Below are 57,671 nucleotides of genomic sequence, written 5' to 3' on the forward strand. Positions count from 1 at the left end.
AAAGACTGTGTTCTACCTTAACTCCAAAGATAAGATCTAAGTTAGCTAAGCCTATATCTGCGTCAAATACTCCCACTTTATAGCCAAGCTTGCTTAGCTTATAAGCAAGATTAGCACTAATAGTGGACTTACCTACGCCGCCTTTACCTGAAGTTATGGAGATATATTTAATGTTAGATTTATTAGATTTTCGTTTGTCTAGTAGGTCATCTAACTTCTTAGCTTGATTATATGCCATTACTAACTCCATAAATAAAATCTTCAAAAACCATTACATCAGTCCCTTCCAAGGATATCTACAACCTAAAATATAAATCCAAACCTTTATTAAAGTCCTATTGCTAGAAAAGCAACTAGCAAAAAGTATACCTTTAATCTAAGTTTTTAACAAACTTTCAAGATTCTGAAATATCTTTTAAAAACTCTAAGTCTAGTATCTCTATCTTGCTTTTTATCATACTTATAGCACCCTCTTCTTTTAGAATCTTAAGATTACGATTAAGCGTCTCTGGTGTTATAAAAAGCTCTTTTGCGATCTGCTTTTGATTTAGCATAGCAAGTCTTGCCTCATTTAAAATTATATACCTTGCTATCTTTTGCTTAGCTTTTAAAATCATCTTATTAGAGATTATCCCTTCTAAAATCCTTACTTTTTCAGTTAAAGATATAACAAAGCTTTTTAAAACCTGCTTGTTGTCTAAAAACTTCTCAAAGCCTTCATAGTCTATACTCAAAACACTACTATCCCCCTCAAAGATGGCAGTTGCTGGGAAGATTCCATGAGTAAAGTAGACTACTTCAGCTACCAAAGATATACCTTGAAGCCTGTGTAATATAATCTCATTTGAATTATTATCAACCTTAAAAAGCTTTAACTTACCATCAAGTAAGATATAAAGCCTACTTGGACGCTCACCTTCATAAAAAAGCACATTATCTTTTTTGTACTCTACTATGTTGCTAATGCGTAATAGCTCATCTAAATGCGTATCATCTAGTGACTTAAAAATATCTATACTTTTTAACAATCTCTTATCTAACATCTATTTCTCTCCTCTTTTAATGCCATACATTAAGCCTTATATCTAGCTTTGAAACACGCTCAAAACTGCCTACATCTTTAAAAGCTATCCTATGCTTTTTTGCTAGCCTTTTTAGGCTAAGCCTATCTTTTTTATTATAGGCAAAAAGCATCTCATACTCCTCCCCACTTTTCCAAATCTTAGAGTTAAGTTTGATAAGTGATTTTAAGCCTAGTTTATTGCTAGATTCTAAATACTTTACTTCACTAGCTAGCCCATCTGATATATCTAGTCCTATAAGCATCTTTTTCCTTGCCTCAGCTACAAATCCACTTCTTAGTTTTGGGCTTAGAAATCTCTCATCACGCCTATTATGCACTAGTCTTTTAGGGTATCTTAAAAGGGCATTAAGTGTTTTTAGTGAAGTGCCTAAGTCTCTATCACGTGCCCTTGTGTAGGCTAAAAGCCCACCTTTAAGGTGTCTACTTTGCCTACTAAGGAATCTTCTTTTAACAAAAGTCTTACTAGTCTTTCTTTCATCTTGCAAGATTCCAAAAACTACTATATTAAAACTAAGTGCTTTTGCATTAGTTGTATCCCCACCTATTAGATATATCTTATAGTCCTTGCAGATTTTGGCTATAGCTTCTGCTATCTCTTTTAATTCAAGCTTGCTAAGACTTGGCAAGGCTATGCTTAAAAGGGCGTATTTTGGCACTGCATTACAAGCTACTATATCTGAAAAGTTAACTAAGAAAGCCTTTGTCGTTATGTCCTTCAAAGACATAAAGCTTCTTTTAAAGTGAACCCCTTCTATAAAGCTATCAAAGCCAACTACCTTATCTTTATAGTCTAGGACTTGAAAGCTTTTTAGAGATTTTAGATTTGCTGCATAACTAAGATTAACACAATCATCACCAACGCCTTTAAACACACCTAGGCCTTTAAGGGTGTCTAAAAAGTACTTTTCTTTATCAAATCTAGTCTTTGTGCACATAGCTAAGTTTTAAATTATATAAGATCATGTAACTGCTTTAACGCTACGCTTCGTGCCTCTTTATGAAGGGCTAAGATGTCTTCTAAGCTATCATTTATCTTAGTATCTTTAAAGGCTTCTAAGGTCTTACTTACTATATCAACTATAACTTTTAAAGAGAGATTCTCACTTAAAAAAGCTTCTAAAGCGACTTCATTGCTAGCATTTAAAACAGCTCCCAGACTTGGTTTTTCAAGTAGTAAGTCTTTATACTTCCAAAGTGGATAAAGCTTTGTATCTATCTCTCTAAAGTCTATCTTTACTAAGTCTTTTAAGTCTAATTTGTTAATAATAGATTCTTTAAAAGCTTCCTTACCACCTATGCCAAAGCTAAGTGGCAGCCTCATATCAGGGTTTGCAAGGTGGGCTAGCAAGCTAGAATCTTCTAGCTCGACAAGAGAGTGGATGCTTGAACTTCGCTCTATTAAAGAATCTATTTTTAGATTCTTATTTAAGTCTTTAAAAAGCCAGTAGGTTTCAAGGACTTCATAAAGCTTATTAACCATAGTCGCACTATCAATCGTTATGCGCGCACCCATCTTCCAGTTAGGGTGTGCAAGTACACTTTTTAGTTTAGAATCTAAAACTTCTTTAGCACTCTTATCTCTTAAAGCCCCACCACTTGCGGTAATAATAAGCCTAGTTACATTAGTCTCCCCCTTAGCTTTTAGGCCTTCTAAGATATACCAAAGCCCAAAGTGCTCACTATCAATTGGGATAATCTTACTAACATCAAATCGACTTCCAGCCACCACTAAACTTTCTTTATTAGAAAGGATTAAGTCTTTTTGTAGCTCTAATGTTTTTAGGCTTGCATGTAAGCCTGCAAAGCCAGCTATGGCATTTATGACTTTTAAAGACTTTGCTAGACTTAGCATCTCTAAAAGCCCCTCTTCACCTATAAAGACTTTTGCGCCCTTTGGCTCTAGCCTTTTTAGATCCCAGCTGTTGGCTATGCAAACTAAGCTTGGGCTATAAAGACTTATTTGTTCATTTAATAGCTCTATATTACTTCCTGCACTCAGTGCTTCTACCTTTTTACCAAAAGCACTTATAACCTTTAAGGCATTAACCCCTATACTACCAGTTGCACCAAGTACTACAAAAGATTCCATATCTTTAGAATCCAAAATGCTTTTTTTCATAACTTTTCTTTACATCAAAACATAAAATACTAAAAGCATGGCAATAGAACCAAACAAAAGCCCATCCATCCTATCTAGCACACCACCATGCCCAGGAAGCAAGCTTCCAGAATCTTTAACATCAACACTTCGCTTTAAAAAGCTTTCATATATATCACCTAGCACACTAAGCACACTTATAATAAAGCTAAAGCCTAAAGACACCCAAAAACCATCAACCACACCTAGCCCAACTAGAGAGCCTATAGCACTTCCTATAATGACACCTATGATGGTCCCTTCTATGGTCTTATTAGGAGAGGTCTTTGTAAGTTTGTGCTTTCCAAACTGCCTACCGCCTATATAAGCTAAGGTATCAGTTAAAGCCACTACTACTATAAGCCATACAAAGGCATAAGTTCCAAAGTTAGCATAGATGTCATAGAGGGCTAAAAACATCACACTTGGATATAAAAAAGGCTTTATCTCATTACCATCGTTTTCTTCTTTGCTTTCACCTCTAAAAGCTTTTATGCCACTTAAAAGCACCCAGACAAAGATTCCAAGATAAACAGGATGGGAAACAAAATAAGCTACTATCCATATCACTATGGAAATCACTATCTTTTGGACATTAAAAGAGGTTTGATACAAAACGCAGGCTTCTTTCATGCCGATTAGAAAGATTAAGCCTAATATAACCCAAGTAAGGATTAGATTTTCTATCCATAAGATGATTATTAAGGCTACGATTAAAATCACACCCGTTATTAAGCGATTCTTACTGCTTTTAAGCAGTTCTGTAAATGAACTCAAAGTACTTTCCTTGACTGACGTGATTTGGTATTTAAGTATAAAAAATGCTTTGTGTCAAATTTATATTTTCATTGCAAATTTATATTCAATTGAAAACTTATATTTAATGAGGGAATCCCTCTTTAGTAAAAGAAGGACTTAAGTGTATCTAAAGCTTAAGCTTGAGGATTGTTAGCTTGCTCTTGGCTTTCTTTAAGCTGTTTTATCTCTTGGATAATATTAGTTAAAGCTAATAGACCTAGGTGATATCCTAAAGGCCCAAAGCCAGCTATTATCCCAACGCTTACTGCCGCAGTTATAGACTTTTGTCTAGCTTCTTCTCTAGCTTGAATGTTGCTAAGATGCACTTCAACTACAGGCACACCACAAGATGCTATGGCATCAGCTAGTGATATAGAAGTGTGAGAAAGACCGCCCGGGTTCATCAAAACACCTTCGTACTCTCCACCTACACACTCTTGAATCTTATCTATGATCTCACCTTCGTGATTACTTTGCAAGAACTCAAGCTCTAGCTGATTTTGACTTGCCCACATCTTCATGTTTGCATGTATTTGCTCCAAAGTCAAAGTGCCATAAATCCTAGGGTCTCTATGCCCTAGCATGTTAAGGTTTGGACCTTGTATAACTAAAATTTTCATGTTTTCTCCTAAATTCTAAATAGCGTATTATACAAATACCTAGAAGGTATTTGTATAACTTAGCTTTGAAGGCTATTAGTGCTTATGCCTAGTGAAGTTGTACTATGATACCTGGGAAGACATAAGCCACTAGGCTTATCCAAATACCAATTAGTATAACTATGATGATAGAGTACTTTAAGACGTACTTTAATAGATCAGATTCTTTACCTAGCATACCAACAGCAGCACATGCTATAGCTATACTTTGAGGGCTTATCATCTTACCTACAGTACCACCAAGTGAGTTAGCAGCTAGCAGTAAAGTCTCTGGTACGCCTATACCAGTTGCTGTTGCTTGCTGAAGTGAGGCAAATAGTAAGTTTGAACTAGTATCAGACCCTGTTAAGAACACACCTATCCAACCAACTATTGGCGAGAAGAAGGTGAAAACCTTACCAGTTTGTGCTAAAGCTAGCCCCATAGTAGTTCCAAGACCACTATACTGAGAGATAAAGGCAAAACTTACAACCAAACCTATCATGATAACTGATTGCCATACTTCTTTATAAGTATCAACTATAGCTTCACCTATAACTTTTGGTTTAGCCCTAAGTACAAAAACACTAATAATAGCTGCTATTAAGATAGCTGTTCCTGCTGCAGTTATGATGTTCCATACAAAGGATGTATTTATCACATGTGGATGGCTAACTATAGGTGCAACTTCATAAATAGTATTAGTTATGTAAGGTAGGTGGAAGACTATATTTGTAGCCGCTAAAGCATGACCCGGTTTAAATAGATCTTTAAATCCCGGGATACTCCAAATGATAATGGCAATAATTAAGAACACAAATGGTGACCAAGCAAGCACTATGGTACCTGTGCTATGTTTGCTTTTTATATCATCTTTTGTTAGAACTTTACCATCCATCCTATAGATGTTTTTAGGTCTCCAAAACTTTAAGAAAATAGCACTTAATACAAGAGAAACTATTGAAGCTAGTATAGAAGTAAGCTCAACACCTACAAAGGCTAGAACCAAAGACTGAACTATAAGGAAACTTATAGAAGCCACTAATACAACTGGATAAGTTTCTTTTATACCCTTCCAGCCACCAACTAAGAATACCAATAAGAAAGGAATTAGTATAGTTAAAGGTGGAAGTAGTTTACCCATCATAACACCTATAGCTTCAGGCGGTACGCCTACAGTTCCAGCCATAGCTATAACTGGTATACCTATAGATCCAAAAGCAACTGGTGCGGTATCTGCTATCAAACAAAGACCTGCTGCGTAAAGTGGTCTTAAGCCAAGTCCAACTAGCAAGGCAGCAGTTATGGCTACTGGAGCACCAAAACCAACAGCACCTTCTAGGAAAGAACCAAAACAAAAACCAACTAGTATGATTTGGATTCTATGGTCTGGAGTTATAGACATAACGCTTTCTTTGATGATATCAAAGTAGCCAGTTTTAACTGATATCTTATATAAAAAGATAGCTGCTACGATGATCCAAGCAATAGGCCATAGACCATATAAGAAACCTTTTACAAATGACAAGATGACCATACCAAAAGGCATCTTATATGCAAAGTAAGCTATTATCATAGCTAGTATCACTGTTAGCAGTGATGCAAGCCATCCTTTTAGCTTAAACCCAACCAAACAGACAAAAAATAAGATGATAGGCAATATAGCGACAAAACCACTAAGCCATAAGTTGCCTAGCGGGTTATAGTTTTGTAGCCAGTGTGCCGATGTTTCTGCTACTCCCATTTAACTTCCCTTCGTTAATTAAAATTTAATTAAAGCGATGATCTACAAAGTGTCAAAATAGCAAAAACATGACACTAAGATACGAGAGATGTTAGTACTTTATTTACTAAAGATAGCTTAAGTAGCTTACATTTTCTTTATGTTTTTAGGCGTAATATGTGTATAAAAGTAATAAATAAGTAAAAAAGTAAAGTAAATTTTACCTATTAAAAACTTTAAAAAAACAAAAAACTGCTAAATGTGGCAAAACTAAAAAGATTCTAAAAAGACCTTATTAAAAACTTGTAAAAACTCTGCTTTTTCTAAGTCTATAAGCATTTTTAATAAAACTATCTTCAATAAAAATACCGCATAATGTAAAGCAAGTATAAGTTTGTATAAGTTTGTAATATACAAGAAAAAAAGATGGCTTTAAGCTCTCATTCACTCCCATTAAGTTTTTAAAAAATACTTTCTTATGAAAATCTAGCTGCTTATAGGCAACTAAAATTTTTATAGGGAAGTTTTGCCTTTGGCAAATAATTAGAAGGTTAAGCTCATTTTTATTTCTAGTAAAGATGGCTAAGTCTGCACTGATTCCATCCTTTTAATGCCATTTTGTAATCATGAAATAATCAAAGGATGTGCTTTGACTTGAAAGAAGATTCTTATTATAAAGTTAGCATCTTATTAATTAATATCTAGATCTATAAGATCTTAATTTGCCTAGTAAGTCCCCCTTTAAGGGGGAGATAAAGGCTAGTAGATTTATAAGGCTAAAGTATCTTAGTGTGCATAGTTTGCTATATCTGGAATCATGCCCGGGAAGACATAAGCTATAAGGCTTATCCAAATACCTATGACTATAACAAAACCTATAGAGTACTTAACTGCGTATCTAAAGAGTTCAGATTCTCTTCCTACAAGTCCAACTGCCGCACAAGCTATAGCTATACTTTGAGGACTTATCATCTTACCTACAACTCCACCTACAGAGTTAGCAGCTAGGAATAGTACTTCTGGCATACCTAGTCCTTTAGCAGTAGCTTGTTGAAGTGTACCAAAGAGTAAGTTAGCAGAAGTATCAGATCCTGTTAAGAAAACGCCTATCCAGCCTACTATTGGCGAGAAGAAGGTAAACACGCCTCCAGTTTGTGCTAAAGCTAGCCCCATAGTAGCACCAGCTCCACTATACTGAGAAACAAAAGCAAAGCTTACAACTAAGCCTATAGTGATGATAGGTATCCACATCTCTTTAAAAGTCTCGGCAATAGAACTAGCCACTACACTAGGTCTTGCGCGAAGTGCAAAGATACTAATAATAGCGGCTATTAAGATAGCAGTTCCAGCAGCACTTATGATATTCCAAGTATAAGTAGTGTTTATAACTTTTGGTGCTTCAACTAAAGGTATATTTTGCAATATAGTGTCAAAGATATAAGGCATATGGAAGCTTATATTAGTAGCGGCTAAGGCTCCGCCAGCTTTTACTAGGTCTTTAAACCAAGGAGTGCTCCATATAACTACAACTATGATTAAAAACACAAAAGGAAGCCATGCAACTATGACTTTACATATATGGTGTTTTTCACCTATGCTAAGTGCGGCTTCTGAAGTATCACCATCAGTTCTAAAGATGTTTTTTGGCTTCCAGAACTTTAAGAATATCGCTGTTAAGAAGATAGAAACTATAGCTGAGATGATATCTGGTAATTCAGCACCTAGATAGTTAGAGCTAAAGTACTGAACTAGCACAAAGCTTATAGCTGCTACAAAGATTGCAGGGAAAGTTTCTTTAACTCCCCTCCAACCATTCATCAAGAAAACTATAAAGAAAGGTACAAAGATAGTTAAAGGAGGTAGCATCCTACCAACCATAGCAGAGATTGCATCAGCTGGTACACCTACAGACCCAGCCATGGCGATGATTGGAATCCCAACTGCACCAAAGGCAACTGGTGCGGTATTAGCTATCAAGCAAAGACCAGCAGCGTAAAGTGGTCTTAAGCCAAGTCCAACCAAAAGGGCTGCAGTTATGGCTACTGGACCACCAAAGCCTATAGCACCTTCTAAGAAAGACCCAAAACAAAAGCCTATTAGCACAACTTGGATTCTATGGTCTGGAGTTATTTGCATAACACTTTGTTTTAAAACATCAAAATAGCCTGTTTTAACTGAAAGCTTGTATAAGAAAATCGCAGCCACAATAATCCAAGCAATCGGCCATAAACCATACAAGAAACCTCTAATAAAAGACATGATGACCATATTAAAAGGCATCTCATACATAAATAAGGCTATAAGCATACTGAGTATAACTGTAAGTAAGGAAGCAAGCCATCCTTTTGCTTTAAATACGACTAAAGCTACGAAAAATAAAATAATAGGAAGTATTGCTACAAAGCCACTAAGCCATAAATTACCTAGTGGATCGTAGTTTTGCAACCACTGACCAGACACTTGCTCAACGCCCATTTTTTCTCCTTGAATTTCTAAGATATGATGCATGTTATCAAAATAAGAGTTAAAATTGACACAATATTCATAATTTATTAATAAATCTTGACGTCTTTAAAGCCCTAGCAACTATTAATCTTTAAAAAATATAAAGCTTTTGATCCACTTGCGTGTGATAAAATTAAAAAAAGATTAAACCGAGTTATAGGTAGGCTTGTGGCAAAACTTAAAACGCAAATTTCAGCAAAAGTTAAACTTTCTTCTACGTTAAAAGGTTGGCTTCCACTGCTTCAAAGCTCTCTTACAGACCTAGAAAGCGTCATCTCTAAGATGAGTGAAGATAATCCTTACATCAACGTAGAAAGCAACTTTCAGACCTCACTTGAAGGCAGCCTAGCCCCAACTAAAAAGATCCAAAAAGAAGTCTTTAGTGCCAAAAACTCCTTAAGCGATAAGATAGAAAGTCTAAGCACTTATGAACTTAGTCTCTATGAAGTCTTAAGCGAACAGATAGTGCCTCCACTTTTTCCAAGCCCAAAAAGCCAAAGTATAGCCTTTGAGATAATAGACAATCTAGATGAAGATGGCTACCTTGATACAGATTTAGATTCTTTAGTAGAAAGTTTAAAAGTTAAAGAAATCTATACTTTTAAAGAAGAGATAGAGCGTATAAGGCTTCGTTTTAGCAGACTTACTCCAACTGGTATAGGCGCAAAAGATGCTTTAGAATCGCTAATCTTCCAGCTTGATTCTAGTGAGCTAGAAGGCAAAGACTATGAGCTAGCAAGTAAGATACTTTCAAACTTACAAGCCCATGCAAGCTATAAAAACCACGCAAGCTATGCAAAAGTTATGAACGTTATAAAGCATTTTAAACGTCCTCCAGCCATAGACTATAAGCCAAGTGACAGCGTGATAGTCCCAGATCTAATCTTAATGCAAGATAAGCATAACATCGAGCTTAGACTAAATGACGCCTACTATCCAAACATCTTTGCTTCAAAAACTGAAGGGATAAAAAAAGAAGTGCTAAAAGATGCCTTTTTTAAGTCCAAACTCAAAGAAGCAAGAGACTTAATAGACGCCCTTGATATGAGAAAAGCGACTTTAAGAAAAATAGGCCTTATGATAATAGAGTATCAATATGACTTCTTTTTAGGTGGAGAGATAAAACCTATGAAGCTAAAAGATATAGCAGATGAGCTAAAGCACTCACCAAGTACTATATCACGTGCCATACAAAATAAGTTTTTAGAGTGTAATCGTGGTATCTTTCCTATAAAAAGCTTTTTTACAACTGCCATAGATGAAAACACAAGTAATGCAAGCATAAAAGACTTTTTACTAGAGTTAATAAAAAATGAAAACAAAAAACAGCCTCTAAGTGATGTCAAAATCCTAAGCCTCATAGAAGAAAAGTTTAATCTAAAAATAGTAAGAAGAACTATCACAAAGTACAGAAAGCAGCTTAATATCGAAGGCTCAAGCCAACGTAAAAAGATGTATAAGATAGCCTGTGAGTGAGTATATCAACCGCACTTTTTTAAATATCTATTATGAATAGTTATTTTGCATTATGATTGCCCTATTGCAACTTTAGCCACTTCTTACAATTAATTAAATAGTATTAAAAAACTAAAACAATGCAATAAATCTACCTAAGATATCTAACCTTTTAGCATGAGTGCAAGTAGTATCACACTCACACTAGTGCTACTTTTTATCATGACTTCTTAAAAGCATAGTCTTTGTCATAGCATGGAATCTTAAAAAGTCTTTTAAAGGAAGTATAGGCATACCACTCCACTTAGTGCCCGGTTGCAATAAGGACTTAGTAACTCCAGCTTGTGCGCCTATTTGTACAAAGTCAGCTATATGGACATGCCCGCCAACACCTGCTTGCCCTCCAAAGACTACATTACGCCCTGTTGTCGTGCTACCTGCAAGACCTACTTGAGAGACTAGTAGGTTGCTTTTTCCTAGTATGCAGTTATGAGACACGGCTATAAGCTCGCCAAGCTTAGAGTTTTCTCCTATGATAGTTTTATCAAAAACTGCCCTTGATATAACAGTATTAGGCCCTATTTCTACGTCGTCTTCTATTATGGCTATACCGTTATGAAAGATCTTTTTGTTAAGCCCAGTTTTTTTTGAAGTCCCAAAGCCAAAGCCATCACTACCTATAACCACTCCAGCATGAAGTCTTACATTTTTACCTATCAAGCTTTTATGATAGATGGTTACGTTAGGATAAAGGAAGGTATTATCACCTATTACCACACCATCACAAAGCACAACATTAGGCATGATAGTTACATTAGCTCCGATATAGACATCATCTCCTATCGTTACATTAGGCATGATGGTAGTTCCTTCTTTTACTACTAGATTCTTCCCTGCTAGTACATTTTGATGGATATCTACTCTTTCAAAACTTTTAGAATCTAAAAGCTTAAAACTAGGCTTGCTAAACTCTCTTACTTCAAAAAAGGCACTTAGGCGCGCTAAATTAAAGTGCATATCTTCAATAACTATAGTTTGCAAACCCTTTGGTGCATGTTCTAGCATACTTTGTTCTAAAAATACAGCACCAGCTTTTGTGCTAGCTAAGTCTTTTAGATACTCTTCTTGCATAACAAAAGATATATCTTTAGGGCCAGCTTTATCTAGTGTAGTTAGGTTTTCTACCTCATAGTCATGCTCTAATTTGGAATCTAGCTTTAAGATTCCTAATATCTCACTTAACTTCATCTTTGCTCCTTTTAACAAGGCAAGATTCTATCTTTAACTCCCTAGCTATACTAGTTAAAGTCAAAGCTTCCACCCTGCCCGTTATTCATACTTTCATAAACTGAGTTTACATATCTTTTCCTAGTCTCGCACTCAAAGACTTTTTCGCACTTTAGACACGAAGCTAGACCTTTTTGCCTTTGACACTCTTCAAGCTTAGCTTTTTCTTCTTTTAAAGCTATCTTAAACTTTTCATCTATAGACATCACTAACCTCTTTCATCTCAACCTTACTTCCAAAAAAGCAAGGTGTGCTTGCATGAAGACTTGGCACTTCTATATCTAGCAACCTCTTTTTACCATCACTTGCCTCCCCGCCTGCTTTTTCATAGATAAAAGCAAAAGGAAAGACTTCAAAGAGGATTCTAAGCTTGCCACTTTTTGCATCACTAGTAGCAGGATAGCTAAAGATACCACCTTTTTTACAAAGTATCTGATGTAAGTCAGCGACCATCCCTCCACTATATCTAAGTCTATAACCCCTAGCAAAAAAAGAATCTATTAGCTCTTTATGCTTTTTATCCCAGTACTTTTGAGTGCCACCTGGAGAGTTTAGCTTGCCTTTAGATTCCATTTTAAAGTCTTGGATGAACTTCCACTCTTTATCTACATAGACATAGTGCTTAGCCTCTTTTTTTGCTACTACTAGCTCTAAGCGAGGCCCATAGATAAAATAAAGCGCAGTGACTAGATTTTCCCCCTTAAGCCCACCTTCATATATGCCAAAGATAGATCCTATAGAAAGGTTAGAATCTACTAGTGAAGACCCATCTAGTGGATCAAAAGTCACTATCAAACTTGCATCTTTATTAACATCTACAAAATTAGGCTGCTCCTCACTTACATAGCCTTTAACACACTTTAGTGTTTTTAAAGCCTCTCCAAAAAGTAAGTCAGCTTTCATATCTATCTTTAAGACGTGATCCCCACTTGCATTATTAATATCTGAGTAGCCTGCAAGCCTTTCTTTTAGCATCTCGCTTAATACTACTGCCTTAGCTTTTAATACTTCTAAAATCTCTTCTATATTTTTCTCCATACTAGACATGCTTAGCCTCCTTTATTTATCTTTGTCTATGTTGCCATAAAGTTTAGTTACTGTTTTTATAACAGGATTAATATTACTATTAACCCAGTCTTCATCTAGCCACTCACTTGGTCTTACATAAAGACCTTGCACTAAAGTCTCAAGATGTACATGATCACCAAAGGCAAGCCCTGTAGCCCCACTTAAACCTAAAAACGTTCCAGCACTAAGATCTGTCCCAAGTTTTTCAACCTTAGACATATGGGCATAAAGCGTGCTAAAACCTAGCTCGTGATTTATCATAAGAGTGTGGCCATGTATACTTAAGCTTTCATTAATTGCTACGTGGCCGGCATTTTGAAGAGTAAGCTTAGTGTGTCTATGGGTATCTACTAAGTCTATGCCCATGTGCATAGCTGTGCCTATATTTTGCCCTTTAAACCAATAAGTTCGCTTATCATAAAAACTACCTACTACACGAGGATTCTTAAAAGGAGTGATTGCGTTAAAAGGCACTAAAGTGTCAATCTTATAGTTAGTTGGAGTAGCCTTATCTAGTATCTTTTGTGCATCTTGAGTGCGTAAGACTTCATTAACGTACTTAAAGCGACCTATAAAGTCACTTGGAGCGTCAACCTTATCTATACTTATTATCTCATTAATCTTTTTTCTAAGGAAAGATTCTCTAAGTCTGATATTAGACTTCCTTAGCATAAAGCCTACACTTTTGTTGAGATTTAACCTAGTAGAAGTCTTATTTAAAGCATCATCTATTGCTATTATCTTCCCTTCAAAAAAGTCATTACTACTAGGCCAAGCCATAAGGGCTATATAGATATCTTTGTCATCTAAGTGCCTATATAAGAAAGGCTTGAAGTTATTTATCCCATTAGTTAAAGTGACGCTTTTTACATTCTTACCCTTCACACTAAAAGCTATTATTGCGCTTCCACCGTTATTAATCTTAGGCGACATAGCTATGATTTTAACTTCTGGGGGCTTAGTGTCAACTATGAAATCTTTTTCTACTACAGTTTTATTACCACCAAAAAAGCCTGCATTACTCCAGTCTTTAACTTCTAGTATGTAAGTTATCTTACTTCCATCTTCTAAGTTGGTCACTTTTGGAAGATTTATATCTATATTTTTATCTTTTTTTAAAAAGATTCCATATTTTTCGCCTATGACTTTAGACTTAGAATCTAAGATCTTAAAGCTATACTCCCTTAGCCCACTACTATCAAAAGAAGTAAAACTAACTGCGTTATTAGGATTGATATACTTAGAATCTAAGGGCACTTTTTCATGACTTTGGTTAGTGACATAAAGCGTTACATTTGGCTTTACCCTCTCAAAGCTTTGACTATCAAATAAAACATAAGCAAACAAAAGTATGATGAGAAAGATAACAAATCCAATATAACGCATTAAAACCTAACTTTAAAAAATATTAGCTATAGACACATGGAAAAAGTACTCTATGACCTTATTTAAAGTAGCTAAGACTGATAGGACGTAGATGATTATTAAAACTATCCTGTGCCATTTAAGGCTCATTTTAGTTATTAAAAAGATTCCTATGCTTACGCCTATGATGCTTCCTATACCAAGGATGGAGCCATTTTTTAATACCACGTGATCAACAACGTGTAATCTTAGCAGAGATACCATCCCAGCAATAGAGCTAAATACTATAAAAAACAAAGCAACTGGTGCTATCTTCTTACTATCAAGCCCTAGCATCTTTGAAAGCAAAGGCCCCAGTATAACGCCTCCTCCTATGCCTAAAGGTATGGCAAAGATACCAGTTATAAAGCCTATAAAAAGCATGCTAAAAAATCTTTTTATCTTATTGACTTGCTTGACTATGGTTTCTTTTTTCTTATTAAAGATAAAGTTTAAAAGAGAGTAGATTCCAACTAGTAAGAAGATAAACATAAGCCATCTTGAAGGTATATAAGTTAAAGCAAGTCCACTAAAGCCAGCACCTATAAAACCACCTACCCCAACAGTCAAGCCAACTAAGATAGAAAGCTTTTTAGTTTTTAGATTAATAGCTGTCCCAAAGATAGAAGAAAAAATCATCTGCATAACTGAGATAGCAACTGCTTCAGTAGGCGAGACAAAATAAAGCATAACTGGAACTATAACAGTCCCCCCACCTATACCAAACATCCCACTTAATGCCCCTGTAACTATTCCAAGCAAAGCAAAATATACTACATCCATAATAGACTATCCTTACTTAAAGGGTTAAAACTAACCCTAAAACTCTAAATGCAAAATCCATGTTGAAATGAAAATATTTTAACCAAAAAGACTGCTACAATTAAAAAGTAAATTAAATACATAACGGAAGGCTATGCCATATTTAAAACCTCAAATCTCAATCATTACACCTTTTTATGATACTGATTCTTACTTCAGAGACTGCCTAGATTCCTTAGTCAAACAGACCTATGACAATATAGAAATCATCCTCATAGATGACGGAAGCAGTGATAAAAGCTTAGAAATAGCACTAGAGTATGCAAGAAAAGACCCAAGAATCTTCATCATCTCTAAGCCTAATGGCGGACAAAGTAGTGCTAGAAACTTAGGATTAGAGTTTATAAAAGGTACTAATTTAAGAGAGGCTTTAAAAAGTAAAGATAATGTAAACTTAACGCCTAAAGAAAGGGAGTTTTTAGACCTAGTAAAAACAAAAGCTAGCAATCACATCTACGTCGATAAAAGCGTACTAGAAACTGCTATCTCAAAGCTTCCTGAAGACTCTTTTGTCCACTTTGTAGATAGTGATGACTTTATAACTTTAGAGTGCATCAAAGACTGTGTTGATGTTTTAGATAAAGAAGTTGATATAGTCTGGCATGGTATGGGCTCTCAAGTAGAAGGCTATGGGCTAGGAGAGTTTATAGTTGACTACTACATGCAATCTTTAAGAAGATCTAGTAAAAAGATAGTTTCAACCTATCAGATTTTAAATGATATGTATTTTGGTGATCTTCCTTGGGTTTGTCATGGAATCTTTCGTGCAGATAAGCTTAATGTCTTAGATCTAAGATTTAAATACATAGAGTGCGAAGACCACCTTTTTGGGTTGCTGCTTTTTTTAAGCTGCTCTGTTGGCATAAGTGAAGAAGATTTTAAAGCACATAAGAATCTAAAGATTATAAATAAGCAAAGCTATATTTATAGGATTAGGGCTAATTCAACTTGTGATTACTTTAAAAGTAAGGATATAGGGCAAGTTCCTAAGCACTTAAAGCCTATATCTACTTACTTTAAAGACTTTAGCAAGCTTAGAAAGTACTACCATGCTTACTGCTTTTCTATAGTTTTAAATGAGCTTTTAAATAACAAAGATAGATTTGAACCTAAGACTTTTAAAAGGATAGTTCAAGTCTACTTGCCAGTAAGCCTAGGACTTAAAAGGCCTAGTATAGACCCTTTAAACGCCAAGGCTTTAGATGCTAAGGTATTAGAGTATATAAGCACTCAAGGCTTTTCTTATAGATTTATATCTACTAAACCTAAAACTGCTAAAACCTTTTATGCACTAAGAGATGGTATTTATTTTTCATTCAAGATAGCTAGAAGAGCCATCGTGCTTACTTTAATAGCCCTTGGAGTAAAAGAAACTATAAAAAGGCTTTTAAAAAAAGAAGCTAATAAAGACTTACCTTTAGAGCACTAAGACATAGCCTAAGATAACCCATGCATAAGCTTTTAAATCTTGTCATAATTAAGTCACAAAACCTTTTTACAATTCAGCCATTAACTTAAGTCTAATCACAGGAGAGTATATGAAAGGACAAAAAGATAAAAAGCCTTCCCCCCAAGAGCGTGCTAACTCACGCTACTTAGAAGAGCTACAAAAAGCAGAAATCGCTAAAAACCTAGCTAAGCAAAGCATCCAAAAAAGGCACTTTATCTCTAACTTCAACTCTCCTCTTGCAAAAGAAAGAAGAAGAAAAAGACTAAAAAAACTAAACTTCCTAAAAAAGATTAGAAAACTTAAAAAGCAGCTTAGGCGTCACAGGATAACGCTTGCTGATATCATCTATCAAAACATCTCAACCATCTTTGCGTGGATAGTAGTAATAGTGCTTTTTGCCATAGCTTTAAGCATCATAATTAATGCCATCCCTGCTTTTAGCAAGTTTGGCTTTGGCTTTTTGATATCGACTAAATGGGATTCTGGGCGAGAGGTCTTTGGTGCACTAAATGCCATCTATGGAAGTATAGTTGGTGCAATCATCGCTATGGTTATAGCTATTCCTATATCAATTGGCATAGCTATCTTTTTAACAGAGCTTGCCCATAAACATGTAAAAGTAGTAGTAGGCGTGGCTATAGAGCTACTAGCTGCCGTGCCTTCTATAGTTTATGGCATGGTAGGGCTTATCTTTTTAGTGCCACTTGTTGCCAAACTAAGCCCAGATGGCACAAGTATAGGAGTTGGAATCTTAAGTGCATCTATAGTTTTAAGCATCATGGTGCTACCTTTTATGGCTTCTTTGATGAGAGATAGCATAGATGCAACCCCACCCATGCTTAAAGAATCTGCTTACGGACTTGGAGCTACTCGCTTTGAAGTAGTAAAAGATGTAGTCTTTCCTTATGCTAAAACTGGCGTTGTAGGTTCCATGATACTAGCTTTATCTCGCGTGCTTGGCGAAACTATGGCAGTAGCCCTTTTAATAGGCGGCACACAAAAGATCCCAGCTTCCTTAATCCAGCCAGCAACTAATATCCCAGCAACCATAGCTATAAATTTTGGAGAAGCAGGAGATGGGATCTATAGCTCAAGTCTTTTTTACCTAGCCTTAGTTTTACTAGTCTTAAACTTTATAATCATATTCATAGCTAAAAAATTTATAAATAGAAAAAGGGGTTAAATTATGCATAATGCCAATCTAACAAGAAGAAGGATTATAAACGTCATAGCCCTAAGCCTAAGCTATATCTTTGCGATATTTGGTGTTTTGGTATTAATCTTTATCATAGGGGCTGTGCTTTATAAAGGCTTACAGCACTTTGGCTTGCACCTTTTTATTAATGATGACTTAGGGCCAAGGGACCCTGCTAGTGGTTTGCGTGCTGCCATAGTAGGGCAGATAATCTTAGCCATAGGTGCTAGCATCATCTCTATACCTATAGGGCTTTTAGCTGGGACTTTTTTAAGAGAGTACTGCAAGAATCAAAAAGTGCTAAACATAGTTAGGATGTGTGGAGACTTACTAAACTCCATGCCAACTATCATAATCGCCACTTTTATCTATGCCATCATAGTTGTGCCAACACATGGTTTTAGTGGCTATGCTGGAATCTTAGCCTTAAGTATCATAATGATTCCAATCGTTTTAAAAACTACTGATGATATGCTATCTCTAGTGCCTGATAACCTTAAAGAAGCAGCCATGGCACTAGGGGCTTCAAGATATAAGATGATAACCCAGATAGTTTATAGAGCCGCTAGAAATGGCCTTCTAACTGGAATCTTACTAGCCTTTTGTAGGGTAAGTGGAGAAAGTGCGCCTTTACTTTTTACAGCCAGCAACTCTCAAATCTTAACTTTTAACCCAGTAAACCCTATGCCTAGTCTTAGTATATGGATGTATAACTTTGCTACTAACCCAGAACACATCTATCAAACCCTAGGGTGGAATGCAGCCTTTTTACTAACTGCTTTCATACTAATAGTAAATATAGGCACAAGATTGCTAATTGCCAAAAAGAAATAAGGCAAAAGAAGTAAGATAAAAACAAAAGGAGAACTATCCACATGAAAGAAAACAAAAAGCAAGATATCCAAAAAGATGTGTATGGACCTAAAGAATCTAAAGTGATAAAAACTGACTTAAAAGATAAAAATACAAAAGCTAGTAAAGACTTAAAAGATAGTCCTTCTAAAGCACCTAGCAAAGAAGATTCTATATTACAAGTTAAAAATCTTAGCTTTTACTACCCACAGGCAAAAGTAGCAAGCATCAAAAATATCAATCTAAAAGTTGATAGAAATAAAGTCTTAGCTTTAATTGGCCCTAGTGGCTGTGGTAAAAGCACGCTACTAAGGTGTTTTAATCAGATACATAGTCTATATCCGGGTGCAAAGTATGAAGGTGAGATAGTCTATGAAGGACATAACATCCTAAGCAAAAAAACTGATCTAATAGACCTAAGAAGTAAGATAGGCATGATCTTTCAAAAGCCTACTCCCTTCCCTATGAGCATCTTTGATAATATAGCTTATGGCTTAAGACTTAAGGGTATAAGGTCTAAGATGGAGCTTTATCCACGTATAGAAAAAGCACTTAAAGGAGCTAATCTTTGGACTGAAGTAAAAGATAGACTAGATGATAGTGCTATGGGGCTAAGTGGGGGACAGCAGCAAAGACTTTGCATAGCAAGGGCTATAGTTTTAAGCCCAGAGATACTGCTTTTTGATGAGCCTACTTCTGCACTTGATCCAATCGCAACTAAGGCTATAGAAGAGCTAGTAATTGAGCTAAAGAAAAAAGTTACTATCTTGATTGTTACGCATAATATGCAGCAAGCCCAAAGGGTTAGTGATGAAACAGCTTTTATGTATCTAGGCAATTTAATAGAGCTTAATAAAACCAAAGACATCTTTGATAACCCAAAAGAAAAGCTTACTAAAGAATACATTGGCGGTAAGTTTGGGTGATTAAATAACGAATCTAGTTTTTATCTTGCCTTTAGGAGTGTGGTGTGCATGGCATGAAGTAGCAGTTATGTGAAGTAGTAGATATAAAACTTTTCTAATTTTATAGAATCTAATTTTTATAGTTTTAGATTCTATCTTTCAATGCACATAACACAGAGATTTATTACCACTTATTCTTACATACTCCTTATATTTATCAAAACTTGCAAAAGCAAAGTCTCCCCTAGCTTTTTGCTAGAATCTAAAAAACTCCAAAAAAGGATAAGTATATATGGTTACAAGATACGCAAGAAAAGAGATGAGTGATATCTGGAGTGAGCAAAGCAAATATGATTCATGGTTAAAAGTACAAAAAGCTCTGGTTTTAGCGTGGCACAAGCTTGGCCTTATAAGCAAAGAAGAAAATGACAAGATCCAAAAAAATGCTAGCTTTAAAATAGAACGCATTAATGAGATAGAGTTAGAGACTAAACATGACTTGATAGCCTTTACTACTTCAGTTGGAGAAAGTTTAGGTGAAGAGAAGCGATGGATTCACTATGGAATCACAAGCAGTGACTGCATAGATACAGCCCTAGCCTTACAGATAAAAGACGCACTAAACCTTATCATAAAAGACATTGAAAGCCTGCTTAGCACACTAAAAGCTAAGGCTTATGAACATAAAGATACTTTAATGGTAGGTAGAAGCCATGGCATCCACGGTGAGCCTATAACTTTTGGGCTAGTTTTAGCAAACTTTGCCAATATGTTACAGCTTAATCTTAAAAATATAAAAGAAGCCAAACAAAACTCTAGCATGGGTCAGCTAAGTGGTGCTATGGGCAATATCGCCCATACTCCTTTTGAGTTAGAATCTATGGTCTGTGAAACCCTAGACTTGCGCCCTGCCCCTATAAGCTCTCAAGTCATCTCACGCGATGTACACGCTAGGGTTATAAGTGAGTTAGCCCTCTTAGCAAGCACTTGTGAAAATATAGCCCTTGAAGTAAGGCACCTTCAAAGGACTGAAGTTTATGAAGCAGAAGAGTACTTCTCTCCCAAGCAAAAAGGCTCTTCAGCCATGCCTCATAAAAGAAATCCAGTCCTAAGCGAAAATATAACTGGACTTTGCAGGATGATAAGGGCTTATCTTATCCCAAGCTTAGAAAATGTAAGTCTTTGGCATCAAAGGGATATAAGCCATAGCTCAGTTGAACGCTTTGTCTTTCCAGATAGCTTTGTTACTGCTGATTTTATGCTTGCTAGGCTTGAAGGGCTAATCAAAAATCTTGTAGTCTATCCTAAAAATATGCTTAAAAATATGGAATTAACCGGCGGGCTAGTCTTTTCTCAAAGAGTGCTTTTAGAGTTGCCTAAAAAGGGGCTAAGCCGCGAGGAATCTTATAAGATAGTACAAAAAAATGCTATGGAAGTATGGCAAAAGCTTCAAGATGGAGAAGATGTAAAAGGGCTATTTTTAAAACTCCTTTTAAAAGATCCTAGCTTAAGCAAGTATCTAAGTGAAGATGAGATAAAAGAGTGCTTTGAGTATAGCTACTATCTTAAAAATGTAGATTCCATCCTTAAAAGGGTTTTTGGCTAGTTTTGAAGTGGCATAAAGTTTATATAGAACTAAGTGATATTTGTAATCTAGAGTGTGCTTTTTGCACGCCTAAAAAGGGTGTAAGGGGCATTATGGACTTAGGGCTTTTTACAAAAATCGCTTCTTTTTTAAAAGGTAAAACTAAGCTTATAAGCCTTCATGTACTAGGTGACCCATTAGTTTTAAAACCTCTTCTTTTAAATGAGTATCTAAGCATCGCTAAGGCAAATAGTCTTAAAGTAGACCTTGTAACTAGTGGCTTTTTTTTAGATGAAGACTACTTTAAGATTCTAAGCACTCCTCCTATCCATCAAGTAAGCTTTTCTTTAGAATCTTACTTTTTTAATAGGCATAAAACACCTAAGTACTTTGAAGTTATAAAGCATTTTTGTGCTTATAAGTTAGAGTGTAAAAGTGAAGTGTTTATAAACTTGCGTCTTTTTAGTGATAGCTTAGAAGTAGATTCTATAACCAAAGACTTTGCAAGCTTTTTTGAGTGTCTTGGCTATATAGATAAGGTAAAAAAGACAAGTCATGGTCTTAGGCTTGCCCCAAAAGTCATCCTAAAAACACATAATAGATTTAAGTGGAATGCTAAATCTGCAAGCTTAGAATCTAAAATAAAGCGAAGCACTAAGTGCCTAGGTGGTATAAAACAACTTGCTTTTTTATCTAATGGCAAGATAGTGCCTTGCTGCATGTGTGCTAACTCAGAGATAAGTTTTGGAGATGCAAGTCTAGATTCTAATAATGGGCTTAGCTTAGAGACTTTTTTAGAATCTAGAAAGTTTTTAGACTTTACTAGTGCCATGAGAAAAGGTGAGTTTATAGAAAACTTTTGTAAAACTTGCAGTTTTAAAGGCATAGCCTAGATTAGCAATTACTAAATGAAAGGCTTAGTAAAGCTTAAATGTTCTATCTTGTGTAAAAATGAATAGTCCTTAGAATCTAAAAGTTACTTAAAGTTAGCATAGATGGCATTTTTGTCAAAAAAACTTAAAAATAATCTTCTTTTTAATATACAATCTTAAAAACTCTAACAAAAAAAGGAAACTAGCATATGAAGCTTAAACAAAAAGTTTTTCTCCTACTAGCATTTATACTTAGCTTTACTTTAGTGCTTGAAGCTGCAGCCCCCGCCCCTATACAAAGTAATAATGGCATAGCTATAAGCTCAGTAGACATCGCCACAAAGATAGGAAATGACGTCTTAAAAGATGGAGGCAACGCCTTTGATGCAGCAGTGGCTATAGGCTATGCCCTAGCTGTAGTCCACCCAGTAGCAGGCAACCTTGGTGGTGGTGGCTTTGCCATCATAAGAACAAAAGATGGTAAAAACTTAGCACTAGACTTTAGAGAAGCAGCCCCACAAAAAGCTAGTGCTAATATGTATCTTGATAAAAATGGCAAAGTTATAGAGGGTGCAAGCACTGGAGGCTATCTAAGCGCTGGGGTTCCGGGCACTGTGGCTGGACTTGAAGAGTTACGCCAAAAGTATGGGACTATGAGTAGAGAAAGACTTATGGAACCTTCTATCATGCTAGCAGAAGAAGGCTATGCTATGCCACTTCATCAAGCTAAAAGTATGCAAGCTGCAAGGGATAAGTTTTTGAAGTTTGCAAGCTCTAAAAGCTACTTTTTAAAAAAAGATGGTAGTGACTATAAAGAAGGAGATCTTTTCATACAAAAAGATCTAAGTACTACTTTAAAGGCTATAGAAAAAGATGGCAGAGATGGATTCTATAAAGGTAAAGTTGCTGACTTGATAGTTAAAGATATGGAAAAAAACCACGGCATCATAACCAAAGAAGACCTAGCAGACTATAAAGTCATATGGAGAACTCCAGTTGTAGGCACTTATAGAGGCTACACTATAGTATCTATGCCACCTCCAAGCAGTGGTGGTGTGCACCTAATAGAGATGCTAAACATCATGGAAAATGCAAACCTTGCTAAGCTTGGCTTTAATAGTGCAAGCACTATAAACATCATGGCAGAAGCTATGAGACAAGCTTACGCTGATAGGTCAGCTTACTTAGGTGATCCAAACTTTGTAAAAAACATGCCTATAGATACGCTAGATAGCAAAGAGTATGCTAAAAAAGTCTTTGAAGAGATAAGAGTTGGTAGTGCTAAACCAAGTAAAGATGTAAAGCCCGGACTTGGAGTGATAAAAGCAAAACTTGTAGTGCTTCCTGAAGGTAACAACACCACTCACTACTCAGTGGCTGATAAGTTTGGCAACGCAGTTAGTGTTACTTACTCTATTAATGAAGCTTATGGCAGTGGTGCGTCCATCGAAGGGGCTGGCTTTTTACTGAATAACACTATGGATGACTTTTCTATAAAAGCTGGCGTACCTAACGCTTATGGACTAGTAGGTGGCAGGGCTAATGAGATCCAGCCTAATAAAAGACCACTTAGCTCTATGACACCAACTATAGTTTTAAAGGGTAATGATATCTATATGGTAGTAGGAAGTCCGGGGGGATCTAGAATCATAACTACTGTGCTTCAAGTTATAAGTAATGTAATAGATCATGGCATGGATATATCACATGCAGTTTATGCACCAAGATTCCACATGCAGTGGCTGCCTGATGAGCTTCGCGTTGAAAAAGACACGCTTAATAAAGACACAGAAAGACTGCTTAAAGAGATGGGCTATACTATAAGCGTACAGCCAGATATGGGCGATGTAAACGCTATAATGATCCCTAAAAAAGATGGTATCTTTTATGCAAGTCCTGATCCAAGGAAAGAGTACTAGTAAGCAAACTAGTAAACTACTCACAAAGATTGCTAACAAAACTGGAGGCTAGTTATAAGCAAAGTAAGTGCTATCTATCTTATGAGGGCTTATCTTATAAGCTTTAAAGGAAGCGTGCAAGGTGTAGGCTTTCGACCTTTTGTTTTTAACCTAGCCCTTACTTTAGGGCTTAAAGGCTATGTTAAAAATGTAGGGCTTGAGGCTAGCGTGCTTTTAGATTCTAGAACTTTTATGCTTAACTCTAATGCCTTTATAAAACTAGTTTGCAAAAACTTTAAGGTTTTAGAAGTTAGCACTAAAATGCTTTTTTTAAACACTAAGCTTTTAGAGCCACAAAGTGCTTACTTTTGGGAAGGCTTTAAGATACTAAAAAGCACCAAAGATACTTCTCCTAGCCTAACTCTTCCACTAGACCTAGCTACTTGCAAAGACTGCATGGCAGACCTTGTTAACCCCAATTCTCGCTTTTTTAACTATGCCTTTATAGCTTGTGCAAAATGTGGGCCAAGATATAGCCTTATAAACTCCTTGCCTTATGATAGAAACTCTACTACTATGAGTAAGTTTGTGCTTTGTAAAGCTTGTAAAAATGAGTATGAAAACCCAAGTGATAGACGCTTTCACGCTGAGCTTATAAGCTGTGAAAACTGTGGAGTTAGCCTAAAAGCTAGCAAGCAGGAATCTAAAAGCATAGAATCTAATAATATAAAATCTACTAAACTAGAATCTAAAAATGCACTTTTTATCTTAAAGCACGCCAGCACTCTTTTAACACAAGGCAAGATTCTAGCCTTCAAAGGACTAAGTGGCTATGCTTTAATCTGTGATGCTAGCAATATAGAATCTGTACGCAAACTAAGAGCGCTAAAACACCGACAAACTAAGCCTATAGCCTTGATGGCAGAAGTTTGCACTATAGACAAGCTAGTAGTTTTAGACCTAAAGTTAAGGCATATGCTTTTAAGTCAAGTCTCACCCATGATAATAGCACCATTGCTAAAAGATACAAAAAACTTAGCCCTAGCCTTAAAAGCAAGCCTTAAAGAGATCTCACCTACTTTTAGTCTAGCTATCACTAGGCCTTTTAGTGCCCACTTAGACTTACTTTTTAAAGCCCTTCCTAAAGACTTTGTGCTTTGCTTTACTTCGGCAAATAAAAAAGGGGCACATATAGCTAAAAATGTGGCTGAGTTAGAGGGCTTAGAAGTTGATAGTATCATCTCTTATGATAGAGAGATTAAGCAGTCTTTGGATGATAGTATAGTCTCAAGTGGTGGGAGTTTTGTGCGTGGGGTTAGGTTTAGCAGGGGGCTTGCCCCTTTTAACATGAAGCTAGTTATAGAATCTAAAGTGCTTATATGTGCCCTTGGGGCACACTCTAAGACCTCACTTACTTTTCTAAAAGGAAGTGAGTGTATCATCTCACCATATATTTCTAACCTAGATAGCTTAGATAATATAGAGCATTTAAAAGCTACTTTTGTGCACTTTTATAAAGTCTTTGGCAAGCCTAGCGTGCTAGTTTGTGATGCTAATCCTAGCTATGAAAGCACCCGCCTTGCTAAGCTTTTAGCTTGTGATACTAACACTACTCTTTTAGAGGTTTACCACCACCACGCCCACTTTATAGCCCTAGCTTTAGAATCTAAGGCGCGCTTAGATGAAGCCCTGCTGGCTTTTATCTGGGATGGCAGTGGGTTGGGAGTAGACCTTAAGCTTTGGGGTGGAGAAGTCTTTTTAGGACAGCTAAATAAAGTCTGTGATATAAAAAGGCTTTTTCACTTTAAGTACTTTTATATAAGTCGTGCTGAAAGCAGTATAAAAGATGCTTCAAAGACTGCTTTTTTTATGCTTAAAAGCTTAGGTGTTAAAACTAGTGGCAAGTTGCAATTTAAACATAGTGATATTTTAGATTCTATGTTTTCTAAAAAGCTTAACCTAATAGAAACTAGCTCAGTTGGCAGGATCTTTGATGTAGTCGCTTTTATGTTAGGGCTTATCAAAACGCTTGAGTATGAAGGGCAAAGTGGCACGCTTCTTTCAGACCTAGCTAAGAAAAGTGATACTTTTATGCATCATCCCTATCCTTATAATATAAATGATGATGAGATAGACTTAAAGCTGATGTTTGAAGCTATCTTGCTAGAGTTAGATTCTAAGTCTACTTGCTTTATCGCTAATAGATTTTTAGATACCTTAGCTGATATAGCTTTGCAAATCACACTGCTTTTAGGCGCGAAAAAGGCAAGCTTTGGCGGGGGAGTATTTTTAAATATGCTGCTTTGTGAAAAGATAGAAAGAGTGTTTAAGGCTAATAAACTAGAGGTCTTTTTCCCTTTTCTTCCAAGTGGAGACTACTCTATAAGCCTAGGGCAGGCAGGATATGCAGCCTTGTTGGATGAGGTTTAGTTTTCAAAGTTATGTTTCTTGACTTTTAGTTTTTAATAAGGTAGTATTCAACTTTCAAACACGAAATATGATCATTGTTGGGATATCGCCAAGCGGTAAGGCACCTGGTTTTGGTCCAGGCATTCAGAGGTTCGAATCCTTTTATCCCAGCCATTTTATTTTATCGCGGAGTAGAGCAGTCAGGTAGCTCGTTGGGCTCATAACCCAAAGGTCAGTGGTTCAAATCCATTCTCCGCAACCAATTCTTACTTTAAATTTAGTCTTATTGAGCATAAATATTTTTCTACCAAATTTAATATTATTATTCCTAAAGGTATGGAGATTTTACGATTCCACAACATGTACTAATTCAGAAGGGTTTTTATGAATGAAAAAGTAGTTGCAAAACAAAATCAAGAAGAGAAAAACAACGACACAAAACACAAAAAAGAGATCAAAGAGAAACGTACCCACACTCCAGTTAATGCCTACAGGATGGAAGACTTAAAGATAAAACCACTTTCAACTTTAGTAGAGATAGCTCAAAATCTAGGCGTACAAAATCCACATGAGTTCTTAAGGCAAGACTTAATATTTGAAATACTTAAAATCCAAGTCTCACAAGGCGGATACATCCTTATCTCTGGAATCTTAGAGATAGTAAATGACAGTCATGGCTTTTTAAGAAGTATGGATGAGAAGTTTTCAGACACACAGCATGACACCTATGTAAGTCAAAGCCAGATTCAAAAGTTCGCACTTAGAAACGGTGACATCATAACCGGTCAAGTACGTGCACCAAAAGATCAGGAAAAATACTACGCCCTTTTAAAGATAGAAGGTATTAATAACGTAAGCTTTGAAGAGATAAAGTCTCGCCCTCTTTTTGAAAACTTAACTCCAGTCTTTCCAACCGAACAACTAAAACTAGAGTACAACAACAAAAAAGTTACAGGCCGCATGCTAGATCTTTTTACTCCTATAGGGAAAGGGCAAAGAGCACTAATAGTCGCCCCTCCTAGAACTGGAAAGACTGAGCTTATGAAAGAGCTAGCACATGGAATCTCTTATAATCACCCAGAAGTTGAGTTAATGGTCTTGCTAGTTGATGAAAGACCTGAAGAAGTTTCAGACATGCAGCGAAGCGTTAAGGGGCAAGTTTTTGCCTCCACTTTTGACATGCCTTCAAGTAACCATATACGCATGGCAGAGATAGTCATAGAACGTGCAAAAAGACGTATAGAGCTTGGTAAAGACGTAGTCATACTTTTAGATTCTATCACTCGTCTTGCTAGGGCTTATAATGCAGTAACTCCTTCAAGCGGTAAGGTTTTAAGTGGTGGGGTTGACGCAAATGCACTTCATAAGCCAAAACGCTTTTTTGGTGCCGCGCGTAATATAGAAAATGGCGGCTCTCTAACTATCATAGCTACAGCGCTTATAGAGACAGGATCTAGGATGGATGAAGTTATATTTGAAGAGTTTAAAGGTACTGGTAACTCTGAGATAGTCCTAGCTAGAAACATCGCTGATAGGCGTATCTACCCAGCCTTTGATATCTTAAAGTCAGGAACTAGAAAAGATAACTTACTGCTTGGAGAAGAAAAGCTTAGCAAAGTGTGGGTTTTAAGAAACACTATGCAGCAAATGGATGATATAGAAGCCCTAACCTTTATCTACTCAAAACTAAAAGATACTAAAAATAATGATGAGTTTTTAAATGCTATGAACTAGCATTGCTAGTTAACTTTAAGCACGCCATAAGCTTTATTAACTCCTACTATAAAAGCGGCAAGAAAACATCACGCCGCACTACCTCATAATATCAAGACAATACAAAAAGTGCTAGCTTTAAAAAACTAAACTAAAAGAAGGAAAGCAAGCAAGCAACTTTAAGAGGGTTTAGAAAAAGACAACTTAAAACTAGGCTTGCTATAAGGACTTTTAAAAAGTGCCCTTACTAGTTTTAAGCTTTTTTATTTAGTCTTAGTATAATTTAGTACAAGTTAATAAAATAACTAGTATAATTATGACCAAGACATTCGTCGTCTTTTTCATTAAGCATCACCTCCTTCCTTTATGGAACGAGATCACACCTAAGAGGCTCCACCCTCTTAGGGTAACCTCTACTTTTATTATAACAAATCCATATTTTTACTTTTTGGTGTATTTTTTAGATGCTTGATTGCCTTATCACGCGTTTTGTACTTCTAGCATCAAGACAATATAAAAAGTGCTAACTTTGAGAAACTAGATAAAAGCAAGCAAAAAAGAAAGAAAGAAAGAGGGAAGGAAGGAAAAAAGGAAAGCAAGCAACTTTAAGAGGGTAGAAAAAGACAGCTTAAAACTAGGCTTGCTATAAGGACTTTTAAAAAGTGCCCTTACTAGTTTTAAGCTTTTTTATTTAGTCTTAGTATAATTTAGTACAAGTTAATAAAATAACTAGTATAATTACGACTAAGATTTTGACGATCTTTTTCATAGGCTGACCTCCTTTCAAAGGTCACACCTAAGAGGTCGCAACCCTCTTAGGGCAACCTCTACTTTTATTATAACAAACCCATATTTTTACTTTTTTGCGTGCTTTTTTATATGCAAGATTGCCACCTCAGGCTTACACCTTACTAGTGTCAAGACTTAAGTGAAATGCCACATACACGCACTTTACTTCCACCATCAAAGACAAGGTGATAAATATCTAATAAAAAAATTAAGTCGCATATTTAAGTAAAAAGATTTAAGTAAAAAATCTTGCAAGCTAGATAGCGCAGCCTCATAAGAAGCTGCAGAAAAACTCTAGCCTTTAGTCTAGATAAGTCTTTTTAGGGAAGAAGAAAGCAGTTATAAGAAGGATGACAAAGATGATGATAAAGTACACGTAGAATCCACTTTGCATATGTATATGCTTAAACTCCAAAGCTATGATAGAAGCAGTACCACCAAAGATAACATTACCTAGGGCATGCCCAAGACCAGTTCCAAGACTTCTTATATGAGAAGGGAAAAGCTCAGCTTTTATAACCCCAGCCATAGACGCATAGAAGCTTAAGATGATATACATCCAGATTAGTATAAAGAAGGTTCCATAGATATTACCCCCTATGTTTTGTAAGAGGTAGTACATAGGCCAAGTACAGACTATCGAAGCGACAGTAAAGATAAAGAGGGAAACTCTTCTACCTATCTTATCTATAAGCATCCCAAAAAGCGGCTGAGAAAGCATCAAGCAAAAGAGTGCTATAAGCATGATTCTATTAGATAGGGTTTCACTCATATGGACTGAGTCTATAAGAAAGGTTTTTGTATATATAGTATAGGTATAAAAGCCTAGTGATCCAGCCCCTGCTATGATAAAGCATATAAGCAAAAATCTCCAGTCTATAAATACGGCTTTTAAAGACCCACTGCTTTTATGTTCAAAAGTCTCTTTAGTGCCACTTTCATGCATGCCAGTTCTTATAAGCAAAGAAAGAAGGGCTAAGATCCCACCAAAGGCAAAAAGCAGTCTCCACGCCCAAGCCCTTATAGTCTCATCTCTAAATATAAGCTCTAAGATAACCACAGTTAGCACAGCTACAAACTGCCCGCCTATCAAAGTCACATACTGAAAAGATGAGTAAAACGCCCGCTTCCCAGAAGTAGCAGTCTCAGACATATAAGTAGCAGCCACCCCATACTCTCCGCCTACGCTTATACCCTGCAAAAGCCTAGCTATGAGAAGGATTATCATAGCCCAGTCGCCTATGACGCTTTTTGTAGGGACTATAGCTATGATGATAGAGCTTACAGCCATTAAAACTATAGAGTAGATCATAGACTTCTTACGCCCTATCCTATCACCTACAAATCCAAAGATCCAGCTGCCAATTGGCCTCATCAAAAAGCCTAAAGCAAAGATGGCAAAAGCCTCTATAAGTGCTACTGTTGGGTTAGTTGAGCCGCTAAAGTCGTGTATAAAGTAGCCAGCGGCAAAGGCGTATATATAAAAGTCATACCACTCTACTAAGTTCCCTGAGCTTGCTGCAAAGATGGACTTTATCCTTTGCTTTGTTGTTAGGCTGGCGTTTGCCGTGCCTTCAGTTACTATCTGTCTCATTTTCTTCCTTTAATAGTTTTTAATGCTATTAATGCCCAAATGCGTTCATGTTGAAATTTCAAAAAGTTAAGTTTGATAGCCATATCAGTTAGTTATCGCTACTCCAAATCGCATTATGATTTAGAAAAACTTAAGATTGTGTAGAAAGTAATTTTTTTATATGCTATTTTTTATCTTTATGTTACTTATAGTAAAAAATACTATGGGATCTCATTGTGAAAGTAGCACTTTGTTAGCTCTACTGTGAAGTTTTGTAGCGTTATGTATACTTAAAGGATAAAAGCTTGGTGATATGTAAAGTTTTATCTTGATAAAGTTAGGTTTTAAAGTAAAAAAGTTTAATGCTTTTATAACTTCTGATATAAATCAAGCCAAAACAAAGCTAATCTTACAAAGACGCACAAGCAAGGCTTAGTCTTTGGTGCTAAAGATTCCATAAAAGTAAAGTTATATTTTTTCTTTTTTTTGTTTTTATTGATATAAATCATAATTATAAATGCGAATTTATCTTCACACACTCTGTAAACACACTAAATAGCCACTCTTTGGTTGATCTAATCTAAACGCCACTACCTCAAAAACCTCTTATTTGGTTAGTATTTTTTCACAAAAGCTTGATTTAAGACTTGCTTTAAATCCATTTTTTAAATCCGGGCTTTGTTGGCTATTACCATTTTCAAATTTTAGGGAGTTAAAATGAAAAGTATGTTGAAAAAGGCTCTAGTGATAGGTGGTCTGTCTATAGTTGCAAGCAGTAGTTTGTATGCTTTTAGTTGGCAGGATAGAAACTATCAGCTTAACCAGTTTGAAGCACCTCACGATGACGCACCTTTTGAAGGTCCAAGTATAGGTGTACATGGAGACTTGTCTTTTTATGTTCAAAACATGAATGATAACTATAATGGAACTACTCCGGGGGTTAGAACACCTCAAAAGATAGGTTTCTCTCTTCCAGTTGCTAACTTAGATATAAGCGCTAGACTTGCTCGTGGCTTTAACGTAGTGCTACAAACTAGGCTTGCTTCCCACCACCACCATGAAACATATGTAAAAGGTGGATATGCCACTATAGAAAGTCTAGACTTTATAGGTAATGACTTTTTAGATTCCATAATGAAACACGTTACTGTAAAAGTAGGTGTTAATGACATAGACTTTGGTGATAACCAATTCACTAGAACTGATAACGCCAACACTTATAGAGGCTACTTCACTATAAACCAAGCTGTAGAATCCAATGTACAAGCAGTATTTGGTGAACTACTACTTAGATATCAAGGTGCCTTCTTACTAGGTGGTCTTACAACAGGTTTAGTTAACCCTGTTAACTACACTATAGTTCCGGGTTCAACAAACCTAGCTGGCTACTTTAAACTAGGCTATGATAGTCAGCTAACTGAAGACTTTAGACTAAGGATCTCAGAATCTGGCTACTTCCAAGCTTCACCTAATACAGCTGACGGCTTATTCAATGGCACAAGTTCTCTAGCAGGTAGTGCTTTAAGAGGTGTATATGGAGCGAGTGATACTGCTACAGGCGTAGGTACTTGGAATCCTATGAAAGGGACTGGAAGCATGAGTGCTTATAACACTTCACTTTTCTTAAAGTATAAAGGTACTGAGCTAACTGGCGTTTATGAGTTTGCAAGCGGTGCTTACAATAATGTAATAGTAAATGGTAGACAATCATTTGGCGGTGGCGATGCTTATATGAACCACGTTTCAGTTACTCTAGCACAAAGATTCTGGGATGATAAGATGTATGTCGCTGCAAGATATGAAAAAGCTTTCTTAAACGGTAGACGTGCAGGCACAGCACTAAACCAACAACTAGATCAAGCTCAAGTTTCAGTTGGCTGGTATATGTACAAAGGTGTATTGGCAAGGGCTGAGTACATCTGGCAACAAAGAAACCTATCAACTTTTGGTGGTGCTTTAGCTAGTAGTAAAGGCTATGCTTACTTCCAAGGTTTTATGCTAACTGCTAACGTAGCGTTTTAATAGATTTGGGGTTTGATTACAAGGAGTAAAAATGAGTAGTATTTTTAAAAAAGCAGTATTTGCAAGTATATTAGTTGGCTCTTTCGCCTTTGCAGGTGGGCACGTAGAAGTGCTTGGTACTTCTACCTTACATGACTGGAAGATGCAAAGTAGTGAGTTAAAAGTAAACATGCAAGGCACTGAAGGCAAACCATCTAAGCTAGAAGTCTCCATGGTCGCTGAAACGCTAAAAAGCACTGAGGGTAAAAGCATGGATAAAAACGCTTATAAGGCTATGCACGTCACTCCAGAATCTGTTATAACTTATGTTATGAAAAGCTATGATCCAGCTACTAACACTTTAAGTGGCGTTGTTAATTTAAATGGCAAAGATGTAGATATCTCCACTCAGCCAAAGATAGCAACTGACAAAGAGATAGAAGGTAGCTTTAAAACTAAGATAACTGACTTTGGCATAGTGCCTCCAAAGTTCATGCTTGGGGCTATGAAAGTAGGAGATGAGATAACTATCAACTACAAGATAACTCCAGATAACTAGTTTTTAAAAGCACTTTTAGAATCTAGTCTTTAAAGGTACTTTTTAAACTAGGGCTTTTAAACTTCTTTATATTTTCACTTATAAGTTAGTCTTTTAGGGCTAGCTTATAACTTCAAGTCCTTTTACTAAAATCTTCATCTTTTATAGATTCTATAAATTTAACCATTACAAGTTATTTGCAAGCTTGCAATAGCTTGTAATAGCCTAAGTGGCAATCATTACACTATCACTTATGCATGATCACTTCAGTTATGCTTACATACTCTTTCATAACGACACAAGTCTTTTTGCTTGATACTTAGACTATGCCAACTAACATGGCAAATTAGATATTAAAAAGTATAGCTATAGCCAATTTGTGCGATGAAGTTTTTTATACTTCCTTGAATCTCCCCCTTAGGAGGTGCAATCATATCTGCTTCAGCTTGGCTAAGTAGTGGGATATTAAGACCCATAGCTGCAAAATCTGTAGCGATAAGAGGTATCTTAAGCCCCATTCTTAAGCTTTGATGCTCTGTGATATTTATACTTAAACCTACATTTATAGGTAGCACAAAACTAGCACCTTCATTAAAGTAGGTATCTGGCTTGCCATTAGGAAAAGCTTCTTCAGAACTTGAATTTGTAGACATAATGATATATCCTGTTTTTGGGTCTACCTTGGCTTGAAGCAAGTTAGCGGTAAAGTGGCTATAGCCTAGACCAAAACCAGCATAAAGTTCAAACATGCTATCAAGTTTTATAAAGTAGTCGACATTAGCAAGTATCATGTGGTTTAGGATTAAAGCACCATTGTTGTACATAGTTGTTGAACCATTATCGGGGGTAAATGCACTTTTTTCACCAAAGCTTTGAGAGAAGTTATAACTTACGTAGTATCTTAAGCCCATGATCTTGGTAAAACTTTGAGTGTAGCCTATATCTAGTCCTACTGAGTAGCCCGGGGCGTCTACTGGGAAAAAACTTCTACTAGTTTTTTTCTTATAATCTATACGTGAGTTGACTAGTCCTGCGTTAATGCCTACAAACACACCATCTTTTGCAAAACTTGCAGTACTTAGAGCTACTATCAAGCCAAGCATTCCTAGTAAGGTCTTTTGTTTCATTTAATAAATCCTAAAAATAAAATATACGTTGTATCTAGCCTATATATAAAAGCTAATATTTGGAAAATACGACTTGAGATCATATCAAAAAAATGAAGAAAAGTTAACAAAGTTAACAACGTAGCTTAGCTTTATCTTGGCATTAAGAGTATAAAACACATGAGGGGTTATCTTGCCTTTAAAAAAGTAAAAAAGTAAAAATATGGGTTTGTTATAATAAAAGTAGAGGTTGCCCTAAGAGGGTCGCAACCTCTTAGGTGTGACCTTTGAAAGGAGGTCAGCCTATGAAAAAGACATACAGCGTCTTGGTCATAATTATACTAGTTATTTTACTAACTTGTACTAAATTATACTAAGACTAAATAAAAAAGCTTAAAACTAGTAAGGGCACTTTTTAAAAGTCCTTATAGCAAGCCTAGTTTTAAGTTGTCTTTTTCCATCCTCTTAAAGTTGCTTGCTCGCCTTCCTTATTTTAGTCTAGTTCCTCAAAGCTAACACTTTTTATATTGTCTTGATTCTATAAGTATAAAACGCGTGACAAAGTAATTATGTATCTAAAAAAGCACGCAAAAAAATAAAAATATGGATTTGTTATAATAAAAGTAGAGGTTGCCCTAAGAGGTGGCTGCCTCTTAGGTGTGATCTCGTTCCAAAAAGGAAGGAGGTGATGCCTAATGAAAAAGATCGTCAAAATCTTAGTCGTAATTATACTAGTTATTTTATTAACTTGTACTAAATTATACTAAGACTAAATAAAAAAGCTTAAAACTAGTAAGGGCACTTTTTAAAAGTCCTTATAGCAAGCCTAGTTTTAAGCTGTCTTTTTCTAAACCCTCTTAAAGTTGCTTGCTTGCTTTCCTTTTTTCCTTCTTCCTTTTTTCCTTGCTTTTATCTAGTTTCTTAAAGTTGATACTTTTTATATTGTCTTGATTCTATAAGTATAAAACGCGCGAGGGGTTAATCTTGCCTTTAAAAAAGTAAAAAAGTAAAAATATGGGTTTGTTATAATAAAAGTAGAGGTTGCCCTAAGAGGGTCGCAACCTCTTAGGTGTGATCTCGTTCCATAAAGGAAGGAGGTGATGCTTAATGAAAAAGACGACGAATGTCTCGGTCATAATTATACTAGTTATTTTACTAACTTGTACTAAATTATACTAAGACTAAATAAAAAAGCTTAAAACTAGTAAGGGCACTTTTTAAAAGTCCTTATAGCAAGCCTAGTTTTAAGTTGTCTTTTTCTAAACCCTCTTAAAGTTGCTTGCTTTAGCAAGCAAACACTAGATATAAACGCTACTTTATATTTTTTATAAGATCATCTATCTCGGAATTTTTTTCTTGAAGCATATTATCCATCTCGTGTTGCACACCCTCTGAAGCACGCTCCATCTGACTTATATCTGCATCTAATGCAGCCTTACTTTTTAGATTGTTATTAACTATATCGCTAGCTACACTATTGGCTACTGCATGCACATCTTTATGATATATATCAAGATTCTTATAACCTTGAGTGTGATTAAAGTACTTAAAGCCATCACCTTCAAAGTACCACTTACCTAGCCTACAGCCTTTGTGGTCGACTATCTTAAAGTCACTTTTTGGATCAAAGACTAGATTATAGAAGTTACCCTTATATATGTAGTGATCAAGTTTGGCAAGGGAGCAAAAGATAAGGTTATAAACCTTATATAAAGTAAGCTTCATAAAAGCTGCTTTGGAGTTTATAGAGTGGATAAGCTTTTCTAAACTATCTATGCCATCTTTTACTTCATTAGTAACAGCACTAGTATCTTTTGCACTACTTTGTATCTCATTAGTTTCTTGCTGCATAGCTTTAACCACTATAGATACATCTTTTGTAGCTTTTTGAGTTCGCTCAGCAAGCTTTCTTACTTCATCTGCTACAACTGCAAAGCCACGTCCATGCTCCCCTGCCCTTGCTGCTTCTATGGCTGCATTAAGTGCTAAAAGGTTAGTTTGTTCAGCTACATCATCTATCAAAGATATAACGCTTGTTATCTCATCACTTCTTGAGTGCAAGTTATTAGCCAAGTTTTCCATCTGCTGCATCTTTTCATACAATGTATTTACATTAGATAAGGTAGAGACTGTATGATCTAGCCCAGTAGTAGAGTTTTTAGCTAGTTCAAAAGAGCTACTAGTAGCACTTTTTAGTGTATCTAGCACCTTTATAAAAGCATTTTGTGAGCTAGTAAGCCCGCTAAATAAACTCTTAGTATGGTTTTTAAATAAGTCCATACCTTCTTTTATATCTACTAGCTTAGTTGCCTGCAAGGAGTAAGTATCTATACCATCAAACTGCTGATACTTAACCATATAAAAAGTTTTTTCAAACTCTATATAAGTACTTTTTGGATCTAAAAGCTTTGAAAGTGATCTCACATGTGGCAAGGCTTTGGCGTTGTCGTTTTCAAAAACTACATCCTCCCCCTTCTTACCTATAACTACCTCTGAAGAAAAGCTAGTGCTTAGCTGCTTATAGTAGCTTAGCTCCTCTTTTACTTTTTGTAGTTCACTTTCTAGCTCAAGCTTTATTTTGTCATTTTTCTTAGAAAACACTATATTACCTTTTGTTATGTATTTAATTTACATGAAATCAATCATCTCTAACATAACTACTAAACTAGTCATGTTAAAAAGTATCAACAAAAACTCACATTTTTATTCTACTATCTTTTTTATACACTAAAAAGATCAAGATATGTAAAATTAAAATTAAGTCAAACTTAAAGCTTCACAAAGCTATAAGAACCCCAAGAATCCAAACAACATAAAAAATATAAGTTATAATCACCCTTATGACTTAAAAGTCCTAAAGCAGGCTATAAAATATGAAAGCCTAGCCTTTCAGTCCAGTTTAGGGGCTTTGGTAGTTTTTCGTTAGGAGAAAAAGTTGATATTGCATTCTAAAAACTTTCCATACGTCTCAAAAGATAAGAGGATTCTTAAAAATCTAGTAACGCTAGGTCTTGGAGCAAATATAAGTCATCCAGTACGCACACTTAATGCCCTATTTTTAAAGTTAAAGCAAAATAAAAATTTACTTATACACTCAACTTCTTTCATATATAAAAACAAAGCCTTTGGAGTTACAAACCAGCCAGACTTTTATAACACAACCCTTATATTTAGCACTAACTTAACTCTAAGATCAGTCTTTAGTCTCATCTTCTATCTTGAAAGGTTTTTTAAAAGACCTAGGATTAGACCTTATAAAAATGCCCCAAGAACACTAGATATAGACTTACTACTTTTTAATAACTTACGCCTTAAACTACCACATCTAACCCTTCCTCACGCAGGGCTTTTATCACGCAAAAGCGTATTAGTACCACTTTATGCTCAACTAGGTAGGAAACAATGAAACTTTACACATATGGCGGCAGCACACCAAATGAAGCCCTTAAAAAAGCCCAAGCAGACCATGGAGATGAAGCCTTAGTCGTTGAAAACAAAGAGATAAGAAAGCAGACTTTAAACTCTCCGGGTCTTTATGAAGTAGTAGTCGCAGTTAGAGATGAAAGCGAGAAAACACCAAAGGCTGAGCCCCAAATCAAAGAAGCACAATCTAATCAGATCAAAAAAACAAACTCCATGCAAGAAAGACTTGACGCTATAGTGCAAAAAGAGATAGAGCGTAAAAAGCTTCAAAAGAAGATGGAGATCTTCTCAGATGATAGCGTTAGCCTTATGCTAAGTAATGCAGTAAGGGAGATATCAGAGATAAGCGGTCAAGAAGGACTTATAAAAAATGAAACTTTAGGCAATAAAGATATAACTTATAAGCCCGGCATTAAGTCTATGAACCAAGACCTTAGTGAAAAAAGCCTTATTGAAAGAAGTCTTACTGAAAAGACTTTAAACGATAGGATAGATTCTAAGATCCAAGAAAGGCAGATGGCAAAGACTGCTTCTACTAACTTTGCAGGAGTGGAAGAAGTAAGAAGTATAAAACTTGAGCTTGATAAGCTAAATGACAAAATGAAGCTTATACAAAATATGGTCTGGGAAGCTAGCGGACCTAATGATGAGAATCTACAGATACCCCACGAGTTTGCTGAGATCTATCGCATAACTAAAAATAGCGGTATAGCTAAAGCACATCTAGATTCCATCATGAAGCTTAGTCTTGATTTGATGCCTTTAAAGATGAGAGAAAACTCCCTAACTATAAAACGCTACTTTAGAGAAGTCCTAAGAAAGATGATACTTTGTCGTCCAGAAAGTAAGGACATGACTAAAAAGATAATCATGCTAGTTGGCCCTACTGGAGTTGGTAAAACCACAGCCCTAGCAAAGCTTGCAGCACGCTTTTCACTAGAGAAAAAAGCTAAAGTTGGAATCATAACGCTTGATAGCTATAGGATAGGTGCCTTGGAGCAACTTCAGTGGTATGCTGATAGGATGAGGATAAGTATACAGATGGTCATGGCAAGTGAGGACTTTTTAAAAGCCCTAGATTCACTACGTCACTGCGACTATATCTTAATAGATACTGCAGGTCACTCACAAAACGATAGTGAAAAAATTGCCCAGATAAAAAACTTTTTGCAAAATGACTACAAGATAAGCATACACCTAGTCATGAGTGCTACTACTAAGCTTGAAGACTTACGTGATATCTATGATGCTTTTAATATCTTAAATATAGACACACTAATATTTAGCAAGATAGATGAAAGCAAAACTTTAGGTAATATCTTCTCCCTTGCTTATGAAACCAAAAAGCCTATAAGCTACTTTTCCATAGGTCAAGAAGTGCCAGTTGACTTAATAGTAGCTAGTAATGAAGCCCTTGCAGACTGGATACTAGATGGCTTTGTAAACCCCAATAAGTAGCCTTTAGTTTTTAAAAACAAAGGGCTACTTTACTTGGAATCTAAAAGCACATTTATATACACTAAGCTTTTATAAATGTGTATTTTTAATACAAAAAAATAGACAATAGGCTTTATTGTAAAGTTTTGTACTCTAAAAAGCTACATATCTAGGCTTTTAGGTATTTGACTTGCTGCTAGCTAAAGCTATACATTCTAAAATGTATCTTTTCTATACAAATAGTAAGTTTTATTAATAATATCAGTCCTAAAACTTCCCTTTTAAGACTCTAATTGATAGACTGAAGCATTCTTAGCACTTTTGCTAATTGCTTTAACTCATAACCCTTCAAGGATTTATCTTTATGGAAACTGTTCGCGTAAGCTTTGCCATTTTTGCTACTTTTGGTATTTATATATTAGTTATGTTGGGTATAGGATTTTACTTCTGGAAAAAGACTTCTAATGCAACTGATTTCTTTTTAGGTGGGCGCGATATGGGGCCAACTGTAAGTGCACTTTCAGCTGGGGCTTCTGATATGAGTAGCTGGCTACTTATGGGCTTACCGGGTGCTTTATATGCAACAGGAGTTGTGGACGCTTGGATAGCCATAGGTCTAAGCATAGGGGCGTTTTTAAACTGGAGCTTAGTGGCTAAAAGGCTTAGGATTTTCACTGGTGTTGTTACAGATTCTTTAACTGTGCCTGATTATTTTGCTAGTAGATTCCACGATAAAAGCCACGCTTTAAGGATAATCTCAGCTATAGTCATACTAGTCTTTTTTACTATCTATATCTCAAGTGGTCTTATAGGTGGTGCTAAACTTTTTGAAGGAACCTTCCATCTAAACTACAACTATGCACTTGTTATAGGTGCTTTAGTCATAGTGCTTTATACTTTCTTTGGTGGCTATATGGCAGTTTCTTGGACAGACCTTGTACAAGGGCTTTTGATGTTTTTAGCCCTTGTAGTTTTGCCTATAGTTTTACTTTATCATCTAGGAGGAGTAAAAGCTGCCTTTGACATTATCATAAACTACGACACAAAGCATAGTGTAAACCACCTCTCTTTTACGCATGGCGTCACAGTTATAGGCGTTATCTCCTCTCTTGCTTGGGGGCTTGGCTACTTTGGACAGCCTCACATTATAGTTAGATTTATGTCTATAAGACATGTTAGAGATATACCTAAGGCTACAACTATTGGCATAGGCTGGATGGTTCTAAGCCTTATAGGTGCTTGTTTGGTTGGACTTTTAGGCTTTGCTTATGTGCTAAAGTTCAACCTTGATATGCATGACCCAGAAAAAGTTTTTATAGTTATGTCTCAACTTCTTTTTAACCCATGGATCACAGGTATACTACTTTCAGCCCTTCTAGCTGCTATCATGAGTACTGCAAGCAGTCAGCTTTTAGTCAGCTCTTCTAGCATAGCTGAAGATTTTTATAAAAAGATTCTAAAAAAAGATGCAAGTCCAAGAAGTGTTATGATAGTAAGTAGAATAGGCGTTTTAATAGTTGCAGTAGTAGCCTTTTTCTTATCAGTTGATAAAAACTCTAGCATACTTTCAGTTGTAGCTTATGCGTGGGCTGGCTTTGGAGCAAGCTTTGGAAGTGTGGTGTTTTTCTCACTTTTTTGGAGGCGTATGACTACAGGTGGAGCTATAGCTGGCATGATAGTAGGTGCAGTAGTAGTTGTTATACATAAAAACTTTACCTACCAGTATCTTAATATCTATGAGATAGTTCCGGGCTTCGTGCTAGCAAGTATTGCCATCATAGTAGTTAGCTACCTACAAAAGCCTAATCCAAAAGTTATAGAATCTTATGATGAAATGGTTGCTGAAACAAAAGTATATAAAGTGTAAAAAACTTTTATAGCAAAGCATCTTAAGAGATATAAAATACATGTGCTTATTTTTAAAACTAAGCACATACAAGCTTACTACATCAAATCTTTTTTACTATATGCACTAATATATAAATGTCACCAAACCTAATACTAACACAATTAAAATCTAAGCCCTAATCTTACCTTTTTACATCACTTAACTAACATATATTTACTTTTAGTATCAAATATAAGCTATAAGTGCTTTGCTTAGTACTTTAGTCTTAGTTTTTATGTTACTTAATACTACTTTTGGTAATAAATATTATTTTATATATTAAAACTTGTTACATAAATATAAGTGATGGATTTTTATTGATTATTTTTAATAAAAATGCATCTTATTGACACAATATTCTCACAAAGTAATTATCATTGCGCCATAAACTAACTTTGGAGTTACAATAATGAAAAAATATGACGTAGCGATAATCGGAGCTGGGCCAGGTGGCTACTCTTTAGCGGTTCAACTAGGATCAAAAGGTAAAAAAGTAGCACTAGTAGAAAAGGCTGAGCTTGGAGGAACTTGTGTAAATGTAGGCTGTATACCAACTAAAAGCCTTATAACATCTGCAAGATATGCTTGTAAGAACTTACACAAATACGGCGTAGAGACAGGGGAATCACTTCTAAACATCAAAACAGTCGCAAGCAACGCAGCACGCATCTCAAAAACACTAAATGGCTCTATAGCCAAAGCTTTAGAGGGTGCAAAAGTAGACCTTTATAAAGGTAAAAGTGCTAAGTTTGTAGATGACTACACGCTTGATATAGAAGGTGAAAAGTTAGCAGCAGACAAGATAGTCATAGCAACAGGCGGTAGAAACAACACCTTTAATATAGAAAATGCGGACTTACTTACCCAAAAAGGCATGCTTATATATTCAACTGACGCACTAAAAACAGACATCCTTCCTAAAAAGCTAGTCATCATAGGAAGCGGTATCATCTCACTAGAGTTTGCTTACTACTTTGCTGCTATGGGTGCTAATGTAACTATGCTTGAGTTTGCACCCATCCCTTTCCCAGCCTTTGATAGAGACGTAGCTGAAGAGATACAAAAAAGCATGGGTGAGCTAAAAGTAAGCGTTAGAACAGGCATCAAGTTTTTACGCTTTGATACAGACTTTAGCCTAGAGATAGAAGTTGAAGGCAAAAAAGAAAAAGTAGTGGCTGATAAGTTTATGGCTGCAGTTGGCAGACGCCCAAACAGCGAGCTAGCACAGGGCATAGTTGACATAGATGAAAGAGGCAACATTAAGATTAATGATGCTAATCAAACTTCAAAACCTCACATCTACGCCATGGGTGATGTAACTGGCAAAAAGCCCCTTTCTTCAGTTTCTTATAAGCATGCTGACACTATCTATGAACACATCATGGGCAAGCAAGTAGACGTAGTAAAAGTAGACCACATCCCTTCGTCAGTATATGTTGGAGTAGATATCGCAAGCGTTGGTAAAAGCGAAGAAAGACTTAAAAAAGAAGGTGTACCTTATAGAGTGCTAAAAGTTAGCGGGATGAATCTCCCTCGCCTTCACGCTGAACAAACTCCAGAAGTTGGCTTAGTAAAACTACTTATAGATGAAGAAGATGACAGATTACTGGGTGCCCATCTTGTGCTAAAAGATGCAAGCTTAGTTATAAACACCCTTGCCCTAGCAGTTAGTGATAAGATTAAGCTTCGCGATCTCTACAACTTAGGCTATACCCACCCTTCAGTAGCAGAAGCTATATACTATGCATTAAGACCACTTTATCTTTAAAAAAGCTTAGATTCTCTAATAGAATCCAAACTTGCCATTACACAAAGACACGTAGTGTCGATGTGCTAATCTTTAATTTACATCATCGCAAGACTTGTACAACAAGTTACTGCAATCATATATTTTTAGATTCTATAAATTTCTAGAATCTAAAAATATCTACTACGCCACGATAACTGCACAAGTTAGTATTGATGACTTATATAAAAAATATTAAAAGTAAAAATTGATTATTGTAAAAATGAAAGATTATAAAAGATTATAAAAGATTATAAAAGATTATAAAAGATTATAAAAGATTATAAAAGATTATAAAAGATTATAAAAGATTATAAAAGATTATAAAAGATTATAAAAGATTATAAAAGATTATAAAAGATTATAAAAGATTATAAAAGATTATAAAAGATTATAAAAGATTATAAAAGATTATAAAAGATTATAAAAGATTATAAAAGATTATAAAAGATTATAAAAGCCTAAGCCTAGCTTACTTCTAATATCAAAGCATAAGAAAAAGCTAAGCCTACTTAAAGATACTAAGACAAACTACTCATCTTGGAACTCTTGTAAGGTCTCAAGATGCATCCTTATCTCTTCTATCATAGCTTTAAAAGCCTCTACATTTCTGTTATCAACCTTATCAAAATGGCTTTCTAACTCATCTAAGTTATCTTGAATCTGGGCTATAGACAAAAGAATGTCCTCTTTTATAATCTCATCCATGCTGTCTCCTTTTTAAATTAAGCCTACCAACGCCTTAGCTCGTTTATAAGTTTCATTAGCGATGCTTTCTACTTCAGACTTGGAGTGATAAAGCACTTTTTCTAAGTAAGCCTTATCGTTTATCAGTCTGAAATATTCTTCTCTGATCGGCAGTAGTCTATCTATAATCTTTTCACTTAAAGCTTCCTTAAATTTACCATAGTTTGGAAACTTACCAACGATATCTTCTCTTTTCTCCTCACTTAAAGCCTCATATATGCATAAGAGGTTATAAACGCCGGGGCGAGTTTCATCAAAGGCTAAAAACCCTTTATCATCAGTAGTGGCCTTTTTTATCTTTTTAACTATGTCATCATTACTATCTAAAAGCGAGATAGAGTTGTACTTAGAAGCACTAGACTTGCTCATCTTAGAAGTTGGGTCATCTAGTGCCATAACCCTAGCTGCCACTTTTGGAATCATAGGACTTGGCACCTTAAAGCACTCCCCATATCTCTCATTAAACCTCTGTGCCACGTTTCTTGCAAGCTCTAAGTGCTGCTTTTGGTCTTCGCCAACTGGCACAAGGTCAGTATCATAAAGCAAGATATCAGCAGCCATGAGTGCTGGATAGTTAAAAAGCCCTACGTTTATATCTTTTGGGTTTTTAGCAGACTTATCTTTAAACTGCGTCATGCGGTTCATCTCACCCATAGGTATATTGCAGTCTAGTATCCACGCAAGGGCTGGGTGGGCATCTATCTCACTTTGTATAAAAAGCTTTGATTTTTTAGTATCTATCCCACAAGCAAGCAGCATAGCACAAAGCTCAAAGGTTTTAGTTTTTAAGACTTTTGGGTCTTGATAGATAGTTATAGCGTGACTATTAACGATGCAGTAGATATTGTCATATAAGTCTTGGTTGCTAACCCAGTTTTTTATAGCTCCAAGGTAGTTACCTAAGTGTATATCCCCTGTTGGCTGTATACCTGAAAATACTCTTTGTTTTTTCACTATTACTCCTTTATTAAAAAATGATTATAATCTTTGGCATATAAAACTATTGCGTATTTTGCAAAAAACTCTAAGGCCTTATTACTATCAAAGATTCTATCTTTACCCCCTAGAAAAATATAAATCTTAGTATTATTTGCCACGTACTCTAACTTTTCAAACCCATAGTTTAAAAGCCCTTCTAGCTCTTCATATGTCCCTAAGCTTATATAAGAACTTATACTTATAGAATCTAAAAAAAAACTTGCCGTATCTAAAGTGCCATCCTTCCTAACACTAACTCCTGCACTTTTTAAAAAACTCTGCATATAACTAACTTGGTTTTTTTTAAAAAGAGAAAGTTGTAAGGCTTTAAACTTAGAATCTTTATCCATAAAAAAAGCTGGTGAGATAAGCACTAAGTTACTCACCCTGCCCCCGCTTTTTAGCCTATCACTAGCAAGCCTTAAAGCACTTTGTGCACCCTTACTAAAGCCTACTATATCAAACTTGCCACTAAAGCTAGAGATATCAAAAGGAAGGCTTTCAAAAAAGGAGTTTTTAAACATGCCTTTTTTGAAAAAACACTCTTCATCTTTTAAGCAAAATCCAGAAAAGTAAGTCATCCTATAATCTCTGCTATCTCAGCTTTTGTAAGCTTTTCTTTTTCTAGTAGTCTTTCTGCGATTTTAGCGATTAAGTCTTTGTTAGCATAGATAAAGTCTTTGTGAGATTCTAAGGCTTCATTTAAGATATCTAACATGTCATTATTATCAGTTAAAAGCCTTTTTGCCATACCGTAAACTTCACACATCTGCTTGGCTAGATTTTTAGCTAAGTTTAAGTCTTCTTTAGCGGCAATTAGCGGCTCAAGATTATAGACTTCTAGCCCAAGATTCCCACTTAAAGCAATCTTTATCTTATTGATGATATCTGACTTACTGGCGTGATTTGGTAGGGCACTAGAGATGGCATTAGATATCAAAGATATCTTTTGGAACTCATCATCAAGCCAGTATAAAGAAAGTGCCTTGCTAGCATTATAGATAGCCATGCTTTTTTTCTGTCCCAGATCAAGGCTAGCTTCTTTTTTCTTGCCCATGACTATCTTTTCACTAGCATAGATTATATCTTGCATGTTGATACTAGATCTATCATGCCTTAGGGCATTAAGGGCGGCTTCATTTATAAGGCTTGAAAGGCTTGCCCCACTAAAGCCCACGCACATCTTTGCTACTTCTTTTATATCTAGCTCATGAGTTTTATCTTTAAGATAGACTTTTAGTATCTCTTCTCTTTCGTTTAAATCTGGCAATTCAACTATGACCCGCCTATCAAAACGTCCACTTCTTAAAAGGGCACTATCTAGTACTTCAAGCTGGTTAGTAGCTGCTATTACTATAACGCCACTTCGCTCTTCAAAGCCATCCATCTGAGTTAAAAGCTCATTTAAAGTGGCTTCTCTTTCATCATTTCTATTATTCCCCCTAGCTTTTCCAACAGCATCTATCTCATCTATAAAGATAATAGAAGGTGCATTTTGAAGGGCTTTTTCAAAAAGGCTTTTAACACGTTTTGCACCCATACCTACATAAATCTGCACAAAACTACTTCCACTTTGATAGAAAAAAGGCACGCCAGCTTCTCCTGCAACAGCCTTAGCTATCATAGTTTTACCAACGCCCGGAGGTCCTACTAAAAGCACGCCTTTAGGAAGCTTGATATTTAAGTCTTGATACTTTTTAGGATACTTTAAGTAGTCAATGACTTCTAAAAGCTCATCTTTTACCTCTTTTATCCCTGCTACATCATTAAAAGAGACATTACTCCTAGTAACTTGTATATGATCACTTAAAACTGGGTCATCTTTTGGCTTCAAGCCTTCATTTAATATATGTCTATACTGGGCTAAGTGCTCTTCTTTTTTCTGGGTTATCTTTCTTTTAAGCTTATACATATAGATTAGATAGGCTATAACTAAAAGCAAGACTAAGCCTAAAAAGATACTACTTACAAAGCTAGTTACCACGTCTTCTTTGGGGTTTATGTCTACACCTTGCAAATTTAGACTAGTTAGATTTATAGAATCTTTTTTCACTCTATAGACTAGATTGTTTTGCATATAAAAAAAGTCATAGTTTTTAGTAACTTCTATCTTTGCTGGTCTATGATTTGCAAGCATATCTCTTAAGAAGTCCCCATCTACTGGGATGGATCTATCTTTAAAGTAAAGTATGAAGGCAAGGATTATAACGATGATGATAGCAACTATGGCTACAAATATGTTCTTATTTTTCACATTCACTCCTAAGTGCCTCCTATATTTAAGCTAGTAGTATGCACGTACTTTGGTAGCTCAACCCTTGCATCTATCAAAGGCAAGCCCCATACAACTTGAGTATTTTTATTTATCAAATCCACATAAAACTTATTATCACTGTTGAAAGTCAAATCTTGAGAAAGTAGAATCCTAACTAAAAAATCCCCTTCCATAGAATCTATCTCATCTAAAAAAGCTTTTTTAGTGGCACTAAAACACTCTATATCAAAGCTAGCATCTTGCTTAAAGCTCATAAGCTCCTTGCTAAAAGCCTTAAACTGCCCTTCATCTTCAATATATATAAAACACTTTGCATTTAAAATATTAGCGATTATTAAGATAATGCCAGCTTGCAAGAAGTCAACTTCCTTGCTTGCAAAAAGCATGATAGATAAGGAAGTGTTGTTTATACCATAAGAGTTTAACTCTTTGCTAGCTTCACCTTGCTCCCTACATCTTATAAAGTGCTTAGCATAGTCTAAAAACTCACTATTTAAAGCGCGTAAAAACTCTAGTTCATACTCATTTAAGATAGCGTTTAAAAGCCCTATAACATCACAGTAAGCACTCCTTTGACCCTTAAAATTTAAAGCCTTTGGAAGGCTAAAGTCTTTTAGAAGATAGCTAGTGCCAAAGGGGCTTAAAAAGCCGGGCTTATAGTCTTGATAAAGACAGTTTCTAAGACTAGATTCTAATCTTAGATTTATATTAATATTAGTCTTAAAGCTTTTAAAAACTTGCTCTTGTTCTTTTTTACTATGGCTAAAAAGAGTGATACTTCCTAGTGCTTCTTTGCTTTCTTTTTTTAAAAAGCTTTCAAAACTAGCCTTTATCACTTCTAGCTTAAAAGCCCTGCAAGCACTTTGTGCTACTTCAAAGTAAGAATCTGCATAGATTTTTTTTATATTTCTAGATTCTATAAGGTTATAGTTTAAAGCACTTAGGGCTAGGTCTATATCACTTGTATTGCTTATATATACTATATTTTCATCTTGTCTAAAAAGCTTTATAACGCTTGGCTCTTTTTTTTCTTTGTCTTCTTTAATAAGCTCTAAGCTTACCTCTTTGTCTTTGAAAGCTAGAGTATCTAGGCTAAGTCTTATAGGTGCTTTTTGCACTAGTAAGTTAGGCCTTATATCATCAGCATTAAAAGTAGTTTTTAACACTATAAAAGAACACTTTTCTAAAGCCTCTTTAAAGACACTAGCTAGCACTCTATGAAGTAGGGTATCTTTTAAGACTAAGATGTTTCCATTTAGCAAGTTTGAAGCTATAAGAGAGATAACTTCTTCTAAGCTTAGGTCTGCTTTTAGCTCTACTAGCTTATAAGAGTTAAAGGCTATGTTTTTAGAATCTTCTAACATTTTTTTATATTCATAACCATAAAAGTTAAGTATATCAACCACGTTATAAACCCACTCACTAACTATGACGCTTGAAGTATCGCTTAGCTCATAAAGACTAGTAAAAAAAGATTCTAAGTTTTTATCAAGGCAGTTTATACACTCTTTTAAAAGCAAGATTCTATTATCCACTAGAGATAAAAAGGCTATATCTCTTTTTATATCACTTCTAGATTCAAGCTTTAAGTCTAAAGGCACACTTAGTTTTAGTCTATGTCTCATAGCCACTTTAAAGTTTTCAAAGTCGTGCTTTAAAAGACCTTTTTGTAAAAGCGGGAAGGTTTTAGAGGGTGCATTAAAGCCTTTATAAACATCACTTTTAAAGATATCGCTATACCTTTTTATATGGTAGTTTTTAAAGTTATTTATAGCGGTTTGTAGTCTTTTATAAAAAAACAAACTGGCATTTGGACTAATAGTCTTTAAGGCTATGGCTTTTAAGCCAAACTTAAGACTTAGCTTTAAAAGGCTAGGATTAAGCATAGAATCTATCTCGTAAATAAAGTCTTTTGAGATGCCTTGACTTAGATAGATGATAGAGATGTCATTAGTAACTATGTGAGTTTTTATATCGCTTTTAGCTAGCATTCTAAGTGTAGTAAAAAAGCTAGCGTACTTATTGATACTAGCTTTAAAGTAAAGTGGACTAGCATCTTTTTCTTTACCATCCTCCATGCAAATCAGTCTTAAAGAAAGTTTAGCCTTGCTAGTTTTTAAAGCCTCTAAAACGTTTTGGGCTAGTGTGCTAAGTGAGATAAGGCTTATATCTATACTTAAAGCGATATTTAAGCCCTTAGCTTTTTCATCACTTAAAGCACTTAGGACTAGCTTAAAGTAGTCTTCTTTTATATCTAAAAGCACACCTTTAAAGGATTCTTTAACACCACTAGCCTTAGAATCTTCATCCTCGCTTCTAACCCTCAAAACTTGCAAACTACTTAAAAGCTCTTCTTTAAATACCTCATCTTTTATGAATCTAGCCCTACTTACTAGACTAAAAACATCAAGCCTTATAAAACTAACGCTAGGGTTTTCTAAAAGCTCTTTATAGTAAGTAAGATTGCTACTTAGTGCTTCTTTACAAAAAGCAAGTGGACTTAAGACTTCTATAGCTAAAGGGAAGGCTTTTTCAGTGCTTTTTAGCTTTAAGGTTTTTAGGCTTTTAAGTACTAAGTTTTTGGACTTAGACTTCATCGTGTATTTTAGTAGTCCTAGTGGCAACACTCTAAGTGAGACTAGATACATCTGTAATACATCAAAGCTACTAAAAGGCTTAGCTTTAAGGGCATTTTTTAAAACATAGTGCTTTAGGCTTTTTTTGAGAAAAGACTTATTAGGAGAGTGGATATAGACGTTTAGTAAGTCACTTATAAAGCTATAGTCTTCTTCTTTAGTCTTTTTAAGAAGTCCTAATGCCCTTAGCTCAAAAGGGCTTAGATTCCTTTTAAAAGAACTTAGCCATGACTTTAAGTCTGCTTCTTTTTTAGATTCTTTAGTCTCTGGTCTATCTTTCACATATCCCTCCATTTTTAAACAAGGCTCTTTTAGCTCTTGCTTTTATTTAGGTTAAAAAAGTATCTTTGCTACTTTGCTAACTTCTATAGTGCTTAGTTCTACTACGTCGTCTTTTTTAAGCTCTCTTAAGTCTATAACTTTCCCATCCTTGCTTAACTCAACTAGTCCTTTAAGCTCCCTACTTTCTGGGTTTAAAGCACTAAGCTTTGTGCTTAAAAGCTCTAATATCTTTTCTTTAGAGTTTAATAAGTCTTGCATGATATAGCCTAGTCTTTCTTTTTTAGAAGCTAGCAAACTAGTCTGTGCGTCAAGCTTGCTTTTAGGACTAAGTGTGCTAAGCTTAGAATCTAATGCATTTAAAAGCATAAGCTTTTGAAGTAAGATATTTTTAAAAGTATGACTTAGGCTACTTAGCTTAGAGTTTAAAACACTTTTTAAAGAAGAGGCTTCAGGCAGTATAAGCTCCATAGCAGCACTAGGAGTTGGCGCACGTAAATCACTTACATAGTCACTTATACTGTAATCTATCTCATGACCTATGGCACTTACAACTGGTGTTTTACACTTAGCTATAGCGTAGGCTACATCTTTTTCATTAAAGCACCAAAGATCTTCTATGCTCCCTCCTCCACGTGCTAAGACTATGATGTCGTACTTTAGACTATCTGCTAGCTTAAGGCTTTCTACTATGGAATCTTTTGCACTAGCCCCTTGCATCAAAGTATCAAGTACATGCAACCTAACTAAGGGGAAACGCTTTTGTGCTACGCTTTTCATATCCTGCAAAGCAGCCCCAGTTATAGAAGTTATCAAAATAATGTCTTTTGGGATTAAAGGAAGCTTTTTTTTATTTTCAAACAAGCCCTTAGATTCTAACTCCTGCTTTAGCTCATCAAACATCTTTTTAAGCGCACCAAGCCCATCCATGACAAAAGAGTAGACATTAATGCTATAAGTGCCATTAGGTATATAACAGTTTAACTTTCCACTTAAAACTATCTGCATGCCCTGTGCTAGTCTAATCGTGCTTTTTTGCACATAAGACTTAAAAAACACACATGATATAGAAGAAAACTCATCTTTTAAGGTGAAGTAAACATGTCCGCTTGAGTGGTAAGTGACGCGAGAAACCTCGCCTTGGACGCTTATATCATCAAAATGTGCATCAAAAAGGTGGGAGATCTTTTTGTTTAACTCAGATACTTTTAGTGCCAAGTTTTTATCCTTTGTATTTGGAAGTCTAATTATACTTGATGCTTGTGTATAGGATGCTTGCAAAGGCTAAATTTAAGCTAAAAGATAGAGCCTAGCACTCTTTTAAATGTCAATAAGCCCTAGTCTAGAAACTCTTAGAGTTTGAGTGTATTAGACTAAAGAAAAGTAACTATATATATATAAGAATTCTTAGCCTTAAAAGCTAATATTTAATAAAATTTAGCAAAATATTATATTAAGTGCTAATTTTGTTTACTAATTTTAAGCTATACTCCACTTCGTAAAGTTAAAAAGAGGTTTATTTATATGGTAAGCAAAAAGATGATATTACTTAACAGTATTATTAAGCACTACATAGAGACTAAAGAGCCAGTTGGATCTGAGACTTTAAGAGTGCATCTTAGTGATGATATAAAGATCTCATCTGCTAGCATTAGAAACTACTTTAAAGCCCTTGTAAGTGAGGGTGACTTGACTATGACTCATGCAAGTAGTGGAAGGATTCCAACTGCTAGTAGTGTTAAAAGATATCAAAAAGCTAGCTTAGAGCCTGTGCTTAGACAGCCTTTTAGGGGTGATAGAGAGCTTATAAGCAAACTAAGTGATGCTTATAATGTCTACTTTATAGTCCAGATTAATAGTAAAAATACTCTAGAAAATGTGGAAAACTTTAACTCAAAGTACATCATTTTAGAGTTTAGCAAAGACCAAGTAGCCCTTAACTTTTCAGATGCCTTGTATCGTTTCGCACGTGAGATGGTTGGACTTAGTGCTGAAGAAGTAAGCTATATCGCAAACAGTGTGGGTGCTTTTGTGCTAGGTGATAAGCTTGGAAACTTAAAGTATGAAGTTTATAGGTTTGGAAGTGAGTATTTGATAGATTTGCTAAAAGGTGATGGTAACCTATACTTGGAGTTTTTAAGTGGCGAGGTCTTATTAAAGCATAGAAATGGAATCTACTTTAATGAGTTTGGTTTTAACGAAAGAGGTAATACAGGCTTTCACATGTCTATCATTAATGACATCACATATCAAGATAAGGAGGCTAGAATGCTATGTTTTGGCAATTTATTTACGAATTATGAAGAGCTTTATAATCAAATCTATATATAAAGAAAGGAGACCGCATGCAAAAAGATGAAAACTTAGAAGAAAAAGATACTGGAACTAACTTAGAGCAAGATGCAAGCACACAAGAAAAAGTAAGCGAGCAAGAAAAAGCAAGCGAGCACATAGAAGCCTTAAAGCAAAAGATAAAAGAGTTAGAAGAGAGTAATCTTAGAACTCACGCAGACTTTGAAAACGTCAAAAAAAGGCTAGCTAGAGAAAAAGATAGTGCACTTGATTATGCTTATGAGGCCTTTGCTAAGGACTTATTAAGCGTAGTTGACGCACTAGAAAGAGCTTTAGAATCTGCAAATGAAGCCAAACAAGAAAGCATAGCTACAGGTATAAGCCTAACGCTTGATAACCTCTTAAAAGTCTTAGGTAAACATGGTGTTAGCAAGATTAGCTGTGAGGGTGAGTTTAACCCAACACTTCATGATGGCATCATGCACGAGGTTAATGAAGCTAAAAAAGATGGTGAGATATCTCGCGTTTTACAAGTAGGCTACATATACAAAGATAGAGTTTTAAGACCAGCAATGGTATCAATCACAAAAAATTAAATTTAAACACAAGGAAAGAATATGTCAAAAGTATTAGGTATAGACTTAGGAACCACAAACTCTGCTATGGCGATTTATGAAGGTAATGAAGCAAAAATCATAGTAAACAAAGAAGGCAAAAACACTACTCCTTCAATAGTAGCTTTTAGTGATAAAGGTGAAATCCTAGTTGGTGAAGTAGCTAAAAGACAAGCTATCACTAACCCTAAAAAAACCATCTATTCTATAAAAAGGATAATGGGGCTAATGTTTAATGAAGAAAAGGCTAAAGAAGCAGAAGCCAGACTTCCTTATAACATAGTTGATAGAAATGGTGCTTGTGCTGTTGAGATAGGCGATAAAGTCTACACTCCTCAAGAGATAAGTGCCAAAATCTTAAATAAACTAAAAGAAGACGCAGAAGCCTACCTAGGTGAAAAGATAACTGAAGCAGTTATCACAGTGCCTGCTTACTTTAATGACAGCCAAAGAAAAGCTACTAAAGAAGCTGGAACCATTGCAGGCTTAAACGTACTTAGAATCATAAATGAGCCAACTGCAGCAGCCCTAGCTTACGGACTAGATAAAAAGACTGAAGAGACTATCGTGGTTTATGACCTAGGTGGTGGTACATTTGATGTTACAGTGCTTTCAACTGGTGATAATGTAGTAGAAGTTTTAGCAACTGGTGGAGATGCTTTCTTGGGTGGAGATGACTTTGATAACAGAGTTATAGACTGGCTAGCTGAAGAGTTTAAAAGCGAAACTGGTATAGATATAAAAAGTGACATTATGGCACTTCAAAGATTAAAAGATGCTGCAGAAAATGCTAAAAAAGAGCTAAGTAGTGCAACTGAGACTGAGATAAACTTACCTTTCATCACAGCTGATGCAAGTGGTCCTAAACACTTAGTTAAAAAGCTAACTCGTGCTAAGTTTGAAAGCCTAATAGATGACTTAATAGAATCTACTATCAAAAAAATCGGCGAAGTTATAAAAGATGCTGATAAAAAAACTAGCGATATCAGCGAAGTAGTTATGGTAGGTGGGTCTACTAGGATACCAAAAGTTCAAGAAAGAGTTAAAGAGTTCATAGGTAAGGAGCTAAATAAGTCTGTTAACCCTGATGAAGTTGTAGCTATTGGTGCGGCTATCCAAGGTGGTGTTTTAAAAGGCGATGTAAAAGATATCTTGTTGCTTGATGTTACCCCTTTAAGCTTAGGTATAGAAACTCTAGGTGGCGTTATGACTAAGGTTATAGATAGAGGTGCGACAATACCAATTAAAAAATCTCAAGTATTTAGCACAGCCCAAGACAACCAGCCAGCAGTTAGTATCTCTGTGCTTCAAGGTGAAAGAGAAATGGCAAAAGATAACAAGTCTTTAGGTATGTTTGATCTTCAAGGTATACCACCAGCCCCTCGTGGTGTGCCGCAAATTGAAGTTACTTTTGATATCGATGCTAATGGTATCTTAACTGTTAGTGCAAAAGATAAAAATACTGGAGTTTCTCAAGAGATAAAAATCACAGGAAGCAGCGGTCTAAGTGATAGCGAGATAGAAAAAATGGTAAAAGACGCTGAGCTTCACAAAGAAGAAGATGCAAAAAGAAAAGTAGTTATCGAAGCTAGAAATAACGCTGATGCTGTAGTCCACCAAGCTGAAAAGTTTGTAAGTGAATCAAAAGATAAGATTCCAGCAAGTGATCTTTCTAACCTAGAAACCCAAGCTAACGCGCTAAAAGAAGCTTCTAAAAACGAGGCTGCAAGTGCAGATGAGTTAAACGCAAAAACTAAAGCCTTACAAGAAGCACTAGGCAAGGCTATGCAAGCAGCGGGCGCACAAGGTCAAGCTGGCACAAATCAAGGTGCTGAGCAACAAGCAGGTGCTAAAAAAGATGATGATGTAATCGACGCTGAAGTCGAAGATAAATAGGCTTTAACTTATGACTGCAAGCCTCTCGCAGTCATAGTCTAAGCTTTTTAAAATCTTAGATTCTATACTTTATAGAATCTAGCCCCTTTTACTCTTACCACTCTTACCAAGCAACACAAAAATAAAATCTTATAGCTAAATAGCCTCTCCAAACAAAGCGTAATAATCTTTCATAGTGCATCTATAACATAAGTGCCATGTGAGACTAAGTCATACTCCTAGCATCAAGCTACCTTCTTTATTAGTCCCCCTTTCATGACACTTCAGGAGTACAAAAGATAGACATAAAACATATTTTATAAATTTATAGAATCTATTTTTTATTAAAAACATTATGAGTAGATATGAAGTATCAACGTGGCAATCATATATTTTTAGATTCCACAACCATCCAAAAGCTGTTACTAATATATACAAAAACTACTATATTAAGATAAATATGTATCTTAAAGTTACATATTTTGATATAAACTTAGCGTAACAATCATTTTTCTAACACTTTCAACTATCTTTATGTACCCTGAAACTAGAAACAATTACATAAAGGAAAAGTATGCAAAATGCAGATTCAGACTTTAAAAAAGTTTTAGGTAACAAAGAGGTTTTAGCTCTAGCTTTTGGAGCGATGATTGGCTGGGGGTGGATAGTTTTAACTGGGGGCTGGGTAACTGGAGCTGGCAGTATAGGTGCCATCCTTGCTATAGCTTTAGGCTCTATAGTCATCATCTTCATAGGACTTTGTTACGCTGAGCTTGCAAGCACTTACCCTTTTGAAGGTGGGGCTATGATCTTTTCTTTTAAAGCCCTTGGTCACTTTCCCTCTTTCATCTGTGCGTGGGCTTTGATCCTTGGCTACTTTTCAGTTGTAGCCTTTGAAGCAGTAGCCCTTCCTACAGTTTTTGACAACCTAATCCCGGGCTATCAGCACATCTTTTTATACAACATTGGCGGCTGGGACTTATACCTCACTTGGGTTTTAATAGGCATGGCAGGCACAGTCATAGTAACAGCACTAAACTACTTTGGTATAGAGCAAGCAAGCATCTTTCAAACCATAGTCACTTTAATCATAGTAGTTATTGGCGCGGTGTTTTTCTTTGGATCTTTAATCATGGGGCATGCTTCTAACTTAGAGCCACTTTTTAACCACACACAAAGTAGCCACTTTTTCTCCCCTGCTATAGCTGGTATCTTTGCTGTGCTTATCATGGTGCCATTTTTGTTTGTAGGGTTTGATGTTATACCTCAAAGTGCTAGTGAGATAAACTTGCCACCTTATAACATAGGCAAGGTTTTAATCATCTCAGTAGTTGCAGCTATGCTTTTTTATGCAGGTATGACTTTTGCAGTAGCCTTTGTCTTAAAGCCAAGCTCTATAAACCCTAATCTTCTAACTACCCCTCAAGCTATGCAAGCAGTCTTTGGAGGCCACACTATAGGATTCCAGCTTATGATAGTTGCAGGCGTTGCTGGAATCATAACTAGCTGGAATGCCTTTTTTATCGGAGGAAGTCGCGCTATCTACTCTCTTGCTAAAGCTAAGATGTTGCCAGAGTTTTTAGGCTACATCCACCCAAAACATAAAACGCCAACAAGGGCTATACTACTTATGGGTATAGCAACCATCCTTGCGCCTTTGCTTGGGCGTCCAGCACTAGTTTGGTTTGTAGACGCTGGAAGTCTAGCTATAGTCATAGCTTACTTGCTAGTTTGCGTATCTTTTGTAGTTTTACGCTTTAAAGAGCCTCATATACAAAGACCTTTTAAGGTTAAAAAGGGCATGGTTATAGGGATCTTAGGCATCATAGGAAGCATAATCCTTATAGCGATGTATATGCCTTTTTCCCCAGCTGCACTAAGCAAAGAAGAATGGATAATCTTTGCTGTATGGGTGCTTTTTGGTCTCTTTTTATACGCTGTAGCAAGAGCGAAGTTTGGCACTAAAGTATCTAAAAGCGTGATAGAAAGTATAGTTGGTGCATAAGTAATGAAGTATGTGAAACTCCCTATATTATTACAAGTAAGCTTAGCTTGCGTGGTAATAATCATAGGGATAAAAATAATAAATAATCATATTTTTAAATATTTTCTTTTATCGCAGTTTGTCTTTGGCAAGCTGTAATCATGACATAAAGATAATGCCCACGCTGATATCAACATCTTCTAGTGCTTAACTAGTGTTTTATCAGTATAAAAAATAAGAATGTGCTTTAAGCCAAAAAAACTAGATTCTATAAATTTATAGAATCTAAAAAGTGCCCTAGCTAGTCTTGCTAGCCTAGCATACAGGGTAATGGCTTTAGTAAAAACACTTAGTTTTTAAGAAAAAGTTGGATAGGAGTTTAATGCCTCTTTATAGCCTTTTATTCCTTTTTCTAAGATAGAAGCGTCATTTGCTATATTCATAGTGTCATAAACGCAGTAAGTCTCTTCTACTTCCATGCCAAGATAAGCAGCACTGTGACGCTCTGGTAGTAAGTAGTCTTCTAAGTCAAAGCCATTTCTTCCGTCTTTTGTATATTTAGACTTTGGTGAGCCAGTGCTTACCATAAGCTTAAACTTCTTGCCAGCTACTAGCTTTGGGGTTTCGCCAAATAAGATTCCAGTAAAAACACTATCCATATACTGTTTTAAAATAGTTGGCATGTTAAACCAGTAAACTGGAAACTGCATAACTATCCTATCAGCCTTACCTAGAAGCTCTCTTTCTTTTAGTGCGTCTATATTAAAGTCTGGATAAAGCTTAGCGATGTTTCTAACTTCTATATCTTTTTGCCCTTCTATTGAAGCTATAAGGGCTTTGTTTACAACGCTTTGTTCTATGTTAGGGTGACCTAGTAGTATTAAAGTTTTCATTGTTTAATCCTTTTAAAATGAGATTGGTGTGAAAATCCAAATGCTTTTTATTCTATATCAAACGTGATAATCAAACCAAATAGTTTTCTACACTTATAAAAACTATCCTCACTTTAAAAACATCAAGATACTACTTACGACCTTAGAAGGACTGATATCTGAGACGTTATACTTTTTTGCAACATAGGGCTTAATAAGACCAAGGTTTGAAAAAAGCTTTACTCCATTAAAATTTTCTTCTATAGCGTCTTCATAAAGGGTTTTTGAGTTAGGCCTAAGCTCTCTAGGGTATTTACTAAAGCGTCCTAAGTTATCTCCATTAGCTAAGATTAAAGTAGGCTTATTTAGGGCGTTAGATAGGTGGGCTGGGGCATGGTTATTAACCACGTTTAATAAAGAGTTCTGAAGTAAAAATATAAAAGAAGCCAAGTCTAGCTTACCTACAAGATTAGTGATATTTGGATGAGTAAGTGTGCAGACTTTTAAGTCTTTCTCGCTTCCACAAAGCACTATTTTTAAGTCTTTTTTTACTTCTAAAAGCTCTCTTAAGACCTTATCAAAGTGCTTATATCTTTTTTCTGGTAGACTTGATTCTAAAGATACTAAGATATAGCTTTTATCTTTAAAGGTTAATACATCCTTATCTTTTATGGAATCTTCTTTGATATCCATAAGCTCAAAGTCAATCTTCAAGTCTGCGTTTAAAAACGCTTTTACCATATTGATATACCTATAGTGCTCAAAGTTTATGCAAGTG

Annotated in this window: 44 protein-coding genes and 2 tRNA genes (2 of these 46 cut by a window edge); 22 read left to right on the plus strand and 24 right to left on the minus strand. The window is 35.7% G+C overall.

The genetic code is table 11. The features are described from left to right. The 8 genes from BKH40_RS00975 to BKH40_RS01010 all read right to left on the minus strand — a co-directional run. Positions 1-238 carry the beginning of a P-loop NTPase gene (locus BKH40_RS00975; protein ID WP_095276018.1) on the minus strand. The gene continues 635 nt to the left of window position 1, outside the view, so 238 of the gene's 873 nt are visible here — the first part of the coding sequence; the start codon lies at positions 236-238; its stop codon lies beyond the left edge, outside the window. Between the two features lie 157 nt (positions 239-395). Further along, complete coding sequence (locus BKH40_RS00980) at positions 396-1,043, minus strand: Crp/Fnr family transcriptional regulator (RefSeq protein WP_095276020.1); 648 nt, start codon at positions 1,041-1,043, stop codon at positions 396-398. 16 nt (positions 1,044-1,059) lie between these two features. Next, positions 1,060-2,019 carry a thiamine-phosphate kinase gene (locus tag BKH40_RS00985; protein WP_095276022.1) on the minus strand — a complete coding sequence of 320 codons (960 nt, stop codon included), beginning with the start codon at positions 2,017-2,019 and terminating at the stop codon, positions 1,060-1,062. 14 nt (positions 2,020-2,033) lie between these two features. After that, the gene (dxr, locus tag BKH40_RS00990; RefSeq protein WP_257842465.1) at positions 2,034-3,203 is read right to left on the minus strand and encodes a 1-deoxy-D-xylulose-5-phosphate reductoisomerase; all 1,170 of its coding nucleotides are present in this window, start codon (positions 3,201-3,203) and stop codon (positions 2,034-2,036) included. A 9-nt stretch (positions 3,204-3,212) separates the two neighbouring features. Beyond that, positions 3,213-3,998 carry a phosphatidate cytidylyltransferase gene (locus BKH40_RS00995; RefSeq protein WP_180675045.1) on the minus strand — a complete coding sequence of 262 codons (786 nt, stop codon included), beginning with the start codon at positions 3,996-3,998 and terminating at the stop codon, positions 3,213-3,215. A gap of 155 nt (positions 3,999-4,153) precedes the next feature. Beyond that, positions 4,154-4,639 (minus strand): type II 3-dehydroquinate dehydratase, encoded by a 486-nt coding sequence (aroQ, locus tag BKH40_RS01000; RefSeq protein ID WP_095276026.1) that lies wholly within the window; start codon positions 4,637-4,639, stop codon positions 4,154-4,156. A gap of 88 nt (positions 4,640-4,727) precedes the next feature. Beyond that, positions 4,728-6,401, minus strand: coding sequence for a lactate permease LctP family transporter (locus tag BKH40_RS01005; RefSeq protein ID WP_095276027.1), 1,674 nt, complete (start codon positions 6,399-6,401; stop codon positions 4,728-4,730). A 765-nt stretch (positions 6,402-7,166) separates the two neighbouring features. Then, positions 7,167-8,855 (minus strand): lactate permease LctP family transporter, encoded by a 1,689-nt coding sequence (locus BKH40_RS01010; RefSeq protein ID WP_095276029.1) that lies wholly within the window; start codon positions 8,853-8,855, stop codon positions 7,167-7,169. Positions 8,856-9,053: 198 nt separating this feature from the next. On the opposite strand from BKH40_RS01010, the gene BKH40_RS01015 reads away from it, so the two are divergent. Further along, on the plus strand, positions 9,054-10,361 hold the full coding sequence (locus BKH40_RS01015; RefSeq protein ID WP_095276031.1) for an RNA polymerase factor sigma-54: 1,308 nt from the start codon (positions 9,054-9,056) through the stop codon (positions 10,359-10,361). 189 nt (positions 10,362-10,550) lie between these two features. Here the strand turns inward: BKH40_RS01015 and lpxD are convergent, their stop codons facing one another. The 5 genes from lpxD to BKH40_RS01040 are packed head-to-tail and all read right to left on the minus strand — an operon-like array spanning position 10,551 to position 14,882. Continuing rightward, positions 10,551-11,588 (minus strand): UDP-3-O-(3-hydroxymyristoyl)glucosamine N-acyltransferase, encoded by a 1,038-nt coding sequence (gene lpxD / locus BKH40_RS01020; protein ID WP_095276032.1) that lies wholly within the window; start codon positions 11,586-11,588, stop codon positions 10,551-10,553. 50 nt (positions 11,589-11,638) lie between these two features. Continuing rightward, a complete protein-coding gene (locus tag BKH40_RS01025) occupies positions 11,639-11,833 on the minus strand; it encodes a hypothetical protein (protein WP_095276034.1) in 195 nt (64 codons plus the stop codon). Continuing rightward, a complete protein-coding gene (locus tag BKH40_RS01030) occupies positions 11,820-12,665 on the minus strand; it encodes a class 1 fructose-bisphosphatase (protein ID WP_095276153.1) in 846 nt (281 codons plus the stop codon). Before BKH40_RS01030 ends, BKH40_RS01025 begins: the two co-directional genes overlap by 14 nt. Before the next feature lie 21 nt (positions 12,666-12,686). Further along, the gene (locus tag BKH40_RS01035) at positions 12,687-14,081 is read right to left on the minus strand and encodes a M23 family metallopeptidase (protein ID WP_095276036.1); all 1,395 of its coding nucleotides are present in this window, start codon (positions 14,079-14,081) and stop codon (positions 12,687-12,689) included. 12 nt (positions 14,082-14,093) lie between these two features. Then, positions 14,094-14,882, minus strand: a complete 789-nt coding sequence (locus tag BKH40_RS01040) for a sulfite exporter TauE/SafE family protein (protein WP_095276038.1) — start codon at positions 14,880-14,882, stop codon at positions 14,094-14,096. Positions 14,883-15,015: 133 nt separating this feature from the next. Here BKH40_RS01040 and BKH40_RS01045 point away from each other — a divergent pair, with 133 nt between their 5' ends. From BKH40_RS01045 to rho, 11 genes are all read left to right on the plus strand, one after another. Next, positions 15,016-16,350: a glycosyltransferase family A protein gene (locus tag BKH40_RS01045; RefSeq protein WP_095276040.1), complete on the plus strand. Its 1,335-nt coding sequence runs from the start codon at positions 15,016-15,018 to the stop codon at positions 16,348-16,350. 109 nt (positions 16,351-16,459) lie between these two features. Next, a complete protein-coding gene (gene pstC / locus BKH40_RS01050; RefSeq protein ID WP_095276042.1) occupies positions 16,460-17,554 on the plus strand; it encodes a phosphate ABC transporter permease subunit PstC in 1,095 nt (364 codons plus the stop codon). A 3-nt stretch (positions 17,555-17,557) separates the two neighbouring features. Then, entirely contained in the window at positions 17,558-18,400 is an 843-nt protein-coding gene (pstA, locus tag BKH40_RS01055) for a phosphate ABC transporter permease PstA (RefSeq protein WP_095276044.1), read from the plus strand. Between the two features lie 41 nt (positions 18,401-18,441). Further along, complete coding sequence (gene pstB, locus BKH40_RS01060) at positions 18,442-19,344, plus strand: phosphate ABC transporter ATP-binding protein PstB (protein WP_095276046.1); 903 nt, start codon at positions 18,442-18,444, stop codon at positions 19,342-19,344. Positions 19,345-19,615: 271 nt separating this feature from the next. Then, positions 19,616-20,929, plus strand: a complete 1,314-nt coding sequence (purB, locus tag BKH40_RS01065) for an adenylosuccinate lyase (protein WP_095276048.1) — start codon at positions 19,616-19,618, stop codon at positions 20,927-20,929. 92 nt (positions 20,930-21,021) lie between these two features. After that, positions 21,022-21,801: a radical SAM protein gene (locus tag BKH40_RS01070; RefSeq protein ID WP_143428438.1), complete on the plus strand. Its 780-nt coding sequence runs from the start codon at positions 21,022-21,024 to the stop codon at positions 21,799-21,801. A gap of 188 nt (positions 21,802-21,989) precedes the next feature. After that, positions 21,990-23,699, plus strand: coding sequence for a gamma-glutamyltransferase (gene ggt, locus BKH40_RS01075; RefSeq protein ID WP_095276051.1), 1,710 nt, complete (start codon positions 21,990-21,992; stop codon positions 23,697-23,699). Between the two features lie 81 nt (positions 23,700-23,780). After that, entirely contained in the window at positions 23,781-26,108 is a 2,328-nt protein-coding gene (hypF, locus tag BKH40_RS01080; RefSeq protein ID WP_095276052.1) for a carbamoyltransferase HypF, read from the plus strand. 78 nt (positions 26,109-26,186) lie between these two features. Beyond that, a tRNA-Gln gene (locus tag BKH40_RS01085) sits at positions 26,187-26,261 on the plus strand. An 11-nt stretch (positions 26,262-26,272) separates the two neighbouring features. Next, positions 26,273-26,349, plus strand: a tRNA-Met gene (locus BKH40_RS01090). A 233-nt stretch (positions 26,350-26,582) separates the two neighbouring features. Beyond that, positions 26,583-27,821 carry a transcription termination factor Rho gene (gene rho, locus BKH40_RS01095; protein WP_257842471.1) on the plus strand — a complete coding sequence of 413 codons (1,239 nt, stop codon included), beginning with the start codon at positions 26,583-26,585 and terminating at the stop codon, positions 27,819-27,821. A 1,069-nt stretch (positions 27,822-28,890) separates the two neighbouring features. Here the strand turns inward: rho and BKH40_RS01100 are convergent. Next, entirely contained in the window at positions 28,891-30,183 is a 1,293-nt protein-coding gene (locus BKH40_RS01100; protein ID WP_095276056.1) for an MFS transporter, read from the minus strand. A gap of 696 nt (positions 30,184-30,879) precedes the next feature. Here BKH40_RS01100 and BKH40_RS01105 point away from each other — a divergent pair. Both BKH40_RS01105 and BKH40_RS01110 read left to right on the plus strand, forming a co-directional pair. Beyond that, positions 30,880-32,184, plus strand: a complete 1,305-nt coding sequence (locus BKH40_RS01105) for a hypothetical protein (protein WP_095276058.1) — start codon at positions 30,880-30,882, stop codon at positions 32,182-32,184. Positions 32,185-32,215: 31 nt separating this feature from the next. Beyond that, positions 32,216-32,722, plus strand: coding sequence for a hypothetical protein (locus tag BKH40_RS01110; protein WP_095276060.1), 507 nt, complete (start codon positions 32,216-32,218; stop codon positions 32,720-32,722). Between the two features lie 332 nt (positions 32,723-33,054). Here BKH40_RS01110 and BKH40_RS01115 read toward each other — a convergent pair whose 3' ends face one another. Next, complete coding sequence (locus BKH40_RS01115; protein WP_095276062.1) at positions 33,055-33,828, minus strand: outer membrane beta-barrel protein; 774 nt, start codon at positions 33,826-33,828, stop codon at positions 33,055-33,057. Between the two features lie 1,290 nt (positions 33,829-35,118). After that, positions 35,119-36,408: a methyl-accepting chemotaxis protein gene (locus BKH40_RS09000; protein WP_095276064.1), complete on the minus strand. Its 1,290-nt coding sequence runs from the start codon at positions 36,406-36,408 to the stop codon at positions 35,119-35,121. A 334-nt stretch (positions 36,409-36,742) separates the two neighbouring features. Between BKH40_RS09000 and folK the strand changes: the two genes are divergently transcribed. The 4 genes from folK (at position 36,743) to BKH40_RS01140 (ending at position 42,323) form a co-directional block, all read left to right on the plus strand. Then, the gene (folK, locus tag BKH40_RS01125; RefSeq protein ID WP_095276066.1) at positions 36,743-37,213 is read left to right on the plus strand and encodes a 2-amino-4-hydroxy-6-hydroxymethyldihydropteridine diphosphokinase; all 471 of its coding nucleotides are present in this window, start codon (positions 36,743-36,745) and stop codon (positions 37,211-37,213) included. Continuing rightward, entirely contained in the window at positions 37,210-38,688 is a 1,479-nt protein-coding gene (gene flhF, locus BKH40_RS01130) for a flagellar biosynthesis protein FlhF (RefSeq protein WP_095276068.1), read from the plus strand. Before folK ends, flhF begins: the two co-directional genes overlap by 4 nt. A gap of 343 nt (positions 38,689-39,031) precedes the next feature. Further along, positions 39,032-40,534 (plus strand): sodium/proline symporter PutP, encoded by a 1,503-nt coding sequence (gene putP, locus BKH40_RS01135; protein ID WP_095276069.1) that lies wholly within the window; start codon positions 39,032-39,034, stop codon positions 40,532-40,534. Between the two features lie 430 nt (positions 40,535-40,964). After that, positions 40,965-42,323: an FAD-dependent oxidoreductase gene (locus BKH40_RS01140; RefSeq protein WP_095276071.1), complete on the plus strand. Its 1,359-nt coding sequence runs from the start codon at positions 40,965-40,967 to the stop codon at positions 42,321-42,323. Positions 42,324-42,872: 549 nt separating this feature from the next. On the opposite strand, the gene BKH40_RS08675 is transcribed toward BKH40_RS01140, so the two are convergent. Genes BKH40_RS08675 through xseA form a run of 6 tightly spaced genes read right to left on the minus strand, consistent with a single transcriptional unit; the run spans position 42,873 to position 50,474 of the window. After that, the gene (locus BKH40_RS08675) at positions 42,873-43,049 is read right to left on the minus strand and encodes a hypothetical protein (protein WP_172402339.1); all 177 of its coding nucleotides are present in this window, start codon (positions 43,047-43,049) and stop codon (positions 42,873-42,875) included. A 12-nt stretch (positions 43,050-43,061) separates the two neighbouring features. Further along, positions 43,062-44,042 carry a tryptophan--tRNA ligase gene (gene trpS / locus BKH40_RS01145; RefSeq protein ID WP_095276073.1) on the minus strand — a complete coding sequence of 327 codons (981 nt, stop codon included), beginning with the start codon at positions 44,040-44,042 and terminating at the stop codon, positions 43,062-43,064. A gap of 2 nt (positions 44,043-44,044) precedes the next feature. Next, complete coding sequence (locus BKH40_RS01150; protein ID WP_095276075.1) at positions 44,045-44,647, minus strand: hypothetical protein; 603 nt, start codon at positions 44,645-44,647, stop codon at positions 44,045-44,047. Beyond that, positions 44,644-46,320 carry an AAA family ATPase gene (locus BKH40_RS01155; protein WP_095276077.1) on the minus strand — a complete coding sequence of 559 codons (1,677 nt, stop codon included), beginning with the start codon at positions 46,318-46,320 and terminating at the stop codon, positions 44,644-44,646. Before BKH40_RS01155 ends, BKH40_RS01150 begins: the two co-directional genes overlap by 4 nt. Positions 46,321-46,328: 8 nt before the next feature. Next, complete coding sequence (locus tag BKH40_RS01160) at positions 46,329-49,259, minus strand: hypothetical protein (protein WP_095276079.1); 2,931 nt, start codon at positions 49,257-49,259, stop codon at positions 46,329-46,331. Between the two features lie 51 nt (positions 49,260-49,310). Further along, the gene (gene xseA / locus BKH40_RS01165; RefSeq protein WP_180675046.1) at positions 49,311-50,474 is read right to left on the minus strand and encodes an exodeoxyribonuclease VII large subunit; all 1,164 of its coding nucleotides are present in this window, start codon (positions 50,472-50,474) and stop codon (positions 49,311-49,313) included. A 321-nt stretch (positions 50,475-50,795) separates the two neighbouring features. Here xseA and BKH40_RS01170 point away from each other — a divergent pair, with 321 nt between their 5' ends. The 4 genes from BKH40_RS01170 to BKH40_RS01185 all read left to right on the plus strand — a co-directional run bounded on the left by BKH40_RS01170 (position 50,796) and on the right by BKH40_RS01185 (position 56,042). Next, positions 50,796-51,587 carry a hypothetical protein gene (locus BKH40_RS01170; protein ID WP_143428439.1) on the plus strand — a complete coding sequence of 264 codons (792 nt, stop codon included), beginning with the start codon at positions 50,796-50,798 and terminating at the stop codon, positions 51,585-51,587. Between the two features lie 14 nt (positions 51,588-51,601). Next, positions 51,602-52,144: a nucleotide exchange factor GrpE gene (grpE, locus tag BKH40_RS01175; RefSeq protein ID WP_095276085.1), complete on the plus strand. Its 543-nt coding sequence runs from the start codon at positions 51,602-51,604 to the stop codon at positions 52,142-52,144. A gap of 21 nt (positions 52,145-52,165) precedes the next feature. Beyond that, positions 52,166-54,058: a molecular chaperone DnaK gene (gene dnaK, locus BKH40_RS01180; protein ID WP_095276087.1), complete on the plus strand. Its 1,893-nt coding sequence runs from the start codon at positions 52,166-52,168 to the stop codon at positions 54,056-54,058. A gap of 553 nt (positions 54,059-54,611) precedes the next feature. Continuing rightward, positions 54,612-56,042: an APC family permease gene (locus tag BKH40_RS01185; RefSeq protein ID WP_095276088.1), complete on the plus strand. Its 1,431-nt coding sequence runs from the start codon at positions 54,612-54,614 to the stop codon at positions 56,040-56,042. Between the two features lie 335 nt (positions 56,043-56,377). Here the strand turns inward: BKH40_RS01185 and BKH40_RS01190 are convergent, their stop codons facing one another. Both BKH40_RS01190 and BKH40_RS01195 read right to left on the minus strand, forming a co-directional pair. Next, on the minus strand, positions 56,378-56,914 hold the full coding sequence (locus BKH40_RS01190; protein WP_095276090.1) for an NAD(P)H-dependent oxidoreductase: 537 nt from the start codon (positions 56,912-56,914) through the stop codon (positions 56,378-56,380). A gap of 108 nt (positions 56,915-57,022) precedes the next feature. After that, positions 57,023-57,671, minus strand: partial view of a glycosyltransferase family 9 protein gene (locus tag BKH40_RS01195; RefSeq protein WP_095276092.1) — the final stretch only. It continues 719 nt past the right edge of the window; the window shows 649 of its 1,368 coding nt (coding positions 720-1,368); its start codon lies beyond the right edge, outside the window; its stop codon occupies positions 57,023-57,025.

The sequence above is a fragment of the Helicobacter sp. 11S02629-2 genome, assembly GCF_002272875.1.
In the GTDB taxonomy this organism is placed as follows: Bacteria; Campylobacterota; Campylobacteria; order Campylobacterales; family Helicobacteraceae; genus Helicobacter_I.

Bases quoted from the DNA above. Each gene is read 5' to 3' on its own strand.
- hypF (WP_095276052.1), top strand. From the start codon at position 23,781: ATGAGGGCTTATCTTATAAGCTTTAAAGGAAGCGTGCAAGGTGTAGGC.
- BKH40_RS01190 (WP_095276090.1), bottom strand. From the start codon at position 56,914: ATGAAAACTTTAATACTACTAGGTCACCCTAACATAGAACAAAGCGTT.
- BKH40_RS08675 (WP_172402339.1), bottom strand. From the start codon at position 43,049: ATGGATGAGATTATAAAAGAGGACATTCTTTTGTCTATAGCCCAGATT.
- ggt (WP_095276051.1), top strand. From the start codon at position 21,990: ATGAAGCTTAAACAAAAAGTTTTTCTCCTACTAGCATTTATACTTAGC.
- BKH40_RS01185 (WP_095276088.1), top strand. From the start codon at position 54,612: ATGCAAAATGCAGATTCAGACTTTAAAAAAGTTTTAGGTAACAAAGAG.
- dxr (WP_257842465.1), bottom strand. From the start codon at position 3,203: ATGAAAAAAAGCATTTTGGATTCTAAAGATATGGAATCTTTTGTAGTA.
- rho (WP_257842471.1), top strand. From the start codon at position 26,583: ATGGAAGACTTAAAGATAAAACCACTTTCAACTTTAGTAGAGATAGCT.
- purB (WP_095276048.1), top strand. From the start codon at position 19,616: ATGGTTACAAGATACGCAAGAAAAGAGATGAGTGATATCTGGAGTGAG.
- BKH40_RS01110 (WP_095276060.1), top strand. From the start codon at position 32,216: ATGAGTAGTATTTTTAAAAAAGCAGTATTTGCAAGTATATTAGTTGGC.
- pstB (WP_095276046.1), top strand. From the start codon at position 18,442: ATGAAAGAAAACAAAAAGCAAGATATCCAAAAAGATGTGTATGGACCT.
- grpE (WP_095276085.1), top strand. From the start codon at position 51,602: ATGCAAAAAGATGAAAACTTAGAAGAAAAAGATACTGGAACTAACTTA.
- BKH40_RS00985 (WP_095276022.1), bottom strand. From the start codon at position 2,019: ATGTGCACAAAGACTAGATTTGATAAAGAAAAGTACTTTTTAGACACC.
- BKH40_RS01005 (WP_095276027.1), bottom strand. From the start codon at position 6,401: ATGGGAGTAGCAGAAACATCGGCACACTGGCTACAAAACTATAACCCG.
- flhF (WP_095276068.1), top strand. From the start codon at position 37,210: ATGAAACTTTACACATATGGCGGCAGCACACCAAATGAAGCCCTTAAA.
- lpxD (WP_095276032.1), bottom strand. From the start codon at position 11,588: ATGAAGTTAAGTGAGATATTAGGAATCTTAAAGCTAGATTCCAAATTA.
- BKH40_RS01035 (WP_095276036.1), bottom strand. From the start codon at position 14,081: ATGCGTTATATTGGATTTGTTATCTTTCTCATCATACTTTTGTTTGCT.
- dnaK (WP_095276087.1), top strand. From the start codon at position 52,166: ATGTCAAAAGTATTAGGTATAGACTTAGGAACCACAAACTCTGCTATG.
- BKH40_RS01010 (WP_095276029.1), bottom strand. From the start codon at position 8,855: ATGGGCGTTGAGCAAGTGTCTGGTCAGTGGTTGCAAAACTACGATCCA.
- BKH40_RS01150 (WP_095276075.1), bottom strand. From the start codon at position 44,647: ATGACTTACTTTTCTGGATTTTGCTTAAAAGATGAAGAGTGTTTTTTC.
- BKH40_RS01040 (WP_095276038.1), bottom strand. From the start codon at position 14,882: ATGGATGTAGTATATTTTGCTTTGCTTGGAATAGTTACAGGGGCATTA.
- BKH40_RS01100 (WP_095276056.1), bottom strand. From the start codon at position 30,183: ATGAGACAGATAGTAACTGAAGGCACGGCAAACGCCAGCCTAACAACA.
- BKH40_RS01170 (WP_143428439.1), top strand. From the start codon at position 50,796: ATGATATTACTTAACAGTATTATTAAGCACTACATAGAGACTAAAGAG.
- BKH40_RS01070 (WP_143428438.1), top strand. From the start codon at position 21,022: ATGGACTTAGGGCTTTTTACAAAAATCGCTTCTTTTTTAAAAGGTAAA.
- BKH40_RS01105 (WP_095276058.1), top strand. From the start codon at position 30,880: ATGAAAAGTATGTTGAAAAAGGCTCTAGTGATAGGTGGTCTGTCTATA.
- pstA (WP_095276044.1), top strand. From the start codon at position 17,558: ATGCATAATGCCAATCTAACAAGAAGAAGGATTATAAACGTCATAGCC.
- BKH40_RS00980 (WP_095276020.1), bottom strand. From the start codon at position 1,043: ATGTTAGATAAGAGATTGTTAAAAAGTATAGATATTTTTAAGTCACTA.
- BKH40_RS01140 (WP_095276071.1), top strand. From the start codon at position 40,965: ATGAAAAAATATGACGTAGCGATAATCGGAGCTGGGCCAGGTGGCTAC.
- putP (WP_095276069.1), top strand. From the start codon at position 39,032: ATGGAAACTGTTCGCGTAAGCTTTGCCATTTTTGCTACTTTTGGTATT.
- BKH40_RS01030 (WP_095276153.1), bottom strand. From the start codon at position 12,665: ATGGAGAAAAATATAGAAGAGATTTTAGAAGTATTAAAAGCTAAGGCA.
- BKH40_RS01045 (WP_095276040.1), top strand. From the start codon at position 15,016: ATGCCATATTTAAAACCTCAAATCTCAATCATTACACCTTTTTATGAT.
- pstC (WP_095276042.1), top strand. From the start codon at position 16,460: ATGAAAGGACAAAAAGATAAAAAGCCTTCCCCCCAAGAGCGTGCTAAC.
- BKH40_RS01025 (WP_095276034.1), bottom strand. From the start codon at position 11,833: ATGTCTATAGATGAAAAGTTTAAGATAGCTTTAAAAGAAGAAAAAGCT.
- aroQ (WP_095276026.1), bottom strand. From the start codon at position 4,639: ATGAAAATTTTAGTTATACAAGGTCCAAACCTTAACATGCTAGGGCAT.
- BKH40_RS01115 (WP_095276062.1), bottom strand. From the start codon at position 33,828: ATGAAACAAAAGACCTTACTAGGAATGCTTGGCTTGATAGTAGCTCTA.